Below are 56,081 nucleotides of genomic sequence, written 5' to 3' on the forward strand. Positions count from 1 at the left end.
CTCAAGCAGGTCGACGGCTGGCGCGACATGCCGCTGACCAAGGCCGCCCAGACCGTCCAGGTGTCGGCCTACCCCGACCACTACGCCCAGTGGGAGCAGCAGGCCGCTGACCTGGTCGCCGAGCACTGGAACAAGTAAGCGAGACAGGCCGGCACCCCGAACGGGGTGCCGGCCTTCACGCGCTTGCCGGGTGCGGGGCGACCTGGCCCTGGCGCTGCCGGGCGGCGCAGAGCTCGGCGAGCTTCGCGTACGCGGGCGCGCCGATCAGCGCGGTCAGCTCCGGGCCGTACGAGACGTACATCGGGTCGGTGCCGACGTGCGCGTCGGTGGAGGACGTGCACCACCAGTCGAGGTCGTGCCCGCCCGCGCCCCAGCCGCGCCTGTCGAACTCGGCGAGCGTGGAGATCAGCACCTTCGTGTTGTCCGGCCGCTTGTGCCACTCCTGGTCGCGGCGTACCGGCAACTGCCAGCAGACGTCCGGCTTGTACTCCAGCGGGTGCACCCCGTCGCGCAGCGCCTGGGCGTGCAGCGCGCAGCCGCCACCGCCGGGGAAGTCGGCGTCGTTGAGGAACACGCACGGGGCGTCCACGTCGCGGGTGGCGGTACGCCGGGCCGGGGTCTTGCCGTCGACCGTGTCGTTCTCGGTCCAGTTCTTGAACCCGCGCCGGAAGTGCTGCCACGTCTCCGGCGTCAGCCGCTTCACCGCGGCCCGGACCCGCTTCTCGTCGTCGGAGTCGGTGAAGAACGCGCCGTGCGAGCAGCAGCCGTCGGCGGCCCGTCCGGCGATGATGCCGTGGCAGCCCTGGCCGAAGACGCACGTCCAGCGGGACAGGAGCCAGGTGAGGTCGGCGCGGACGACATGCTTCGGGTCGGCCGGGTCGACGAACTCGATCCACTCCCGTGGGAAGTCCAGCCCGACCTCGCGGCTGCGCGGGTCCTCGGGGTCGTCCACCAGCACGTGAAGCTCGATCTGCCCTGTCACTCGGACCAGCGTACGCGCGGTGACCCCGCCCGGCCGTCGAGCCGACGAAACGTGTTGGCCCTAGGGTCTTTCCCATGCGACTGGGTGTCCTCGACGTCGGTTCCAACACGGTGCACCTGCTGGTGGTGGACGCCCACCACGGCGCGCATCCCTGGCCGGCGCACTCGGAGAAGGTGGTGCTGCGGCTGGCCGAGCAGATCGGGCCGGACGGCGCGCTCACCGTCGGTGGCGCGGACGGCCTGGTCAAGGCGGTCGGCATGGCCAGGGCGGCGGCGGACGGGCTGGGCGCCGAGGATCTGCTGGCGTTCGCCACGAGCGCGGTCCGCGACGCCACGAACGCCGCCGACGTGCTGGCGCGCGTCCGCGACGAGACCGGCGTACGCCTGGAGGTGCTCTCCGGCGCGGACGAGGCGCGGATGACGTTCCTGGCGGTGCGGCGGTGGTTCGGCTGGTCCGCAGGGCGGCTGCTGGCGATGGACATCGGCGGCGGCTCGCTGGAGCTGGCCGCCGGCATCGACGAGCACCCGGACGTGGCGATCTCGCTGCCGCTCGGCGCGGGGCGGCTCAGCCGGGAGCGGCTCGCCGTCGATCCGGCCGGCGCGGCGCCGCCGCCGGCCGAGGCCGTGGAGGAACTGCGGGCGTACGTGGACGCGCAGCTCGACCCGGTGGTGGAGCAGTTGACAGCGGTGGGCTGGGAGCGTCCGGTCGCCACCTCGAAGACCTTTCGCACGCTGGCCCGGCTGGCCGGAGCGGCACCCTCCGGCGCGGGACTGTGGGCTCGGCGCAGCCTGACCCGTACCGGCCTGCGGCAGGTGCTCGGGTTCATCAGGCACATCCCGCCGGCCCAGCTGCCCGAGCTGGAGGGGGTCAGCGCGCAGCGGGCGCACCAGCTCCTCGCGGGCGCGGTGGTGGCCGAGGCGGTGATGCGCCGGCTCGACGTGGACTGCGTGGACATCTGCCCGTGGGCGCTACGGGAGGGCGTGATCCTGCGCCGGCTGGATCAGCTCGCGCCGATGTGACCGTACGAGCGCTCTGGGTAGTTTTGCGGTTGCTCGTCCCGATGCTCGCTGGCGGTTGGGGCTACCCTCGAAAGCGTGACCTACCGCGTTCCGGTGCTCCTGTCCACGTCCTCGGTCTTTCCCGAACGGACCGCAGCGGCGTTCCAGCTCGCCGCCGAACTCGGCTACGACGGCCTCGAAGTGATGGTCTGGACCGACCCGGTCAGCCAGGACGCGGGCGCGCTGCGCGGCCTCGCCGAGCACTACGGCGTACCGGTGCTGTCGGTGCACGCCCCGTGCCTGCTCGTCACCCAGCGGGTGTGGAGCCCCGACCCGTGGGAGCGGCTGCGCAAGGCCGCCGAGCTGGCCGAGACGCTGGAGGCGCCGACGGTCGTGGTGCACCCGCCGTTCACCTGGCAGCGTGACTACGCGCGCACCTTCGCCGACGGGCTCGACACCATCGCCGGGCAGTTCGGTGGGCTGCACTTCGGGGTGGAGAACATGTACCCCGTGCGGATGGCCGGGCGGCAATTCGTCCCGTACGCGCCGGGCTGGGATCCGACCGAGATCGGGTACGCCTCGTACACGCTCGACCTGTCGCACTGCGCGGCCTCGCACACCGACGCGATGGCGATGGCCGACCGGATGGGCTCCGGGCTGGCACACGTGCACCTGGGCGACGGCACCGGCGAGGGGCGCGACGAGCACCTCGTGCCGGGTCGCGGCGGCCAGCCCTGCGCGGAGATGCTGCGCTCGCTGGCCGGGCGGGGCTTCACCGGCTCGGTGGCGGTGGAGGTGACCACCCGGGGCGCCAAGAGCCGCGCGGTCCGTGAGGCGGACCTGCGGGAGTCGCTGGAGTTCGCCCGGGCGAACCTGACCGCGCCCTCGCCTGTCGACGTCTGACCGCGACGCGTCGCCCCGGCCGGGCGGCGGGTCAGCTCACCGGGGACAGCGGCTGCGCCGGTACGGCCTGCTCGCCGACCGCGGCCCGCTTGCGGGCCCGATGCGCCGCCACGTGGGAGCGGGTGGCGCAGCGCTCGGAGCAGAACCGGCGGCAGCAGTTGGACGAGGTGTCCAGGTAGACGTTGCCGCAGCGGTCGTCGGCGCAGACCCCGAAGCGGGCGCTGCCGTACTCGCAGAGCCACACCGACAGGCCCCAGACGGCACCCGCCAGGTATTCGGCGGAGACCGACGCGCCCCGGCTGGTCACGTGCATGTGCCAGTCGGAGGAGTCGTGGCCGGAGATGCGCGGCTGCACCGGGAACGCCTCCAGCAGCGCGTTCAGCTCCGCCACCGCCTCGTTGTCCCGGCCGGAGGTGCCGTATTCGAAGACGTCCCGGAGGCGCTTCTGCGCCCGCCGGAAGATCGCGAGGTCCCGTTCCGCGACCTCGTCGCGCATCCAGGCGTTCTCGTCCGGGAAGAGGGCCCGCAGGCCGTCGAGGTCGTCCAGCCGGGCGTTGACGAGCTCGACCCCGGTCCGGGCGTACGCGTCGAAGTTCACGACACCAACGGTAGACGACTCACGGCAGACGCGGTGCGTCGATGTAGTGGGGCAGGAACCGCGCGTAACCGTCGGTGATGAGGCTTTCGCTTTCCCGTACGCCCGCGCCGGCCGACTCGCCGTCCACGATCCAGCTGCCGAGCACCGTCCGGTTGCCCTCGAACTCGGGCAACGCGCGGAACTCCTGGAAGCAGAAGCCCTCCTCGCCGTAGATCCCCGGGTTGGTGATCTCCGTGCCGCCGGTCACGATGCGTACCGATCCGCCTTCGCGGCCGAGCAGCGGCTTGGCCACGTACTCGGTCATGCCGCGCGGCGAGTCCAGGTACGCGGGCAGCAGGTACTCGTGCCCGGGGTACAGCTCCCAGAGCACCGCGAGCAGCGCCTTGTTCGACAGCAGCAGCTTCCAGGCCGGCTCGATCCAGGTGGTGGGCGTGCCGGGGTCGAGCGCCGGCCGCCCGTACGGCTCGGCGAGCATCCACTCCCATGGGTAGAGCTTGAAGCAGGTGGTGATCGGCCGGTCGTCGGCGTCGACGAAGCGCCGCCCGTCCCAGCCGACCCGCTGGATCGGCATGAGCGTCACGTCCAGCCCGGCCTGGCGGGCCGTCTCGGCCAGGTAACCCGCGGTGATCTGGTCCTCGCCCGACTCCTCCTCGGAGGACCAGAGCACGTGCGCCCGCGGCTCGTGCAGCCCGGCGCCGATCTTGGCCCAGGCGCCGACGAGGCGTTCGTGCAGGCTGTTCCACTGGTCCGCGTCCGGGCGGGTGTGCTCCAGCCAGTACCACTGCACGATGCTCGCCTCGACCAGCGCGGTCGGGGTGTCGGCGTTGTACTCCAGCATCTTCGGCGGCCCGCTGCCGTCGTACCAGAGGTCGAACCGGCCGTAGAGCGTCGGCGGGGACTCGCGCAGCGAGCGTGCGACCGCCTCGGCGGCCCACTCGGGGATGCCGAACTCGGCGTACCGGTTGCGGGCCACCACGTGCTCGGCGGCGGCCACCGACATCCGGTGCAACTCCTCGGTGGCCTCCTCCAGCCGGAGCACCTCGTCCAGCGTGAACGCGTACGCCGCCGTCTCGTCCCAGTACGACATGATCTCGCCGTCGGGCAGCTCGGTGTCGACGTACACCAGGCCCTGGGCCCGGATGGTCTCGTCCCAGCCGGGGCGCGGCGTGCTCGCCTCGCGACGCACGTCAGCCGCCGCAGGAGGCGAGGTGGGTGCCGAAGCCGCCGCGTTCGGGCAGCGCGGAGGTCGTCGGGAACGCCTCGCCGCGCGCGCCGGTGGTGGCCGTCGCCGCCGGTACGCGCTGGGCGACGGCGACGACGTCGCCGCCCCCGCCGGCCGGGCCGAGCGCGCAGTCGTCATCGTCGTCGTCGTAACCGTTGTTGCAGCCGGAGAGCGCGAGGGCCAGCGCGGTCAGCGCGCCGAGCTGCACGGAGGCCGAGCGGAGCCGGCGCCGGGGGTGTCGTCGATCCACGTGAACGTTGTAGCCGATCCTCGCCAGCCGGGGGTGCCCGGCCCAGGTCGGAGGAGGGTGCGGGGCGGGCCTCGGACGTACCCGGCGGGGGTCCGGTGGTGAGCGTTACGCTCGGCTCATGCTCCGTTCCGTCATCCTCGCCGCCTCCCGGTCTTCCCAGGTGGAGCGGCTCGTCGCGACGGCCCCGTTCACCCGGGACGTCGTCCGCCGGTTCGTCGCCGGCGCCGCCACCGACGACGCGCTGCGCGCCACCCGCGAGCTGGTCGCCGACGGCCAAGCGGTCACCCTCGACTACCTGGGCGAGGACACCACCACCCCGGAGCAGGCGAATGCCACCCGGGACGAATACCTCACGCTGCTGAGTCGCCTCGCCGCCGCCGGGCTCACCCCGGGCGCCGAGGTCAGTGTGAAGCTGTCCGCGCTGGGCCAGATGTTCGACGAGCAGTTGGCGTACGACAACGCGCGGGCGATCTGCGCGGCGGCCGACGCGGCGGGCACCACAGTCACGCTGGACATGGAGGACCACACCACCACCGACTCGACGCTGGACATCCTGGCGAAGCTGCGCAAGGACCACCCGTCGACGGGCGCGGTGCTCCAGGCGTACCTGCGTCGGACCGAGTCGGACTGCCGGGAGCTGGCCTCGGCCGGGTCGCGGGTGCGGTTGTGCAAGGGCGCGTACAAGGAGCCGGAGTCGGTGGCCTACCAGTCCGCCCGCGAGGTGGACAAGTCGTACGTGCGCTGCATGAACGTGCTGATGTCCGGCGACGGCTACCCGATGCTGGCCACGCACGACCCGCGGCTGATCGCGATCGGGGAGGACCGGGCCCGCTGGTTCGACCGCGACCCGGCCCGGTTCGAGTTCCAGATGCTCTATGGCATCCGCCCGGAGGAGCAGCAGCGCCTGGTCGGCGAGGGTTACACGGTGCGGACGTACGTCCCCTACGGCGACCAGTGGTACGGCTACCTGATGCGCCGGCTCGCGGAGCGCCCGGCCAACCTGGCGTTCTTCGGCCGCGCGGTGCTGTCGAAGAAGTGAGTCAGTCGTTCGACCAGGCCCGGGTGCACAGCACGAGGCGGTAGCCGTCCGGGTCGGCGAACGTGACGCCCCACCTGTCCCAGTACGGGCCGGCGGAGACCCTGGTCCCGCCGGCCCGTTCCAGTCTCGGGACCAGCTCGTCGTCGGCCGGGCCGTCGAGGTAGAGCACGAACAGGTCCTCCCCGGTGGGACGCGGCTCGACCGCGAGCGTCGCGCCGCCGACCAGCTCCAGGTGCCAGCCCGCCCCGGGCAGCCCGAGCATCACCAGGTCGTGCTCGTCCGCGTGACCGCCCTCGCTCCGGTAGAGCACGTCCAGGCCCAGCCCCTGCGTCCAGAACCGTTCGGCGGTGGCGAGGTCGCGGCTCGGGCGGGCGAGGCGTACGTGGGTGTCGGCGGTGATCGGCATGCCCGGGATCGTGCGACCTCATCCCGGGTTGAGGTCAAGCTTGACGGCGATGGCTAATACCATTAGCTTCACGGCTATGACGGTTAGCCAGGTGGCGCGGGACGGCGGCACGATCGCGTACGAGGTGCACGGGTCAGGACCGCTCGTGGTCCTCTCGCACGGCATGGGGGAGAACCGGGCGGCCTTCCGCCACCTGACGCCCCGGCTGGTCGCGGCCGGTTACCGGGTCGCCTCGGTCGACGTACGCGGGCACGGCGACTCCAGCCCGCACTGGCCCACGTACGCCCCCGAGCAGGTCGGCGGCGACCTGCTCGCCGTGGTACGGGCACTCGGCGGCGAGCCCGCCACCCTGGTCGGCAGCTCCTCCAGCGCCGCCGCCGTGGTCTTCGCCGCCGCCGAGGCGCCCGAACTGGTGAGCGGCCTCGTGCAGGTCAGTCCGTTCGTCGGCACGCCGAAGCCGAACCCGCTGATGCGTGTCGCGCAGGCGGCAGTGCTGCGCAGCCCTCGGCTGTTCGGGCTGTTCCACCGCACGCTGTTCCCCTGCGGGCGGCCGGCCGACGACGCCGCGTACCGCAAGGAGCTGGTCGCCAAGCTGCGCGGCCGGATGGCCGCGGTGCGCGGCGTGATCGCACCGGCCGACCCGCACTGGACCGCCCGCGCCCCCGAGGTGCGCCGCCCGGTGCTGGTGCTGATGGGTACGAAGGACCCGGACTTCCCCGACCCGGGCGCCGAGGCGCGGGCCGCGCGCCGGCTGTTCGCCGTGGCCGAGGCCCGGATGGTCGCCGACTCCGGGCACTACCCGCACGCCGACCAGCCCGACGCCACCGCCGCCGACCTGGTCGAGTTCCTGGCGGTGACCGCACGTGCCTAGGGCCGGCCTGACCCCGGCGACTGTGGTGCGGGAGGCCGCCGCGCTCGCCGACGAGGTCGGTTACGAGCGGCTGACCCTTGCCGCGCTCGCGGCCCGGCTCGGCGTCGCGCTGCCGAGCCTCTACAAGCACGTCCGGGGCGCGGACGCGCTGCACCAGAAGCTGGCTGTGCTCGCCACCGCCGAGATCGCCGACGTGCTCACGGCCGCCGCCGCCGGTCGCTCCGGCGGCGACGCGTTGCGCGCCGTCGCCGCCGCCTACCGGGAGTACGCGCGGCGGCACCCCGGCCGCTACCCGGCCGCCCAGCGCGCACCCGACCCGGCCGACCCCGACCACCTGGCCGCCGGGGAGCGCGCGGTCGGCGCGATCCGCGCCATCCTGCTCGGGTACGGCCTCGACGGCGACGCCGCCACCGACGCCATCCGGATGTTCCGGGCCGCCGTGCACGGCTTCGTCGCGCTGGAGGCGGCAGGCGGCTTCGGGCTGCCCCGCGACACCGACCGTTCCTTCGGCGAGCTGGTCGCCGGCCTGGACCGTGCCTACCTCTCCTGGGAGAACCGATGAAGGCGCTGCTGCTCGGCGTGATCTTCCTGCTGGAACTGGCCCTGCTGGGCTCGGCCGGATACTGGGGCTTCACGCTCGGCGCCGGCTGGCCGGTACGCCTGCTGGCGGGGCTCGGGACGCCGCTGGTGATCGCCGTGGTGTGGGGGTTGTTCTGCTCGCCGCGTGCCACTGTGACGTTGCCCGACCCGGCCAAGCTCGCCGTCCAGGCCGCCTGCTTCGTCACCGGCGGCGTGCTGCTGACCTTGGCCGGCCACGCGGTTCCCGGAGTCGCCCTGGTGGCTCTATGGACCGCAGACAAGACCGCGTTGACGCTGACAGGCACCCCGATCTGAGAGATCTTGGAAGGATTCGGCCCCTATTGGGGGCCCTTTCGTACCAAGATCTCGGGGCGCGGCGGAACCGGGGCGGGGCTCTTTCCCGGAACGCCCGATTGGTCGTACCCTTCGCCGGTGACCGACGGCGACGAGCAGCCTCCCGGCCGGGCGACGGACGGCGACGAGTCTCGTCCCACCGCCGGCATGGCCGACGCGAGCGCCGCTGACACCAGCGCCGCCCCCGTCGTGGTGGACGTCCCCGTCTACGCACCGGCACCGGCACCGGCACCGGCTGCGGCACCGGCACCGGCTGCGGCTGCGGCACCGGCACCGGCTGCGGCTGCGGCTGCGGCACCGGCACCGGCTGCGGTGTCGTCGCCGTACCCCGTCACCGTCGCGGAGCCGTACCCTGTACCGCCGGCGCAGCCGGACCCGGCGCGGACAGTGCCGGGACGACGGCGGTGGGCGCTCTGGACCGCGCTCGGACTCGCGCTCGGCCTGGTGGCGGGCGCGGTGCCCGGCGTACTCCTGCGGGAGCCGCCACCGGACGCGGCCGGGCGGACGGCCGCGAAGGACGACCCGGGCACGGCGGCGCAGCGGCGGCTCGGCGAGCGGATGCTCGCGCTGCTGGACCGGCAGGCCACCGCCCTCGTCGGCGCGGACCGGGCCGGCTTCCTCGCGGTCGCCGAACCGGCGGCCCGGGCGGGGCTGACCCGCCGGTACGAGGCGCTGCGGGCGCTGCGCGTCACCACCTGGCGGTCGACGGCCGACGGGGTGCCGGCGGCGGTCGACGGCAAGCCGGGGGAGTGGCGGTTCGTGGTCACAGTCGGCTACTGCTTCGTGGTGCCCGACTGCGCGCCGAGCACGGTGGAACTCGGCACGCGCTGGCGGCTGACGGGGGAGGAGCCCCGGCTGGCCGCCGTGGACCCGTCCGCCACGGACCCGGCGGGCGTGCGCCCGTGGCAGGTGAGCGACCTCGCGGTGGCGGTCGGCAAGCGGGTCGTGGTGGCCACCACGCCCGCCCAGCGGCGCCGGCTGCCCGGCCTGCTCGCCCAGGCCGAGACCGCCGCCCTGGCCGCCGACCGGTACGCGATCGGCGGGACGCCGCCGGACCGGTATCTCGTCTACTACGCCGGGAAGGGCGAGTGGCAGCGCTGGTACGGCGGCGGCCGGCCGAAGTGGACCGCCGGGTACGCGGTGGGCGTCGGCGGGGGACGGCACGACGTTGTGCTCAACGCCCAGATCGTCACCCCGGCCGGCATCGACGACCTGCTCCGCCACGAGCTGACCCATGCCGCCTCGCTGCCCGACCGGGGCTACGCCGACCGCGCGGACTGGTGGCTGGTGGAAGGGCTGGCCGAGTACGCCGGGGCCGACGGCCAGCCCGTGCACCGCTACGACGGCCTGGCCGAGGTGCGGAAGCTGCTGCGCGGCGGGTGGTCCGGGCGGCTGGACGCGGTGGCGCCCGCCGACGACGCCGGCGACGACCGGGTCGGCGGTGCCTACGGCGTCAGCTACCTGGCCGTACGCCATCTGGTCGACAGGTACGGCGAACAGCGGATGCTGGACTTCTACCGGGCCGTCGTGCACCAGGGCCGGTCCCCGGCGCAGGCCGCCGACGAGGTGTTCGGCGACCCGTGGTCGATGCTGCACGACGACTGCGTGGCCTATGTGCGTGGCGTGGTCGGCTGACACGTCGACGTCTGTCGACGGGTCGTAGCATGGGCCGGGTGGCCCGCACCTCCTCGCCGCGGCTGCCCGCGGCCCGCCGCCCCCGTCTCGTCACCGCGGTGCTCGCCGTCGTCGCGCTGACCGGCACGACCGCCGCGTCCTGCGGCGACGACGCCCCGGCGGTGACAGTCGCCCAGGTCTCCCGCGCGCCGGTGAGCGAGGTGATCGACGCTCCGGCCACCGTCACCGCGCGAGCCGCGGCCACCCTCACCGCACCCGCCGACGGCACGCTGTCCCGCCTGCGGGTGCAGCCGGGACAGCGGGTGGCCCGGGGGCAGGTGCTCGCGGTGATCGACTCGCCGTCGGCCCGGGACCGCCTGGCGAAGGCGCGGGACGCGCTGCGCGCGGCGAAGCGGGCCGGGCGGGGCACCGGCACCGGCGACCTGGGCGGCAGCCGGCGCGGCACCGACCGGGCCGCCGACGAGGCGTTCGCCGCCGCCCGCACCGCCGCCGGCAGGGTCGGCGACCCGCGGGTACGCGCGGCGCTGCTGCTCCAGGTCCAGTCGGCGCAGCGACAGTACGAGTCGGCTGCCCGCGCCGCCGACCGGGCCGTCGCGCAGGTGCAGCGCGGGGTGGCCGGCCTGAACAGCGCCGTCGGCGCGCTGTCGGCCGCGCAACGACTCCAGGCCCAGCAGGCGTACGACCTGGCGAAGGCGACTGTGGACGCGCTGACGTTGCGCGCCCCGATCGCCGGTGTGGTGCAGCCGGGCGGCACCCGGTCGGCGGCGCCGGCCGACCTGGCCGGGCTGCTCGGTGCGGCGGGTGGCGCCGGAGTGCCCGGTCTCGACCCGTCGGCGCTGGGCGGTGGCGGGCAGGGCGGTCCGCCGCCGGGCGTTGACGACGCGATTCCGGCCGGGGGCCGGGTCACCGCCGGCACCCCGGTGCTCACCGTCGTGGACATCGGCCGGCTCGGCCTGCTCGCCGAGGTGGACGAGACCGACGTGCTGCTGGTCCGGGCCGGGGTGCCCGCGTCGGTCGAGCTGGACGCGGTGACCGGCGCGACGTACGAGGCGACGGTGCGGTCGGTCGACGTGCTGCCGAGCAGTTCGGCCCGGGGTGGCGTCACCTACCGGGTCCGGCTCGACCTGGGCGCCGGCCGCCTCGGTGAGGCCGAGGCCGCGCCGGCGCCCCGCCCCGGCATGAACGCCGTGGTGCGGCTGCGGGTGCGGGAGGCGGCCGACGCGGTGGCGGTGCCGGCGTCGGCGGTGTTCTCCGCCGACGGGCGGGACGCGGTCTGGGTGCTGCGCGACGGCCGGGCCGACCGGGTGCCGGTGACGGTCGGCGTGCAGGGGCAGGACCTGGTGCAGATCGTCGACGGCGTACGGGCCGGTGACCGGGTGGTGGTGCGCGGCGCCGACCAGGTGCGCGACGGCCAGGAGCTGCCGTGACCGTACCGGCGGTCGAGGCGGTCGACGTCTGGCGCACGTACGAGCTGGACGGGGTGTCGGTGTCCGCGCTGCGCGGGGTGTCGCTCACCATCGACCAGGGCGAGTACGTGGCGGTGATCGGGCCGTCCGGCTCGGGCAAGTCGACGCTGATGCACCTGCTCGGCGGGCTGGACCGGCCCAGCGGCGGCCGGCTGGTGATCGGCGGGCGGGACGTGACCACGCTCACCGCGCCGGAGCTGGCGACGCTGCGCAACGAGACGATCGGCTTCGTGTTCCAGGCGTTCCACCTGCTGGCCCGTACGTCGGCAGTGGACAACGTGGCGTTACCCCTGGTCTACCGGGGTGTCGGGGCGCGGCAGCGGCGGGAGCGCGCGGCGGCGATGCTGGGCCGGGTCGGGCTCGGCCACCGGCTGCACCACCGGCCCAACCAGCTCTCCGGCGGTGAGCAGCAGCGGGTGGCGATCGCCCGGGCGCTGGTCACCGAACCGGCGGTGCTGCTCGCCGACGAGCCGACCGGCAACCTGGACAGCGCCACCGGCGAGGCGGTGCTGGAGCTGCTGGAACGGCTGAACGCCGAGTCCGGGGTGGCGCTGGTGATGGTGACCCACGACCAGGAGGTGGCCGCCCGGGCACACCGGCGGATAGCGGTACGGGACGGGCTGATCCGGTCCGACAGCGCTCATGATCGACCGCTGTCGGACGGATCCGGCGGACCTGCGACACTGGACCCCGCTCCCAGCGCGGAGCCCCGGTCCGCGTCCGGAAGCGGCCCGGGGCACCCGTCCGGTGGCCCCGGTGGCGCCATCGGGGCCACCGGGCGCCTTCCGCGGGCCGAGGAGCGCCTACCGCCCGAGGGCCGCCGCCGACAGGGCGGCGCCGGATGAGGCTTGCCGAGGCGTGGCGGGTGGCGTCGGACGCGTTGCGGGCCAACCGGCTGCGCAGCCTGCTCACCATGCTCGGGGTGATCATCGGGGTGGCCTCGGTGGTGATCCTGGTGGCCATCGGCACCGGCACGAAACAGCAGGTCGAGCAGCAGGTCGAAGGACTCGGATCGAATTTGCTGCTGGTGGTGCCGGGCCGGATCGAGGTGGGCAACGCGCCTGTGGTGTCGCCGCTGGACCTCGGCGACGCCGACGCGGTCTCCCGGGTGGTCGGCGACCCCGGCCGGGTCGCCGTCACGGTGGCCTCCGGCGCGACCGCGCGGGCCGGCAACCGGTCCGACTTCACCACGGTGCAGGGCGTGCTGGAGACCACCCCGTCGGTGTTCACCAGGTCGCTGTCGCGGGGCCGCTACCTCACCGGGGCGGACGTGGACACCAGCCGCCGGGTGGCGGTGCTCGGCGACTCGGTGGCCCGGGCGCTCTTTCCCGACCGTGACCCGCTCGGCCAGCAGGTCACGCTGGCCGGTGTGCGGTTCCGGGTGATCGGCGTCTTCGCCCCGCTCGGGCAGAGCCTCGGCGTGGACCGGGACGACGAGGTGCACGTACCGGTGACGGCGGCGCAACGGCTCTGGGGCACGCAGCGCATCGACGGCATCGCGGTCAAGGCACCGGACCGGGAACGGATCGACGAACTCGGCGACCGGATCGTCGCGGAGCTGTCCCGCCGGCACCCGGACACCGAGTTCAGCGCCGTCACCCAGCGGCAGATCCTCGGTGTGCTCGGCGACATCCTGGGCGTCCTGACCGGCGTACTGGCCGCCATCGCGGGCATCTCGCTGCTGGTCGGCGGCGTCGGCGTCTCGAACATCATGCTGGTCTCGGTACGCGAGCGGACCCGCGAGATCGGCCTGCGCAAGGCGGTGGGCGCCCGCCCTCGCGACATCGGCGTGCAGTTCCTGCTGGAGGCGGTGCTGCTCACCTCGGTCGGCGGCCTGGCCGGGATGGCGCTGGGCGTGGGCACCGCGCTGCTCGTGGACGCGTTCTCGCCGATCCCGGCGGCGATCACCTGGTGGTCGCTGGCGCTGGCGTTCGGCGTCTCCGCGGCGGTCGGCATCGTCTTCGGCGTGGTGCCGGCACAGCGGGCCGGACGGCTCGACCCGGTGGTGGCGCTGCGCGCCGAGTGAACACCGGTAGCGGATTCGGACGAGACACCCGTCCGGGCGAAAAAGCCCTGGTGGACATCGGGTGAACGGCTGTCCCGCCATGATCAAAGGGTGGAAGGGATCGCGCAGGTCACAGCCGTCCCGCTACCGTACTGGTAACACGCGCGTCGCTCGTCGAGGCGGAAGCACCTGCCCGGTGACACGCGCCGGGCACGGGAATGGGTCGGTGAGCCATGGCCGGGTCGCAGTCCGACGCACGACTGTCGGATGTCAGGTTCCTGACCGTCGCCGAGGTGGCGACGGTCATGCGGGTCTCCAAGATGACCGTCTACCGTCTCGTGCACAGCGGTGAGCTGACCGCGGTGCGGGTCGGCCGGTCGTTCCGGGTGCCCGAGCACGCCGTGCACGAATACCTCAGGGGCGCCTTCCAGGAGTCCGCCTGAGCCCTCGGCGCCCGGTCCGCCCGAGTGCGACGAAAGGGGCATCGACGGGGGCGCGTTGGTCCTGCTGACGCACTCCGGTTAGGCTGGACCACGACCGTGATCGCCCTCTGGTGTGCCCTGCCCACCACGCTGGTCCGGTCCGTTGTCCGCAAGCGGTCAGGATGCCACCTCGCGGTGGTGTTCTCCGGTCCGCCCCGCACGTTGCATCGAAAGGCTGTCGTATGGGCTCGGTGGTCAAGAAGCGCCGCAAGCGCATGGCTAAGAAGAAGCACCGCAAGCTGCTGCGCAAGACCCGCGTCCAGCGTCGCCGTCTCGGCAAGTGACCGGGCCGGGCTCCGGCCCGGCACCCGGCACCACTTGCCAACTGTCGACCCTCGGAGGCTCAGGTGATCAGGCCGTGGACGTCCCGGCTCGATCCCGCCTGCCGCGCTAGGCGCTCGACATGACCCCCGGTGACACCTCCGGTGCCCCGGGGGTCGTCGTCGTGACCGGGGTCGGTCGCTGGCTCGGCGCCCACGTGGCCGCCCGGCTCGCCGCCGACGAGCGGATCGAGCGCGTCATCGGCGTCGACCCGGCGCCGCCCAACCCCGAGCTGGCCGACCTGCTCTCCGACGTCGAGCGGATCCGCCTGGACCTCGACTCGCTCGGTGGCCTCCTGCTCGACCTCGACGTCGACACGGTGGTGCACCTGGCGCTGGTCAGCGCCCCCGACCCGCAGCAGGGCGGCCGGGCGGGGATGAAGGAACAGAACGTCATCGGCACCATGCAGCTGCTCGCCGCCGCGCAGCGCGCGCCCCGGCTGCGCAAGCTCGTGGTCCGCTCGTCCACCGCCGCGTACGGGGTGTCGTTCCGGGATCCGGCCGTCTTCACCGAGGAGACCGAGCCGCGCGAGGTGCCGCGCGGCGGTTTCGGCCGCGACATACTCGACATCGAGGGGTACGTCCGCGGGTTCCGCCGCCGCCGTCCCGACGTCACCGCGACGGTGCTGCGGTTCGCGCCGTTCATCGGGTACGCCGCCGACACCACGCTCACCCGCTACTTCTCGCAGCCCGTGGTGCCCACCGTCTTCGGCCGCGACCCGCGCCTGCAGTTCGTGCACTTCGACGACGCGCTGGAGGTGCTGCACCGGTCCGTCGCCGAGGACCACCCGGGCACCTACAACGTGGCCGGGCCGGGGGTGCTGTCGCTGTCGCAGGCGATCCGCCGGGCCGGTCGGGTGGCGGTGCCGGTGCTGGAACCGGGGCTGGCCGGGGTCGCCGCAGTGGCCCGCAGTCTGGGCTTCGGCCGGTACGGCTTGGACCAGGTGGACCTCTTCGTGCACGGTCGGGTGGTGGACACCAGCCGACTGGAGCGGGAGTACGGCTTCACGCCCCGCTCGACCGCCGCCGCGTTCGAGGACTTCATCCGCGCCCACCACGGCGGCGTCGTGGTCACCCGCGATCAGTTGGCCGCCGCCGAGCAGTTGGTGCTGGAGAGCATCAGGCAGGTCCGGTCGACCGTACGGGAGCGTTCGTGAGCAGCCCCGACGAGCGGCGTGACGCGCGCTACGACGTACCGCTGGAGTTGCCGGATCCGGGCGCGGAGCCGGCGCGGCGCAACGGGCACCGGCGGGTGACCGCGCCGTCCGCCCGCCCGGCGACGCCGCCGGACGAGCCGGACACCTCCGCCGACGAGCCGGGCGTCGCCGCCAGCGCGGGCATTCCGGGCCCGGCCACGCCGCACCAGGCCGCGAAGAAGACTGTGGCGAAGAAGACGGTCGCCAAGAAGGCCGTGGCGAAGAAGGCCGTCGCGCCGCAGGCACCCGCAGACGAGGCGTCGACCGACGCCGCGCCGTCGGGGCCGGCGGTGGCCGACCGGCCGGGGGACCAGTGGGACCGCCGGGTGGCCAAGGGGCTGGCGTTCCTGCGGCGGCGGCTGGCCGGCGACTACGAGGTGGACGAGTTCGGCTTCGACCCCGACCTGACCGACGCGGTGGTCCACCCGCTGGTCCGGCTGCTCTACCGGGACTGGTTCCGCACCGAGGTCACCGGCCTCGAGCACGTGCCCGCCGACGGCGCCGGCCTGGTCGTCGGCAACCACTCCGGCACTGTGGCGCTCGACGCGCTGATCCTCTCCACCGCACTGCACGACCGGCACCCGGCGCACCGCTACCTGCGGCTGCTCGGCGCCGACCTGGTCTTCCGGATGCCCGTCGTCTCGGAGATAGCGCGCAAGACCGGCGGCACCGTCGCGTGCAACCCGGACGCGGAGCGGCTGCTCGGCAACGGCGAACTGGTGGGCGTGTTCCCGGAGGGCTTCAAGGGCGTCGGCAAGCTCTACGCCGACCGCTACAAGCTCCAGCGCTTCGGCCGGGGCGGGTTCGTCTCCGCCGCGCTGCGCACCGGCACGCCGATCGTGCCGGTGGCGATAGTGGGCGGCGAGGAGATCTATCCGATGCTGGCCGACATCAAGCCGCTGGCCCGGCTGCTCAAACTGCCGTACTTCCCGGTCACGCCGACGTTCCCCTGGCTGGGGCCGCTGGGCATGGTGCCGCTGCCGAGCAAGTGGCTGATCGAGTTCTGCCCGCCGATCCCGACCGCGCACCTGCGGGACGCCGCCGACGACCCGCTTGTGGTGTTCAACCTCGCCGACCAGGTGCGGGAGACGATCCAGCAGACGCTGCACAAGCTGCTCGAACGCCGGCCGGACCCGTTCGGCCCCTGAGCCGGTTCAGGCGTCGCGGTGGCGGCGCCGGTGCAGCGCCAGGCCGGCGGTGACCGCTCCGGCGAGCAGCCCGGCCGCCGCGGTGGAGGGGACGGCGATGCGTGCGGCCCGCCGCCCGGTGCGGAAGTCGCGCACGTCCCAGCCCCGCTCGCGGGCCTGCCGCAGCAGCGCCGGGTCGGGGTTGACCGCCACCGCACGGCCGACGGCGGAGAGCATCGGCAGGTCGTTCGCCGAGTCGCTGTAGGCCGCGCACCGGGCCAGGTCCAGCCCTTCCACGGCGGCGAGCTGGGTGACCGCCTCGGCCTTCGCCGGCCCGTGCATCAGGTCGCCGACCAGCCGCCCGGTGTACGCGCCGTCGACCACCTCGGCCACCGTGCCGATCGCGCCGGTCAGGCCGAGCCGGGCCGCGATCACCCGGCCGATCTCCACCGGGGCGGCGCTGACCAGCCAGACCCGCTCGCCCGCGTCGAGGTGACGCTGGGCCAGGCGGCGCGTGCCGGCCCAGATGCGCGGCGCCATCAGCTCGTCGAAGATCTCGTCGGCGAGGCGTTCGATGTCGTCCACCCGCCAGCCCTGGACGAAGGCGAGCGCCGCCTCCTTGGCCTGCGACATGTCGCCCGCGTGCTCGGTGGCGAGCAGCCGGAACCGCGCCTGCTGCCAGGCGAACCGGGCCAGGTCACCGGTGGTGAAGTACTTCCGGGCGGCCAGCCCGCGGGCGAACCAGTAGATCGAGGCGCCCTGCATCATCGTGTTGTCGACGTCGAAGAACGCGGCGGCGGTCGGGTCCGGCGTGACTGTGGTCGCCGGTGCCGACGGGGTCTCCGACCAGCCCGCGGTGTGCCCGTGCGCGTCGGTGCTGACGGTCACCTTCCGGCTTCCGGCCACGGTGACCTCCCTGCCTCGACGACGGCGTGCGCCCTCCTCGTCGAGCGTATCCGGCACCGTGTGGCGGCCGGGTGCCCGCCGGGAGAAGTGTGGCGCGGTAGGCGTCCGCCGCTCAGCGGTCGGCCGGGCAGGTGGCCGGAGCGGGCCCGAGCGTGTCGCTGGCCCGCGGTGCGGGCAGCCCGCAGGCGATCGCCTCGCGGAGCGCGTCCGCGCGCTTGCCCGCCGCGTCGAGCAGCGCCAGGGAGCGGCGGGTGCGCTCGCGGTCGGCGTGGTCGGGCCGGTCGAGCAGGCCGCTGACGACCCGGCGCTGGCCGGCCAGGAAGGTGTCCACCGCGTCCAGCGCCGTCGGGTCGGAGCGCTGCGCGGCGACAGTGGTCAGCAGGCGTACGCCCTGGCGGGTGTCCGCGTCCATGTCGTCCAGGACGGCACTGAAGCCGACGCGGTCGTCGCGCACCGAGGCGGCCTCGTCGAGCCGGGTGCGGGCGAAGTCGAGGAAGAGCTGCCCACGGCCGATGTCCGAGCTGGCGAGCGCGAGCTGGGCGCGTTCGGTGGAGCGCTTCATGCCGTACAGGGCGTCGCCGGGCAGCGCGTTCTCGCTCGCGGCGGAGATGCCGGAGAGGGCTATCGCCCCGGCGGCCACGCCGACCAGGATCGCTCCCCGGGCCCGCGCCCGGCGGCCGGTGATGGCGGGCAGCAGCGTGCCGCGTACACCGGTGGTGGCGGTCTTGGCCGGGGCACCGACGCCCTCGCGCTCGGCGGTGGCCACGAGCATCGCCCGCAGGCCGGTACGGAACTCGGCGTCCACCTCGACGTCGGGCCGGTCTGCGGTGAGCCGGCGGCTCACCTCGACGAGCGCGGCGAGTTCGTCGTCCGCCCTGGACCGGACGTGGTGCCGGCGCCCGCCGTTGGCCTCGTCGAGGAGTTGCGCGAAGCGCTCGGCTCGCCGACGGGAGAAGAGGTCGCTGTCCACCGCGGCACCCCCTCTCGCTGGTCACGGCCGGACGGCCGTCGTCGTCACCAGCGACCGGTGGCAGCGTGTGGCCCAGGGCCGACCGGGACGGCCGACCTGACCCGCCGGACCGGGTGGCCCGGGGGACGCCGGGACAACCACTGGTCGCACCCGGAGAAACGGACCGCGCCGGTCGCCGGTTACGGCCGGGACGGCGGAAGAAATCACCGGGAGTGAGGGGCGAGCGGGCACGTCGGGCATGCGACACCGCCCGGCGTCCGTGCGCCGGGAGGGTACGACAGGTCAGGAGTGGAAACCGTCGGGCAGCAGCCGGGCCAGCGCCCGGACCGCCCGGTACTGGAGGGCCTTGATGGCGCCCTCGTTCTTGCCCATGGCGCGGGCCGTCTCGGCCACCGAGAAGCCCTGGAGGAAACGCAGCACGATGCACTCCTGCTGCTCCGGGTTGAGCTGCTTGACGGCGGTGAGCAGGGCGACGTTGGTGATGTGCTCCACCACCGCGGCCTCCGGGCTGCCCTCCGGCCCGCGGTCCTCCCGGTCGGCGTCCAGGACGTCACCGGTGGTGACCTCCAGCCGGTAGCGCCCGGACTTGAAGTGGTCGGCGACCAGGTTGCGGGCGATGGTGACCAGCCAGGCGCCGAGGTCGCGCCCCTGCCAGGTGAAGCTGCCGATCCGCTTGAGCGCCCGCAGGAACGTGTCGGAGGTGAGGTCCTCGGCGAGCTGGCGGTTGCCGACCCGGAAGTAGACGAACCGGAAGACGGTGTCCACGTACCTGTCGTAGATCAGCCCGAACGCCTCGGACTCGCCCGCCTGCGCGCGCTCGACGAGCGTCCACACCTCGGTCGCCGGGTCGGACGGGTCGGGGCGGCTGGGGAAGCCGGTGGTGGGCGCGGCGGCCGGCACGGCCGGCAGGACGGCGGTGTCGCCTGTGGTCACCGCCGGCAGGATCGCGGTCTCGGCGGCGGACGGCTCACTCCCGGTCGCCGCGTCGCCGCGTCGCGCCTGGGCGGGCATGGCCGGGCGGGTAGGGCTGCCCAGGCGGCCGGTCGCGGGCTTCGCGTTGCCGCCGGGCGCCGCGGGTCTCGGTGGCGCCTCGTTCGTGTGGTGCGCGCGGCTGCGTGCCCGCCAGCCCTCGCCGCGGACCGCGAGCTGGCCGTCGGCGCCCCGGGGGCCGGGGTCGGCGCGCTCGTTGAGCGGGTTGCGCTGGGCCGGGCCGGTGACACCGGATGGTCGTTCGGCGTACCCGAAGGTGGTCACCGCGCCTCCCCGGTCCGAGCGGACAGTGACCGTGCCGCGGGCCATGGTGGCGCCGGAGGACCGGGTGGCACCCGGTCGGGCACGGCCGGGTCGGGACGTGCCGACGCGCGGCAGATCCCCTTGAGGTGCTGGTCCAATGCGCTCAACGGCACGGGGGCCTCCTCGGGCTGAGGGGTGTCGACTCACGGCAAATGGGGTGAGCCGACCCGAGTGATGATAGGGCCAACGTCACCCACGCGTGGCAAGTCCGTTACACAGAGCGGAAGTATTTCCCGCCAGGTCGCACACATGGCGGACCAGTTGTCCGTCGCGCGTGGTTGACTTTCGCGCCGGAACCTGGTCCGCAGTGGAAAGTCCTGGTCGGAGCCGATTTTCTTTTCGCTCGGCGTGTCGCGGGGGTGGTGCGGCGGGCTCATCTCGGGCTGTCCGCCGGACACCTGTGGAGATCCTCGTCCCGTGGCAGGGAATCCCACGCTACGGCAATTGCAGTCCCGTGCGGGGGACCCGGCGGGCGTGTCCGGCATGGCCCGGCGGACACGGCGCGCCCGCCGCGCGCGTAACCTGGCCCGGTTCGAGTGCCCGACCGCAGTCGAGTTCGTCGGCAGCCCGCCGCACCCGGCGACCGGGAAGGCGCGCAAGGCCGAGCCGCGCCCGGCGCCCGCGTCCCGTCGCCGGCGCCGCCGACCGAGATCCGCACGGAGGTAACCGATGTCCAGTGACCCGAGGCTCATCCTGATCACCCGGCCCGGCTGCCACCTGTGCGACGACGCGAAGGCCGCGCTCGACCGGGTGGTGGCGGTCACCGGCGACCGCTGGGTGGAGCGGGACGTCACCGGCGACCTGGAGATGGAGCGCGACTACGGCGACCGGCTGCCGGTGGTGCTGCTCGACGGCAAGGAGCACGGCTACTGGCGGGTCGAGGAGGACCGGCTGCTGCGCGATCTGACCACGCCGCAGCTCTAGCCTTAGAGTGCTCGGGTGACGGGTATGCGACGCCACCTCGTGTGGGACTGGAACGGAACGCTCCTCGACGACCTCGACCTGGTGGTCCGGGCCACCAACGTCGCCTTCGCCAGCGCCGGCGGGCCGGCGGTCACCGCGGCCGAGCACCGGGTGCGGTTCCGGCGGCCGATCGCCGACTACTACGCCGAGATGCTCGGCCGGGCCGTGGACGCCGAGTCGTTCGGGACGCTGGACCGGGTCTTCCACGACGCGTACCGGGCCGGGCTCACCACCTGCGCCCTGGCCGCCGACGCCACCGCCGCGATCGAGGCGTGGGAGGGCAGCCAGTCCCTGCTGTCCATGTGGTTCCACGACGAGCTGGTGCCGACCGTGCACACGTACGGGCTGACCCCGCACTTCCGCCGGGTGGACGGGCTGCGCGCCACTGTCGGCGGCGGGCACAAGGCCGAGTGGCTGGAGAAGCACCTGGCCGAGCTGGGGCTGGGCGGGCACGAGGTGGTGCTGATCGGTGACTCGCTCGACGACGCCGACGCGGCCGCCTCGGTCGGCGCCCGCTGCGTCCTCTACACCGGCGGCCTCTCCGACCCGGACCGGCTGCGCGACAGCGGCCACCCGGCCGCCGACACGCTCACCGACGCGGTGACACTGGCCCGCACGCTGGCCTGACCGGCCCGGTCAGGCGCGCAGGTGGGCCAGGACGGCCAGGACGCGGCGGTGGTGGGTGGTCGCGTCCGGGGGCAGGTCGAGCTTGGTGAAGATGTTGCGGACGTGCTTCTCGACCGCGCCGTCACTCACCACGAGCGTCCGCGCGATGGCGGTGTTCGAGCGGCCCTCGGCCATCAGCGCCAGCACCTCGCGCTCGCGCGGGGTCAGCGATCCCAGCGGGTCGTCGCGCCGCCGCCGGACCAGCAACTGGCTGATCACCTCCGGGTCGAGCACCGTGCCGCCGGCGGCCACCCGGGCCAGGCCGTCCAGGAACTCGTCGATCGCGGCGACCCGGTCCTTGAGCAGGTAGCCGATCCCGCCGCCGGTCCCGCCCGCGGTGTCCAGCAGGTCGTCGGCGTACGACACCTCGACGTACTGGGACAGCACCAGGATCGGCGTACCCGGCACCCGGCGGCGGGCCTCCACCGCGGCGCGCAGCCCCTCGTCCGTGTGTGACGGCGGCATCCGCACGTCCACCACCGAGACGTCGGGCCGGTGCGCCACCACCGCCTCGACCAGCGCGACACCGTCACCGACGGCCGCCACCACCTCGTGCCCGTACTCGGTCAGCAGCCGGACCAGCCCCTCCCGGAGCAGTACGGCGTCGTCCGCGATCACCACCCGCATGGGTCCGGTGTCTATCACGCCCCGACCCGGCACCCGCCCGGCGGCCCGGATGCCGGGCGCGCGCCGCGTCACGCGCGGCGGCCCGGCTCACCTCGGCAGTTCGGCGTGGATCCGGGTCGGGCCGCCGGCCGGGCTCTCCACCGCCAGCGTGCCGCCCGCCGCCCGGACCCGGTCGGCGATGCCGCTGAGCCCGTGCCCCTTGGCCAGGTGCGCGCCGCCCGCGCCGTCGTCGGCGACGGTGATCTCCAGCCGGCCCACCTTCCGGGTGACCTCCACCCGGCAGGCGGTCGCCCGGCTGTGCTTCGAGACGTTCGTCAGGGCCTCGGCCACCACGAAGTACGCGGTGCTCTCCAGCCCCGGGTCGAGCCGCCCGGCGGCGGTGCCCAGGTCGTCGTCCACGGTCAGCTCGGTGGGCACCAGGGCGCGGGCGGCGAGCGCGGCGAGCGCGCTGGGCAGGCCCCGGTCGACCAGGATCGGCGGCGCGATGCCCCGGGACAGGGCGCGCAGCTCGTCGAGCGTCTCCCGGGTCTGCGCGACCGCCTCGTCGAGCGTCTGCCGGGCCGCCTCCGGGTCGGCGGCGAGCTGGTGGCGGGCCCGGCCGAGGTCCATGGCGAGCCGGACCAGCCGCTGCTGCGGGCCGTCGTGGATGTCGCGTTCCAGGCGGCGCAGCGCGACCGCCTCGGCCGAGGCGGCGGCCCGCTTCTGCTCCTCCAGCGTGATGATCCGCTGCCGCATCTCGGCCACGCCGGTGAGCAGCGAGTACGCCAGCCCGGCCTGGAGCCGGGCGCAGCCGCGCGCCACCAGCGGAAGCGTGAACAGGGCGAACAGCCCGATAGCGGTGTTCAGCGTGATCCGCGCCCCCGCGCCGTCACCCATCCCGAGGAGCTGGCTCAGGTCCTGGTCGTCGACGCCGCGCGGGATGGCCCAGTCGTAGGTGATGTAGAGCGTGCCGCCCAGCGCCAGCACCCACCAGACCACCAGCAGCACGAACGTGGGCACCGCCACCAGCAGCCGGACGAACGCGTGCAGCAGGTCGAGCCACGACTGCGCGTCCCGGATCGGGGTGAACACCCGCCGCCAGAACCGCGCGCCCGGCTCCGGCGTGCGGTAGACCGGGCGTACCCGGGGCCGGTCCAGCACCCCGGCCAGCCGGAGCCGCTCGATGTCGGCCAGTCCCCGGGCCGCGTAGAGGAAGCCGGCGAGGATCGGCAGTCCGAGCGTGGTCACCAGCAGCCCGGCGCTCAGTGCGATCCCCACCACCGCGAGCACGAAGCTGACGATCGCCAGCGGGAAACCCACCAGTACGTAGGTGGAGTCGCGGGCGAGGCGGCGCAGGAGCCCGTGAACGGGGGACAGCGGTGTGGGCGCGGTGGCCAGTGGTACGGCGGTCATGGTTCGAGGCTATGGGCGCGTGCCCCGCCGACCCATCCCGCACGCGGGCCTCTTCGGGGTGGGGTTCTCCCTACTCGAAAACGTGAGACTCGCCTCGCCGCGCCGGTCACGGAGCGCTACGACCCGCGCGCGATTGGTCAGAGAAGTCTGGAATGAGCAATAATCGCCACGCGCCGCCGACGGACGCGGTTGATCGATCTTGCGGGAATGGAGGGGCAGGTGAAGGCGCGTCGCGAGCTTTCAAGATCGCGATTTGTGCACCCCTTCACAAACACCTACTCTGTAGTTCCGACGCGCCCTGCTAGCACAGCCGGCAATCTCGGTCGCCAGCGGGAGTCCCGAAACGACCGGCCCCCGTCGCTGGTCGAGGATCGCACCGCACGGAGTCTCATGAGCCAGCACCGTCAACCAGGCGCGCCCGATCGCACCGGTGCCATACCGGCGCTTCCGGACCTGCCCGAGGCGACCGTGTCCCGGCTCCCGGAATACCTGCGTGCGCTGCACGCGCTCGCCGACTCCGGGCACGAGACGGTGTCCAGTGAGGGCCTCGCGAACGCCGCCGGCGTCAACTCCGCGAAGCTCCGCAAGGACCTGTCCCACCTCGGCTCGTACGGCACCCGGGGGGTCGGCTACGACGTCGCGCTGCTGATCGACCAGATCTCCTCTGTGCTCGGGCTCACCCAGTGCCGGGCCGTCGCGCTCGTCGGCGTGGGTAACCTCGGTCACGCCCTGGCCGGCTACGACGGCTTCGCCAACCGCGGATTCCGCATCGCCGCGCTGGTCGACGCCGACCGGTCCCGCGTCGGCGAGGAGATCAACGGCCTGGTCGTACGGCACGTCGACGAGCTGCCCGACATCGTCGCCGAGGAGTCGATCTCGATCGGCGTCATCGCCACCCCGGCCCCGGCCGCCCAGGCGGTCGCCGACCAGTTGGTCGCCGTCGGCGTGACGAGCATCCTCAACTTCGCGCCCTGCGTACTCTCGGTTCCGGACGGGGTCGACGTGCGCAAGGTCGACCTCGCCATCGAGCTGCAGATCCTGTCCTTCCACGAGCACCGCAAGGCGTCGCTGACCGCGCTCCCCGCCACCGGCGGGTCCGCCCTCACCGCCCTGCCCGGCGGACTCGCGGCAACCGAGACCCAGGAGGCGATCGGCACGTGAAACTGCTCGTCGTCGGCGCGTCCTACCGCACCGCCCCGGTCGCCACCCTGGAACAACTGGCCGTCCCGCCCGCCGATCTCACCCGCACGCTGGACCGCCTGATCGCCCAGCCGTACGTCGCCGAGGCCGTCCTGGTCTCCACCTGCAACCGGGTGGAGGTCTACGCCGCCGTCTCCGGGTTCCACGGCGGGCTCGGCGACATCTGCGCGGTCCTGGCCGACCAGGCCGGCTGCCAGCCGGCGGCGCTCGCCCCGCACCTCTACGTGCACTACGACGCCGCGGCGGTGGACCACGTCTTCCGGGTGGCCGCCGGTCTCGACTCGATGGTGGTGGGCGAGGCGCAGATCCTCGGCCAGCTCCGCGACGCCTACCACTCCGCCGGTGGCGCCGACTCCGCCGGCCGGCTGCTGCACGAGCTGATGCAGCAGGCGCTGCGGGTCGGCAAGCGCGCGCACGCCGAGACCAACATCGACCGGGCCGGGCAGAGCGTCGTCACCGCCGCCCTCGACCTCGCCGCCGAGCTGCTCGACGGCGACCTGACCGGCCGGCCCGCCATGGTGGTCGGCGCCGGTGCGATGGGCTCGCTGGGCGTGGCCACGCTGTCCCGGCTGGGCGCCGGCCCGCTCACCGTGACCAACCGGGGCGCCGCCCGTGCCGTCCGGCTCGCCGAGTCGTACGGCGCGTCCGCCGTGCCGATGGCCGAGCTGATCACCGCGCTCGCCGCCGTCGACGTCGTGGTCGCCGCCACCGCCGCCACCGAGCCGGTGCTCACCCGCGACGTGGTGACCCGGGCGCTGGCCCACCGGGACGCCGACCGGGGCCCGCTGGTCCTGCTCGACCTGGCCGTCCCGCGCGACGTCGAGCCCGGCGTCGCCGAGCTGCCCGGCGTCGAGGTGATCGACATCGACCGGATGGCCGCCGTGCTCGCCGACGGACCGGCCGCCGCCGACGCCGCCGAGGTGGCCCGGATCGTGGCCGGCGAGGTCGAGGCGTTCCTGAGCTGGCTGCGTGGCGCCGACGTCGCGCCGACGGTGGCCGCCCTGCGCGGCCGGGCCGAGGACGTCGTCACCGCCGAGCTGCGCCGGCTCGGCCAGCGCCGTCCCGACCTCAGCGAGGACCAGCGCGCCGAGGTAGCCCGCACCGTGCACCGGGTCGTGCAGCGGCTGCTGCACCAGCCGACCGTACGGGTCCGCCAGCTCGCCGCCGAGCCCGGCGGCGACCAGTACGCGGCGCTGTTGCGCGAACTGTTCGACCTGGACGTCCCGCAGACGTCCCCGGTCGACACCGTCCCCGACGTGGTCACCACCGACCTCGACGGCCGGCCGTCGTTCGACGCCGCCGACGTCCCGCCCACCGGAGGTGCGCGATGACCGCCCCCCTTCGCCTCGGTACCCGGGGCAGCGCCCTGGCGATGGCCCAGTCCGGCCACGTCGCCGAGGCCCTCACTGCGGCCACCGGCCGCCCGGTCGAGCTGGTCGAGGTGGTGACCGCCGGCGACCGGTCCACCGCCCCGGTGCAGCGGCTCGGCGTCGGAGTGTTCGTCTCCGCGCTGCGCGACGCGCTGACCGCCGGTGAGATCGACTTCGCCGTCCACTCGTACAAGGACCTGCCCACCGCGGCGGCACCCGGCCTGCACGTCGCGGCCGTGCCGCCCCGGCAGGACCCGCGCGACGCGCTGGTGGCGACGAACGGCCGTACGCTCGCCGAGCTGCCGCCCGGTGCCCGCGTCGGCACCGGCGCGCTGCGCCGGATCGCCCAGCTGCACGCGCTGGGCATGCAGTTGGAGGTCACCCCGATCCGGGGCAACATCGACACCCGGGTGGCCCGGGTGCTCGGTCCGGACGCCGACCTCGACGCCGTCGTGCTGGCCCGCGCCGGGCTCAACCGGATCGGCCGTGCCGACGTCATCACCGAGACGCTCGACCCGATGCTCATGCTGCCCGCGCCCGCCCAGGGTGCGTTGGCCGTCGAGTGCCGGGCCGACGACCAGGACGTGATCGAGCTGCTCGCGTTGCTCGACCACGCACCGTCCCGCGCCGCGGTCATCGCGGAACGGGCGCTGCTGGCCACCCTGGAGGCAGGGTGCAGCGCACCCGTGGCCGCGTACGCCGTCCTCGCCGAAGGCGAGCCCACCGACGAGGGCGACGTGAATCAGGAGATCTACCTGCGCGGTGCGGTGATCAGCCCGGACGGTACGCGTGACCTCCGGCTGTCCCGCACCGGAACGCCCGCCGACGCGGCGGAGATCGGCAAGGCACTCGCCGCCGAACTCCTCGAACTCGGCGCCGACTCGATCCTCGGCCAGGACGCTCAGGCCGGCCCGAGGACCCAGCAACTTGGGAGCACAGAATGACCCGCACCCGTAAGCCCGTCGGCCAGATCGCATTCGTCGGGGCCGGTCCCGGCGACCCGGGCCTGCTGACCCGCCGGGCGCTGGACGCCCTGGTCGAGGCCGACCAGGTGGTCTACGACCGGGGCGTACCCGAGTCGCTCCTGGCGCACGTCCGCGCCCAGGCCCGGCCCGACGCCGAGTTCAGTCCCGCCGAGGGCGTACCGGGGGACGTGGCGAAGGTGCTGATCTCCGCGGCCCGGTCCGGGCAGAACGCCGTGCACCTCGTCGCCGGTGACCCGTTCGGCCACGACTCGGTGGTCAAGGAGGTGCAGGCGGTCGCCCGTACCGCCGCGCACTTCGAGGTGGTGCCGGGCGTCGGCCAGGCCGAGGGCGTGGCCACCTACGCGGGTGTCCCGCTGCCGGGCGTACGCACCGCCGCCGACATCGAGGACGTCACCGCGCTGGACTTCGAGGCGCTCGCCACCGCCGTCGGGCGGGGTTCGCTGGCGCTCGCCGTGGACGCCGGTGACCTGGCCGCCGTCCGGGACGGCCTGCTGGCCGCCGGGGTCGACGGCACCACGGCGGTCGGGGTGACCGGCGACGGCACCGGCGAGACGCAGTACACCACCACGTCGACTGTCGACTCCTTCGTCGCGGCGGCACTCGGCTTCACCGGCCGGGTGGTGCTCACCGTCGGCGCGGCCGTCACCGACCGCGACAAGCTGAGCTGGTGGGAGAACCGCCCGCTGTACGGCTGGAAGGTGCTGGTGCCCCGCACCAAGGAGCAGGCCGGCGTGATGAGCGCACGGCTGCGCGCGTACGGGGCGATCCCGTGCGAGGTGCCGACCATCGCGGTCGAGCCGCCGCGTACCCCCGCGCAGATGGAGCGGGCGGTGAAGGGCCTGGTCGACGGCCGTTACGCCTGGGTCATCTTCACCTCGGTGAACGCGGTCCGGGCGGTGTGGGAGAAGTTCGCCGAGCACGGCCTTGACGCCCGCCATTTCGGCGGCGTGAAGATCGCCTGCATCGGTGACGCCACCGCCGAGGCGGTCCGCGCCTTCGGTATCCAGCCGGAGCTGATCCCCTCCGGGGAGCAGTCCTCCGAGGGCCTGCTGGCCGAGTTCTCGCCGCACGACGAGATCCTCGACCCGGTCGGCCGGGTGCTGCTGCCGCGCGCCGACATCGCCACCGAGACGCTGGCCGCCGGCCTCACCGAGCGGGGCTGGGAGGTCGACGACGTGACCGCGTACCGGACCGTGCGGGCGGCCCCGCCGCCCGCCGAGATCCGCGACGCGATCAAGTCGGGCGGGTTCGACGCGGTGCTGTTCACCTCGTCCTCCACCGTGCGGAACCTCGTCGGTATCGCCGGGAAGCCGCATGCGCGGACGGTTGTTGCAGTGATCGGGCCCAAGACTGCGGAGACCGCCACCGAGTTCGGCCTGCGCGTCGACGTGCAGCCGCCGCACGCCTCGGTGCCCGACCTGGTGGAGGCGCTCGCCGCCTACGCCGTCGAGCTGCGGGAGAAGCTCGCCGCGATGCCGGCGAAGCAGCGCCGGGGCTCCAAGGTGCAGGGCCCGACCGCCCTGCGGTTCCGCTGACAGGAGGCCCCGTCATGCCGTACCCCGAGATCCGGCCCCGCCGGCTGCGCCGCAACGCGGCCGTGCGGCGGCTGGTCTCCGAGACCCGCGTCGACCCGGCCGAGCTGGTCGTGCCGATGTTCGTCAAGGAGGGGCTGACCGAGCCGAGGGCGATCGCGTCGCTCCCGGGGGTGCTCCAGCACTCCCGGGACTCGCTGCGCAAGGCCGCCGCCGAGGCGGTCCAGGCCGGGGTCGGCGGGATCATGCTGTTCGGGGTGCCGGCGACGCGGGACGAGACCGGCTCCGGTGGCCTCGACCCGGCCGGCGTGCTCAACACGGCGATCCGGGACGTGATCGCCGAGGTCGGCGACTCGACTGTGGTGATGAGCGACCTGTGCCTGGACGAGTTCACCTCGCACGGGCACTGCGGCCTGCTCACCCCCGACGGCGGGGTCGACAACGACGCCACGCTCGCCGCGTACGCCGACATGGCGGTGGCCCAGGCCGCCGCCGGGGTCCACGTGGTCGGGCCGTCCGGGATGATGGACGGCCAGGTCGGCGTGGTCCGCAAGGCGCTCGACGCCGCCGGGCACCAGGACGTCTCGGTGCTCGCGTACGCGGTGAAGTACGCCTCCGCCTTCTACGGCCCGTTCCGCGACGCGGTGGAGTCCGCGCTGGAGGGGGACCGGCGCACCTACCAGCAGGACCCGGCGAACCTGCGCGAGTCGCTGCGCGAGGTCGAGCTGGACGTGGCCGAGGGCGCCGACATGGTGATGGTCAAGCCGGCGCTGCCCTACCTCGACGTGGTGTCGGCGGTCCGGGCCGCCGTGAACGTCCCGGTCGCCGCCTACCAGGTCTCCGGCGAGTACGCGATGGTCGAGGCCGCGGCCGCTAACGGTTGGATCGACCGGGAGCGGGTGATGCTGGAGACGCTCACCTCGATCCGGCGGGCCGGCGCCCAGATCATCCTCACCTACTGGGCCGTCGAGGCCGCCCAGTTGCTGCGCCAGCGCTACTGACCGCCGCTCGGCCGGCGTCGCCCGCCCCTCTGCTGCCGGCACGTGCGGCAGCGGCGGGCTCGCCTCGCCGGTTCTCCGGTTTCACCCCTCGTTGTGGTCGCCGCTGTCCACATCCCAAAGTGGTAACTGAGCGTGTTCTTTCGGGCGGCAGGACACCCAACCCCGCGCCGACTTTGCTCTGCAGCCATGGGCGCAACCGTCACGAATCGTGAGCGCTGCCTCGGTGGCTGCAGAGCAAAGTCTGGTGAAGTGGTCCTATCTCCGGCGGCGAACGCGAGTATTATGTCCGCTCAAGTCTTGTTTGTGCCGCAGCCGGATCGCTCGTTTTGGTGGCGCGCTTAACGCTGAGTGAGCGTTACCCTCTGTGTGTGGCGACGGTCGGCGCCGGAGCGGGTTCGGACGTCGCATCCCGGGTTTTCCACAGGGGCGGGGAGCGGGGTTGCCCGGCCGGTGGGGGAGACGGGACCGTGGGCGGCGTGACAGACATCGCCGACAGCGAGCCGCGGGCGTCCGCCGCTACGGCGGGAGACGGCGGGCCGGCGCTGCTCACCGAGCCGTTCGACGTCCCGTTTCCGGCACCGGGGATCGTCCGGGCGGTACGTCGCCGGGCCGATGCCAGTCAACGCGAGCTGGCCCGGTTCGCCCGGGTGCATCCCAGCACGATCGGGCGGATCGAGGCGGGCAACCTGACGCCCAGCCTGGCCATGCTGTCGCGCATCGTGGGCACGGCCGGCTTCCGGCTCGTGGTCGTCGACGAGGCCGGCCGGGTGCTCAAGCCCATGCGTGACCGGGCCGACCTGCGTGACGGCGCGGACCGGCGGTACCCATCCCACCTCGACGTGGTCACCGACCCGGAGCCGGGAGAGTGGTGGGCCGACCGGTACGGGCTGGCCCGCCCGCCGGAGACCTTCTACCGCAACCGGGAGGTCCGGGACTGGCTGCGCCGCCGCAGCCAGTGGGAGGTACGGGTGGCCAAGTACCGGAACGTGCCGCCCCCGCCCGACCCGCAGCGGTGCGGATACCGCGGCGGCCCGCCGATCCGCCCATGAGGGGATCGACGGGCCGCCGCGCGGAACACCGCTCAGTCGTCGTTCAGGATCGTCCCGACGCCGGACGGGTCGACGAGCCGCAGGCCCGGCACCCCGGTCACGTACAGCGTGAGCTTCTCGTCCGCCTCGCGTTTGCGGTCGCCGCGCACGGTGACCGGGAACTCCAGCGAGGTCCGGCCGGCGGCCAGCAACCGGCAGCCCACGTACGGGTCGTAGTCCGATCCGGCCAGGGCGGTGCTGCCGTAGGTGGCCGCGCAGATCAGGGCCGGTTCGGAGAGCGGGCGGGACACGGTGACGGTGAACGTCATCGCGCGGGTGCCCTTGTCGCCCTCGACGACCGAGGTGTCCGCAACCCGCAGCGAGGCGCGCGACCGGAACCGCGCCACCTGCGGGTCGTGGTCGCTCGCGCCCCGGTCACCCAGCTCCGGCGCGTCGGTGGGGTAGTCGGCGTTGACGTGCGCCGTCCGTACCTGCACCAGGTCCTTGTGCATCGGGTCGTTGACGAAGAGGTTGTCCAGCGTCTGCGCCTGGCCGCTGAAGGTGTACGAGTACGCCGACGCGGGCGCGTCCGCCACCAGGTCGTCCCAGAGGTTGTGCAGCCCGGCCTCGTACAGCGGGGCGAGCTGGTCCGACGGGATCGGGTTCTGTGCGGTGGCGATCGGGTCGTCGGGGCGGGGGAAGACGTTCAGGTCCCCGCCGTAGACCACCCGGGCGTCCGGGTCGCTCGCCTCGACCGCCTGCACGATCGCCGCCCCGTACGCGGCCTGTTCGCGGCGCTGCCCGACCCGGCTGTCCGGCCCGGACGAGAAGTGGTTGGCGACCGCCCAGAGCGTGAACCGCTCGCTCGATCCGGGCGCGGCCTTGACCGTGAACCGGGCCACCTGCGCGGCGCGGGTGTAGACGTTGCTGCCGTCCACCCCGGTCGACCGGTCCACGTCGGCCGGCAGCACCGCGTTGAACGCCTTCGGGTTCTGCACCTCGGCGTTCGCGGGCAGCGCCGCCGAGCGGTACTGGACGGTCGGGGCGGAGCCCAGCAGCGGGTCCGTGGCGGTCGCCTGGGCGAGCGTCAGCCGGTCGGTGCGGTACAGGAACGCCGAGGCGATGCCCCGGGCGTCCGCGCCGGTCCGGTCGTACGCGGCGGCGTAGGCCGGGCCGCCGTTCGCCGCGATGGCCAGCGCGAGCTCCTGCACCGTGTCCGGCGCGCCGTCGGCGTTGTCGGCGTCGCCGCAGGCCAGTGCGCCGTCGACCACCGAGCAGATGTCCTGGTCCTCGGCCTCCTGCACCAGGATCAGATCCGGGCTGTGCAGCGAGTTGACGATCTGCCGGGCCTGCACGGCCAGCTTCGCCGCGTACGCCTCCGGGCTCGCCGGCACGTAGTCGAACGGCGGGTTGACGCCGGGGCAGCCGGTGTTGCCGGCGAAGTCGCAGCCGTCGAACGGGTCGTCCCGGTAGTCGTACAGGTTCTCCACGTTGTAGGTGGCGATCGCCACCTCACTGCCGCGGTCGGCCGGCTGCGGCGGGTGGTTTCCGGCCGGGTCCGTGCCACCGGTCAGGGTGAGCTGCTCGGGCTGCACGCTGTACTTGCTGAACGCGTACGAGACGGAGCCGTAGGCGTCCTCGGTGAGCGTGTCGAAGGTGCGCGCCTCGGGCAGCAGCGCCCGGGAGTCACCGGCGGTCGCCTTCACGCCACCGGCGCCCAGCAGGATCCGCTGGTTGTTGCCGTTGTCGAAGAGCGTGCCGGGGATGTCGTCGAGCGGGTGGGCGTCCCGGAACACCCGGCGGGCGTACGGGTCGGACCGCTTCATGATCGGGTCCTCGCGGTCCAGCACGTAGATCTCGGAGTCGGCGGTGGAGGAGTAGATGTGCCGGGGCGCGGAGACGCCGCTGCCGGCGCGTACCCGCATCCGCTCGCCCTCGTGCCGCTCCCAGAACAGGTCGGCGGCGGCCGCCTCGGCCGGCGGGATCGCGTCGTCGACCCGGACGACGGTGTCCACGTCGAGGCCGGAGTCGAGCTTGCGGACCAGCGAGGCGCCGGAGAGCTGGGTCTGGTTGAAGTACTCGGAGACCCGCCCGCGCAGCACGACCTCGTCACCGACGGTCGGGGCGTACCCGCCGATCAGCGTGGTGAACGAGCCCATGAAGACGAACAGGCCGTCGGAGGTCAGCGGGTCGCCGTCGGAGGTGCCGAGCCGGCTCTGGAGGTAGAAGCCCCACTGGTCGGCTCCGGCGGAACTGCGGGTCAGCGACATGCCGGTGATGACACCGCGTACGTCGTACAGCGTGGAGCTGGTGCCGTTGCCGCTGGCCGGCGCGAGCGGCGACCGGTCGGTGCGGCCGTCCTCGTCGTCGGCGGTGCGGCCCTGCACCTCGCCGATCGACAGCACGCTCGTGGCCTGCACGGTGAGCGTGCAGGTGGCGGTGTCGCCCTCGTCGTCGGTGGAGGTCACGGTGACCGCGTAGCCGCCGGCCGGCAGGCCGGTGGCGGTGAGCGTCGCGGTGGCCGTGCCGCCGTCCCCGGTCGCCGGGGTGAACGCGGTACGGCTGATCGAGCCGCTCGCCGGCACCGGCACGACCGAGGTGACAGCCAGGTCGGTGACCGTGTCGTCGGCGTCGGTAGCGGTCACCTCGCGGGTCGCGGTGGCACCCGCCGACAGCGTCAGCGCGCCGCCGCAGGCCACCGTGGGTGGCTGGTCGGCCGGGCCGCCGCCGACGGTGTGGCTGCCCAGCCCGTCGAAGGTGTCGGTGGCGAAGCCGGCCCACTGCGCGGCCGGGTCGAACGGGTCCGCCGGGTCGGTGTCGCCGGCGGTCACAGAGGGCAGGCGGCGCAGCGTGTTGTCCGCGGTGCTGGTCAGCCCGCTGCCCCACTCGGTGCCCGGGTCGACGCCGACCTGGCCGAGGGAGTCGACCACCGCGTCACCCTTGCGCAGCACTATCGCGTCGTCGCCGTTGAACAGCGAACCGGAGTACGTCTGGTCGGCCTGGGCGAGGATCGCCGGGCCGGCCGACGCGGCGGCGAAGACGAACACGTCACCGGCGGCGACGGTCCCGGTCAGGGCCACGTTCGTCGAGGTGGTGGCGCCGTTGAAGAAGAGCTGGAGCTGGTAGCCGCCGGCGGCCAGGTCGATCGGTGCGCCGGTGCCGTTGTACAGCTCGACGGCCTTGTTGTTGGACGACCCCTCGACATATTCGGAGATGAACAGGTCGGTGGGCGCGGCGCTGGCCGCGGTGGGCGCGACAGCGATCGCCGTGAGGGTGACGGCGGCGGTGGTCGCGAGCGCGGCGAGGGTGCGGCGCGGGCGCATGGGGCCTCCACGATGGGTGGACATGAACTAACGAACGTTAAGGCTCTCGTGGGTGCGCCGTCCAGCCCTGTCGATGACCGGCCGATGAACGATCAGCGATGACTGTCCAGCCGGTGCACCAGCTCGGCGACGTCCACACCGTATTCGCACCAGTCGCGGTCGGGGCGGTAGCCCAACTCGGCGTTCACCTTCAGCATCGACTCGTTGTCCTGCGCGTTCCAGGTCTGCACCTCGATCACCTCGGGCTCGGCCGAGCGCAGCTCCAGCAGCATCCGCGCCTTGATGGCCCGGTCGATGCCGTAGCCGCGGTGATCGTGGACGACAATCGTGTCGTACTGGTCGGCCCGGGTCGGGTGCTGCGCCGGCACGACCACCTCGGTCAACCCGGCCACCTCGCCGGTCTGCTCGTGCAGCGCCAGCACGATGTACGGCTTCATGCCGCGCCGGTGCAGCGTGGCGAGGCTGTCGCGCAGCCGGTCCGGGTCGTAGGAGCTGGGCCGCAGCTCCACGTCGTCGGAGTCGCGCACCTCGGCCTTGGCCCGCGCGTACGCCTCGATCAGCTCGTCCGGCGGGCCACCCGGCCAGAACTCCACGCGGTAGCCCGCGCCGAGCCCGGCGGCCATCTCGGTGAGCGCCGGCCAGTCCACCGAATGCAGGTCGAGCACGCTGCGGGTCTCCACGTAGTCCCGGGTGAAGCCCAGCGACTCGTAGAACCCCACGGCCGGGGTGTCGCCGACCACCTCCACGCCGATCGACTGGAAGCCCTCGTCCCAGACCCGGCGGGCGGCCACCCGCACCAGCTCACGGCCGACCCCGCCGCGCCGGATCGCCGGGTGCACCAGCACCTCCAGCACGCCGATCCCGCCGAGCAGCAGCACATGCACATGCCCGAGGATCGCGCCGGGCGTGCCGTCCGGCGCGGTGTCGTCCTGCGCGACCCACGAGATCCGCCGCTCGCCGGGCATCACCTCGGACAGATACTCCCGCAGGGAGCTCTCCCGCCATGGCGGATCCTGCGGCAGATCGGCCGCCAGGACCGCGTTCAGCGTGTCCAGCAGGGATGCGATCTCGGCGGACGACGCGGTCCGGGGATCCCACTCGCGCACCATCACCCGTCTAGCTTGCCGCCAACGGCAGCCGGGGGGAAGGGTTCAGTCCGCGAATGTACGTGAGCCGTCACCTCACGTTGCGGCTGAGCCTGCCGTACTCGTCGGCCTTGTCGAAGACCGCCTGGGCGTACCGACGCACGTCGTTGTAGGAGAGGATGGCGCTCCACCAGTCGCCCGGGATGGTCATGTTCCGACCGCCCTTGCACAGGTAGAGCCCGGCGGCCAGCGCCGCGTCGTCGATGTCGTGCGGGTTCTTCACGCCGTCGCCGTCGGCGTCCCCGCCGATCTCCTGCCAGGTGGTCGGGATGAACTGCATCGGGCCGAGCGCCCGGTCGAAGACGCGGTCGCCGTCGAGCAGCCCCTGGTCGGTGTCGAGGATGCGGGACCGGCCGCCCTGCCCGTCCAGCGGCTGCCCCTTGATCTCCGGCAGGGCCCGTCCGTCGGCTTGCAGCGTGGCGCCGTTCGCCGCACCGTGGCGCGACTCGACGTACCCGATGGCGGCCAGCGTGGTCCAGCTCAGCTGGCAGCCCCGGTTGGTCTGGGCGAGCGCCAGCTCGGCGTAGGCGTACGCCTGGAGCGCCACCACGGGGATGCCGGTCACCGCGCTGACCCGCTGCGCCCAGCCGGCGAGCGCGTCGGCCGGACGGCCGGCGGGCAGAACCGGGGCGGTGGTCGCACCGGGCAGTGGCGTGCCGGGCACTGGCGTGCCGGTCGGTACGGCGCCGCCGGGCAACCCGGTCAGGTCCGGCAACGGTGGTGTGGCGGGCGCGGCGGCGGTCTGCGGCACGCTCTGCGACGGCGTGGCGTCGGCGACCGGCTCCGGCCGGCCGACCGCCGCCGGGACGACCACCGCGCCGGCCGTGGCGGCGGCGGCGACCAGCGCGAGCAGGAACAGCGCGGGCATCGCGGTGCGGCCGCCGGGCCGCCGGGACCAGGCGCGGGTGGCCCGGGCCGCGCCGACAGCGACCTGCCGGGGACGCGCCCGGACAGCGTGCGCGAACGGCATCCGCCGTCGTCGCCCGCCGGCCTCGGCCGCCGTCCCGGCCTTCGCCGCCGCCTCTGCCGTTACCGCCCCGGCCCCGGCCTCGGCCGCCGCTTCGGTGGCCGGCTGCTCACGCTCGTCGTTCGACCCGGGCTCGGCGTCCGCCTTCGCGTGTGGTTCGGGCTGCGGCTTCTCGCCCGGCTTCGCACCGGCCCCCGCGTCGACCGCCGCACCCGTTTCGGCCGCCGTGCTCGTTCCGGCCGCGGCGTCCGCGTCGCGGGCCGGGTCGGCGGGCGGCTCCGGGGGAAGGGGCTTCCGCTCGCGGCGTGGACGCGGGATGGACCGGGTGCCGTCGTCGGGTGGCGCGGCGGGTCGCAGGGGCCGGGCCGTCGCTCGCCGTTCGCCGTCCACCACCCGTCGAGTATCACCCATCGGAGTGACGACGTCAGGCCCGGCCGTACGCTTGGGTCATGCCCCGGTACGAGTTCCGTTGCCGCGCCTGCGGCGACACCTTCGAGGTCAATCGTCCGATGGCGCAGGCCGCACGGCCGGCCACCTGCCCGCAGGGCCACGCCGACACGGTGAAACTGCTGTCCACCGTGGCTGTCACCGGCCGGGGCGGCGCCGCCCCGAGTGGTGGGATTCCCAGCGGTGGTGGTTGCTGCGGCGGCTCCTGCGGTTGCTGACTTTCCGTCGTCCGTCCCGCGTGTCGATCGGGGTCTTGCCGCCGGTGTGATCTTTTGGCACCTTGGGGCGGAATCTGCCCAGCCGTTCTCACGATGCGTGACGGCACGACCATAGGGCAGCATGAACCCGACGTCACCGGGCGGAGGTTCGACGTATGTCCAAAGGACACCACCTCCCCAGCGGGTGGGTGACCTTCGTGTTCACCGACATCGAGGGCTCGACACGGCTGGCCCGGATGCTCGGCCCGGTCTACCGTCCGGTGCTGCACGAGCATCGGCGGTTGCTGCGCGACACCCTGGCCGGCACGGACGGCGCGGAGCTGCTGACCGAGGGGGACTCGTTCTTCCTCGCGTTCCCGGACGCCGCCGCCGCGGTCCGCGCCTGCCTGACCGCGCAGCGGGCGCTCTCCGATCACGACTGGCCCAACCCGGACGCCACCCCACGGGTACGCATGGGGCTGCACACCGGCTACGCCGAGCCCCGCGACGGCGAGTACGCCAGCCCCGAGGTGCACCGGGCCGCCCGCGTGGCCGCCGCCGCACACGGTGGGCAGGTGCTCTGCTCGGCCGCCACCGCCCGGCACGCCGACCCGCTGCCGGACGGGGTGTCCCTGCTGGACCTCGGTCTGCACCGGCTGCGCGGGTTCGACGACCGGGAGCGGCTGTTCCAGCTCGTCGCGCCGGGGCTGGAGCGGCGGTTCCCGCGCCCGCGTACCGCCGACGCGACAGCGCACAACCTGCCCACCCAGGTCACCTCGTTCGTCGGCCGGCAGGCCGAGCGCGCCGAGCTTGGCCGGCTGGTCGAGGCGTACCGGCTGGTGACGGTGCTCGGCGCGGGCGGCGCCGGCAAGACCCGGCTGGCGGTGGAGCTGGCCTCCGGCATCGTCGAGGACTACCCGGACGGCGTCTGGTTCGTCGACATCGCCGCGGTGACCGACCCGGGGCTCGTGGCGTTCGAGATCGCCGCCGTGCTCGGCCTCCGCCCGGAGCCGGGCCGGCCGATGGTCGACACCCTCGTCGAGTACGCGGCGCCGCGCCGGATGCTCGTGCTGCTGGACACCTGCGACGCCCAGACCGCCGCGTCGGCCGACGTGATCAGCCGGCTGCTGGCCGGCGGCCGGGGGGTGCGGGTGCTGGCGACCAGCCGGGAGTCGTTCGGCGTACCCGGCGAGGTGGTGTGGCGGATCCCGCCGCTGTCGGTGGACGAGGGCCCCGACGGCGGGGGGAGCGACGCGGTGGCGCTGCTGCTGGACCGCACCGCCGTGGCCCGGGGCGGACGGGCACCGGAGCCGGCCGAGCAGGCCGACCTGCACCGGGTGGTACGCCGTCTGGACGGGCTGCCGCTGGCCATAGAGCTGGCCGCGGCCCGGCTGCGGGTGCTCTCGGTCGGCCAGCTGGCCGAGCGGCTGGACGACATGCTGGGCACGCTCGACGCCGGCCGGGAGACGGCGGAGCCGCCGCCGGTGGAGGCGGGCTGGAGCGGCAACCAGCAGGACACGGTGGACCTGGTGGCCGCCGCGACCGGCGCCGCCCCGCCCACCCCGGCGAGCCGGGCAGTGCAGCGTTCGGCGAGTGAGCGGCACCTGACCATCCAGGCCACTGTGACCTGGTCGTACCGGACGCTGGGCGCGCGCTCGGCCCGGCTGCTGCGCTGGATGGCGGTGTTCGCCGGCCCGGTGGACCTGCCCACCGTGCAGTGGCTGCTCGACGAGGACCCACTCGACCCGCTCTCGGTGCTGGTGGACAAGTCGATGGTGCTGGCCGAGCCGCACGCCTCCGGCAGCACGTACCGGATGCTCGACCCGATCCGGGCGTACGCGGCCCGGCGGCTGATCGAGGCGGGCGAGGAGCAGAGCGCCCGGGACCGGCACGTCGCCTGGTGCCGGCACGCGCTGGACCGGGCGCACCTGGGGCCGGACGGCCGCCCGGTGACGCTCTCCCTGTACGCGCTCGACCCGCTGGCGAACGAGTTGCGGGCCGCGTTGCGCTGGTGCGCCACCGGCGGCAGCGCGCGGTCGGGCCTGTCGCTCGCGGGTGACCTGGACCAGTGGTGGCGGGAGCGCGGGCTGGCCCGGGAGGGGCGGCTCTGGCTGTTCCGGCTCTACGGCCGGCTGGCCGAGACCGGCGAGGTGATGCCGGACGCCGAACTGGCCGCCGCGTACCACATGCACTCGTTGCACGCGGGCGCGGACGGCGAGTTCGGCGAGGAGCTGCGGTACTCGCAGCGGGCCGAGGCGGCCGCCCGGCAGTCCGGCGACCGGGGGCTGCTGGCCCGGGTGCTGGCCGGACGCGCGGCGCCGCTTGTCGACATGGGGCAGTTCGCCGAGGCGGAGCGGATCTGCCGCGAGGTGATCGACTGGGCGTACGCGCAGGACGTGGTGGGTGACGCGCTGCTGGCCGTCTACAACCTCTCCGAGCTGCTCTGGCGCCGGGGCGCGCTGGACGAGGCGGCCGACCTGCTGGCCGCGGCCCGCCCGGTCGAGGCGTCCCGGCCGGCCGAGCGGGGCGGACGCTCGGTGGACATGCTGCTCGGCATGGTGGCGCTGGCCCGGGGCGATCTGGTCGCCGCGCACGAGCACCTGCTGGTGGCGTTGCGGTCCCGGATGAGCCACGGCTACCTGGGCCGGGCATGCGACACGATAAACGCGATAGCGGTGCGCTGCGCGCTCGCCGGGGACGCGTTGTCAGCGGCCCGGCTGTTCGGCGCGGCGCAGGCCACCCGGGCGAACCTGCGGGCCACGCCGGGGATATACGGCCCGTACTGGTCGGCCCGGCAGACGGAGCTGCGGCGGGTGCTCGGTGACGAGGCGTTCGACGCCGCGTACGGCGCCGGTGCGGGGCTGCGGCTGGACGAGGTGGCGGCGCTCGCGCTGCACGTGGAGCACCCGGACATGGCGGCCGACTCGCCGAGGTTCGGCGGGCGGAAGCCGGGTTCGTGGCCGGCGTTCGAGCCGCGCAGCACGGCGGGCTGAGCCGGGCCGCTGAGCGGCCGTGCGGGAGCCCGCCGGGCGGCGGGCTCCCCATCCGTCAGGCGCGCGCGGCGGCGCGGCGCTCGGCCTCGGCCTTCATCCGGGCGGCGCGGTCGAGGTCGGCCCGCGACACGGCAGCGACCGAGCCGAAGACGCTCACCGCCTGGTAGTACGTCCAGGCGAGGCTGTAGCAGGCGGGCCGGACCACCGCGTTGTACGTGGCGCAGACCCGCTTCAGGTCGGCGTAGAAGGCGTTGTCCAACCGGGACTTGCTGGCGGAGAAGACGCCCATGGCCTTGTGGTTGCGGTAGCCGAAGTCGTGGCGGTAGCAGGAGAGCTTGAAGTTGAACCCGATCGGGTTGTCGGGGCTGGACGAGCAGTAGTCGGTGGACCAGTCGAAGCCGTAGTCGGTCCAGGGCGACCGGTTCTGCCGGGCGCTGTTCCAGGCGTTGTAGCTGGACGCGCTGGTCTGCGTCCAGCTGGTCAGGACGGACAGCTTCTGCTCGGTGCTCACCGCGGCGGCGGCCGGTGCGGCCAGGCTGAGTGCCGTGAGCAGGGCGAGTGTTGCGGCGGCGAGGGTGGTGGCGAGGCGACGGGACACGGGAACCTCCGCATGGGTGGCGTCCGGGATCTCCGGATGTCGACAAGTGTCGATCAAGCCGATGAGCTGCGACGATGTTCCGGGGAACGGCTCGCTGGCATCCGCCCAAACAGACGAATGCCCCCGGGCCGGCGAGGCGGCCCGGGGGCATCCGGTGGAGATCAGCGCACGAAGCGCGGCGGGCTCGCCGGGCTCTCGTTCGCCAGCCGGTCCAGCGCGGTCACGTAGTAGGTGTACTTCGCGCCGTCGGCCGCCGTGGTGTCCACCCAGGACTGCACCGCGTCGTCGGTGGCTCGCACGGTGCCGACCAGGTGCGAGGCGTCCGCGAAGTCGCAGCGCCCGGCCAGGCCGTGCCCGTCGAACCGGTAGATCGCGTACGACGCGGCGGTGCCGAGCGGGCCCTTGCCGTCGGCCGGCTGCCGCCAGCTCAGGCGTACCCCGTCCGCCTCCCGCTGGGCCTTGGTGACCACCGGGAACAGCAGCGGCTTGCGCGGCAGGTGCGTCATGGTGGGCACCAGCGCCGGGCGGGAGTAGTGCTCGGCCGCGTAGATGTCGGTGGCGCCGAGCCGGTTGGCCCGGACCTGCACCGCGGAGAAGTGCACGTTGCCGAGCACCTCCGGGTACGACCGGTTGAGCGTCAGGTGGTTCGACAGCTCCTGCGGGTTCATCCAGAACGACCCGTACGCCGGGTCACCGCTCTTGTAGTCGGCCTGGCCGATGTAGAGCTGCACCCGCGTGCCGCGCACCTGCTCGGCCCACCACGGCACCAGGCGGGCGTAGTCGGCGGCCGGGTACTGGCCGATGTACCAGTAGAGCTGCGGCACGATGTAGTCGATCCACTCCTCCTTGACCCACTTGCGGGAGTCGGCGGAGATGATGTCGTACGACTGCGAGCCGGTGGTGTCCGAGCCGTTCGGGTCGGCCGACGCGTTGCGCCAGATGCCGAACGGGCTGACGCCGAACTTCACATACGGCTTGACCGCCTTGATCTTGGCGTTCATCTCCTGGATCAGCAGGTTGATGTTGTCCCGCCGCCAGTCGGCCTTGTCGGTGAAGCCCCTGTTGTACGCCGCGAACGTGGCGTCGTCGGGCACCTGGTGGGTGCCGCTCGGGTACGGGTAGAAGTAGTCGTCGAAGTGCACGCCGTCGATGTCGTACCGCTTGACCGCGTCCATCATCGCGGTCTGGACGAACTCGCGGACCTCGGGGACGCCGGGGTTGTAGTAGAGCCGGCTGCCGGCGACGCCGGCGGGCGGGTAGGCGAAGACCCAGTCGGGGTGCTGGCGGGCCGGGCTGTCCGGGGCCAGTTGCGACAGGTCGGCGCCGGCGCCGCCGGGCGCGGGCATGGAGACGCGGTACGGGTTGAACCAGGCGTGGAACTCCAGGTTGCGCTTGTGCGACTCGGCGACCAGGAAGTCCAGCGGATCCCAGCCGGGGTTCTTGCCGCGTACGCCGGTCAGGTACTCCGACCACGGCTCGTACGGCGAGGGCCAGAACGCGTCGGCGGTCGGGCGGACCTGGACCACGACGGCGTTGTGGTTGAGCTTCTGCGCCAGGTCCAGCCAGGCCAGGTATTCGGCCTTCTGCTTGGCCACCTGGTCCGGCGCGGTCCAGGAGCCCTTGCTGGGCCAGTCGATGTTCGTCACCGAGGCGATCCACATGGCCCGGAACTGGCGCTTGGGGGTGGCCGGGTCGGTGACGCAGTCGGTGGAGGGGGAAGTGGCGGTGCCGTTGTCGTCGGGTGCGGCCTGCGCCGGCGTGCCGGCGACCAGCGTGCCGAGCAACGCCGCGGCCAGCGCGGCGGCTCCGAGCCGAGTTGCCTTCATGCGGTGCGGTCCCTTCGTCGGGTCCGGGGGGACAGTCGGGGGCGGGCGTTGCGGCAAGATTCGCCGATACACCCATGCCTCCGGTAGGAAACTTTCATCTATCCGTGCCCGGCGCAAGACCTGGACGGCCGATCGATGTCCGGCTCCGTGCGATCGACCGGATCGTGACGATTCCGATACCTGGCGTACGGGATTGGGGTGGAAAACGGCTGGGTAGCTCCCCCGGTCACAGACCGCCACCGTGGCGGCCACACGGCGGGGGAGGTGATCAGATGTCGGTCCTGCGTACCAAGCCGATCCAGGACGTGCTCGCCCAGGGCGACGCCGACGGCGAGGACGGCAAGCCGGGGCTGCGGCGCCGGCTCGGCGCGGTCGACCTGATGGGCTTCGGCATCGGCATCGTGATCGGCACCGGCATCTTCACGCTCACCGGTGTCGAGGCGCGCAACAGCGCCGGGCCGGGCGTGGTGATCTCGTTCGGCATCGCCGGCCTGGTCGCGCTACTCGCCGCGCTCTGCTACGCCGAACTGGCCAGCAGCGTGCCGACCGCCGGCAGCGCCTACACCTACGCGTACGCGACGATGGGCGAGATCGTCGCCTGGATCATCGGCTGGGACCTGCTCCTGGAGTTCGCGCTCGGCGCGGCGGTGGTGGCCCGCGGCTGGTCCGGCTACCTCGCCGACCTGCTCGGCCTGCCCAGCGCCTGGTTCGCCGAGGAGGGCAGCGTCGTCAACCTCGGCGCCATCGGCATCGTGCTGGTGCTCGGCGTGGTCGCCATCGTCGGCATCCGCGAGTCCGCCCGGGTCACAAACCTGCTCGTGCTGGTCAAGGTGGCGATCTGTGCCTTCGTCGTCATCGCCGGGCTGTTCTTCGTCAAGGCGGCCAACCTCAGCCCGTTCATCCCGGCCGCCGAGCCGGCCGGTGCCGGGGACGACGGCATCAAGCAACCTGTCACCCAGGCCATCTTCGGGCTGGAACCCTCAGTCTTCGGCTTCGCCGGGGTGCTCACCGCCGCCGCCGTGGTGTTCTTCGCGTACACCGGGTTCGAGGCCGTGGCGAACCTGGGTGAGGAGACCCGCAAGCCCAAGCGGGACCTGCCGCTGGGCCTGCTCGGCACGCTGCTCATCTCCACGGTGCTCTACATCGGCGTCTCGCTGGTGGTGGTCGGGATGGTCAAGTACACCGAGATCGACGAGGGCGCGCCGATCGCGTCCGCGTTCCGGGCGGTCGGCGCCGGCTGGGCCGCGGTGCTCGTCTCCATCGCCGCCGTCGCCGGGCTCACCAGCGTGATCCTTGTCGACCTGGTGGCCATGGGCCGGATCGGCTTCGCCATCGCCCGGGACGGGCTCATCCCGCCCGCCATCGCCAAGGTGCACCCGCGCTGGGGCACCCCGTACCGGATCGCCGGGATCATGACCGTCGCGGTGGCGCTACTCGCCGGTTTCCTGCCGCTGTCCGCGCTCGCCGACCTGGTCAGCATCGGCGCGCTCTGCGCGTTCACGCTTGTCGCCATCGCGGTGCCGATCCTGCGCAAGCGCCGCCCCGACCTGGAGCGGCCGTTCAAGGTGCCGTTCTCGCCGGTGCTGCCGATCGTCACCGCGCTGGCCTGCCTCTACCTGAGCCTGAACCTCTCGGTCGAGACCTGGCTGCGGTTCCTCGCGTGGATGCTGATCGGCGCGGTCATCTACTTCGGGTACGGCCACCGCAAGAACCGGCTCGCCCGCAGCGAGCACTCGGACACCCCCGAGCCCGCCCCCACCCCCTGACGCCCGGAAGGAAGGGCCCCTTCTTAACGCCAGGCGTTAAGAAGGGGCCCTTCTACTACCGGAGGCGTTAAAAGGGGGCCCTTCCTTACCCGCTCACCCCTTCAGGCCGCTGCGGGAGACGCCCTGGATGACGTGCCGCTGGGCGAGCACGAACAGGATCAGCACCGGCACGCTCGCCAGCACCGCGCCCGCCATGATGACCGGATAGTCGGTCACGTACGCGCCCTGGAGCAGGCCCAGGCCCGCCGGCAGGGTCAGCCGTTCCGGGCTGAACAGCACGTACACCGGCCAGAGGAAGTCGTTCCAGTTGGTCAGGAACGACAGCACCGCGAGCGTGGCCAGGGCCGGCTTCGGCAGCGGCAGCAGCACCCGGCGGAACACCTGCCAGTGGTTCGCGCCGTCCAGCACCGCCGCCTCCTCCAGCTCGGCCGGGATGGAGAGGAAGAACTGCCGCAGGAAGAACACCCCGAACGCGCTCGCCGCGCCCGGCACGATCACCACAGTGAGCGTGTCGATCCAGTCCAGCCGCTCGGCGATGATGAAGTTCGGGATGATCAGCGAGGTGGGTGGCAGGAACAGCGTGCCCACGATCAGCGCGAACAGCACCTTGCGGCCGCGGAACCGCATCCGGGCCAGCGCGTACGCGGCCATCGACGCGGTCACCAGCACCAGCAGCGTGTGCAGGGTGGCCGCGAGCATGCTGTTGACGAACCAGCGCAGCACCGGGTTCGCCGCGTTGTCGACTATCTGCTGGTAGCCGTAGGTGGAGAACGGGTCCGGCAGCCAGCCGGGCGGCACCCGCTGCGCGTCGTCGTACGTCTTCACCGACGTCAGCAGCATCCACACCAGAGGGGTCACGAAGATCGCGGTGACCAGGAGCAGGACGCCGTACCGCGCCACCGCGCGCGTGTTCCTCATGTCGTAGCCCTCAGTCTTCCCGGTAGCGGAACAGCCGGAAGTTGGCGACGCTCACCACCGCCAGCATCAGCGCGAAGAACACGCTCATCGCGGCGGCCCGTCCGGCGTCGTAGTCGCGCAGCCCCTCGTCGACGATCCGCCAGACCACGGTCCGGGTCTGCTCGCCCGGCGCGCCCTGGGTGATCAGGAACGCCTGCCCGAACACGTTCGCCGAGGCGAGGATCGTGGTGGTGAAGACGAACAGCATCACCGGGCGCAGGCCGGGGATCGTGACGTGGCGGAACCGGTCCCAGCCGCCGGCGCCGTCCACCTTGGCCGCCTCGTACAGCTCGGCCGGGATGTCCTGGAGACCGGCCAGGTAGATCACCGCGTTGAAGCCGCAGGTCCACCACACGGTCACGCCGACGAGCGACACCCAGGCCCACGGCACGTCGGTCACCCACGGCGTGTCCGAGGGGAGCCCGACCACACCGAGCAGCCGGTTGACCAGGCCCAGGTTGGCATCCAGCAGGAACCGCCAGAGCAGGCCGATCACCGCGACGCCCAGCACGTACGGCGCGAAGAACGCGGCCCGGAAGAACGTCCGGCCGGGGAACGAGCGGTTGAGCAGCAGCGCCAGCCCGAGCGGGACGACCACCAGCAGCGGTACGGAGAACAGCGTGAAGACCCCGGTCGCCCGGACGCTCGACCACCAGTCCCCGAAGATCGCCGAGTCGCTGGAGAACAGGTCCCGGTAGTTGCCGAGCCCGACGAACGGCCGGTTTGGCAGTTGCAGGTCCCACTGGTGCAGGCTGATCCAGACCCCGAACAGGATCGGCGCCAGGCCGAAGACCCCGAACAGGATCAGGTACGGCGCGAGGAAGAGGTACGGGGTCGCGCGGTTGCCGCGTTCCGTCGCGCCCCGGCGGCGGGTGCGCGCCGGGGGCGGCACGCCGTCGCGCGCCGCCCCGACCTCGATCACGTCCGCCACGGCGGATCAGTTCCCGTACTTCTTGCGGCTGTCCTCCAGCTGCTTGTTCGCCTTCGCCGCGCCGTCGTCGAGCGCCTGCTTCGGCGGCTTCTTGCCCAGCGCCGCCTCGTTGAACGCGTTGTAGAAGGTCAGCATGGCCTCGTTCAGGCCCGGCACGGACGGCGGGAACGCGGCGTACTCCAGCTCCGGTGCGAGCGCGTTGACCTCGGTGAGCGCGGTGAACTCGCTGCTCTCCCGCACCGCCTTGCGGGCCGGCACCTGGCCGCCCTTGGCCCAGTCCAGCGAGTGCTGGCTCAGCCAGTTGATGAACACCTTCGCCCCGGCGGTCTTGTCGGCGTTCGCGGAGCGCTGCTTGACGATGGTGAAGTTGTGCGAGTTCGCCCAGGCGGCTTTCTGGCTGCCGATCTGCGGCAGGGGCGCGACGCCCCACTGCACGTTCGCGCTCTTCTTCAGGTCGTTGATCTGCCAGATGCCGTTCCAGTTGAACGCGTTCTTGCCGCTCTTGAACGCCAGGTAGTCGGCGTCCTGGCCGACGTTCGCGGGGGAGTGGCCCTGCTTGATCAGGTCGACCAGCCAGGTGCACGCCTCGACCGCCGGGTCGGAGTTGAACGTCGCCTTCGCCACCTCGGCGTCGAAGAGCGTGCCGCCCCACTGGTGCAGCAGGCTGTAGAACGTCATGCCGCCGGTGAACTGGAACGGGCTGACCCAGAAGCCCTGCACGCCCGACTTCTTCAGCTCGGTGAGCGCGGCCGTGTACTCCTCCCTGGTGGCCGGTGGCTTCTCCGGGTCCAGGCCGGCCTTCCGCATGACCGCCTTGTTGTAGTAGAAGCCCAGCGGGTGCATGTCCAGCGGGATGCCGTACCGCTTGTCGCCGTAGAGGCCGCCCTTCCAGACCGTCGGGGCGAAGTCGCCCTCGCTCAGCTCCAGCGCCTTCGCCACGTCGTCCAGTTCGGTGATCACGCCCCGGGCGGCGAACGTGGCGAGCTGGTCCATGTGCATGACAGCGATGTCCGGGCCGTTGCCGCTGGAGACCGCGCCGGGAAGCTTGCTGTAGTAGTCCTCCCACTGGTACGTGATCACGCTGACCGCGATGTTCTTGTGCTCGCCGTTGAACTGCTGGACGAGCGTCTTGAAGATGTCACCGTCACCGCCGGTGAAGCCGTTCCACAGCTTCAGGTCCACCTTCGGGCCGGTGTAGTCCTTGCCGCCGTTGCCGGCCGCGCCGGAACTGTCGGAGCTGCTGCCGCCGCCGCAGCCGCTGAGCGTCAGCGTGGCCGCCGCGCCGAGCCCGACGCCGAGGCCGAGCAGACGCCGCCGGCTCATCTCGTTCTGGATCATGCGTACTCCTTGGGGGACGGAATGGAGTATTGCCTGGTCACGACGCCGGCACGAAGCGCAGCAGGTTCCAGGAGGTGGCCGGCAGCAGCACGGAGGCCCGGCCGCCGTCGACTGTGGGCGTGGTGAGGTCCCGGGGCGCGACCCGCTCCGGGTCTTCTTCGGTGTTCGTGGCGTCCGGGTCGGTTCCGGCCGCCACCGTGGTGTGCGCCTCGGCCCGCAGGCCGGGCAGGCCGCGCAGGTCCAGGTCGAGCGGGAGGTCCTGCGGACCCCTGTTGACCGCGAAGACGGCCAGCTCGCCGGTCTCCTCGTCGTGCACGGCGACGGTGTCCAGCGCGGGCACGTCGCCGTAGCGCCGGGTCTCGTAGGTCGGGCCGGTGGGCTCGGTCCGCAGCACGGTGCCGCGGGCGTACCGGGCGGTCAGGGCGAACGGGTGGAAGATGCTCTGCCGCCAGGCCGGGCCGCCGTCGCGGGTACGGATCGGGGCGATCACGTTGGCGAGCTGCGCCTGGCAGGCCACGCCGATGCGGTCGGCGTGCCGGAGCAGGGTGATCAGCAGGTCGCCCACCACCACCGCGTCGACGGCCGTGTAGTCGTCCTCGATCAGTGCCGGCGCCTCGACCCAGCCGCGCCGGTCCAGGTCGGACTGGAGGCGGGACTGGTACCAGACGTTCCACTCGTCGAAGGAGATCTTCAGCTTGCGCCTCTGCCGCAGCTTGGCGCCCACGTGGTCGGCGGTGGCGACGACCTCGGTGATGAAGGCGTCCATGTCGACGGCGGAGGCGAGCAGGCTGGCCCGGTCACCGTCGGAGGGGTCGTAGTAGGTGTGGGCGGAGATGTAGTCGACGTGCTCGTACGCGTGCTCCAGCACTGTCGCCTCCCACGCGCCGAACGTGGGCATGCCCCGGTTGGAGCTTCCGCAGGCGACCAGGCTGATCGAGGGGTCGACCATCTTCATCGCGCGGGCGGTCTCGGCGGCGAGCCGGCCGTACTCGTCGGCGGTCTTGTGCCCGACCTGCCACGGCCCGTCCATCTCGTTGCCGAGGCACCACAGCCGCACCCCGTACGGCTGCTCGGCGCCGTGCTTGCGGCGCAGGTCGGATAGTTGGGTGCCGCCCGGGTGGTTGGTGTACTCAAGCAGGTCGAGCGCCTCGGTCACGCCGCGGGTGCCGAGGTTGACGGCCATCATCGGCTCGACCCCGGCCTCGGCCGCCCAGGTCATGAACTCGTCCAGGCCGAACTCGTTGGTCTCGATCGTCTTCCAGGCCAGGTCGAGCCGGCGCGGCCGGTCGCCGACCGGGCCGATGCCGTCCTCCCACCGGTAGCTGGAGACGAAGTTGCCGCCCGGGTAGCGCACCACCGAGACGCCCAGCTCACGGGTCAGGTCCAGCACGTCGCGCCGCAGCCCCCGCCGGTCGGCTGTGGGGTGGCCGGGCTCGTACACCCCGCCGTAGACGCAGCGCCCCATGTGCTCGACGAAGGAACCGAAGATCCGGCGGTCCGCCGGCGCGACCCGGAACGCCGGATCGATAGTGAGCTGCGCGTTCGGCACTGTGCCAACCTCTTCCTCGTGGCGATGGCGAGTGACGGCTGTCACTCCGTTGTCAGTGGTTTCTACAACGTTGTAAGCACCTGTGTAAAGAGGCAGTCGTGTCGTCGCGACGCGGTACGCTGCGGCCAGCGTTCACCGGGAGGAAGTTCAGTGCGGCACAGGCTCAAGGACGTCGCCGAGCGGGCCGGAGTGTCGGTGAAGACCGTCTCCAACGTCGTCAACGGCTACCAGCACGTGCGCGCCGACACCCGGGCCCGGGTCGAGGAGGCCATCGCCGCGCTCAACTACCGGCCCAACCTGTCGGCCCGCAACCTGCGCAAGGGGCGTACCGGGGTGATCGCGCTGGCCGTGCCCGAGCTGGACATCCCCTACTTCGCCGAGCTGGCCCGGCACGTCGTCACCGCCGCCGCCGACCACGACTGGACAGTGCTGATCGACCAGACCGGCGGCCGCTCCGAGCAGGAACGCAAGGCCGCCAGCGGTATCGGCGACCACATGATCGACGGCCTGATCCTGAGCCCGCTCGCGCTCACCGCAGACGACCTCGCCGCCCTGGCCGGCCTGCCCATGGTGCTGCTCGGCGAACGGGTCGACCACGGCCCCGCCGACCACGTCATGACCGACAACGTGGCCGCCGCCCGCGAGATCACCACCCACCTGATCGGGCTCGGCCGCCGCCGGATCGCCGCGATCGGCTCCCAGCGGACCCCCGAGGGCGCCAGCGCCCGGCTCCGCCTGGCCGGCTACACCGCCGCGCTGGCCGAGGCCGGCATCGCCTACGACGACCGCCTGGTGGCGCCCGCGCCGGCCTGGCACCGCGCGGACGGCGCCGCCGCCATGCGGCAACTTCTCTCCACCGGGGTACGCCCCGACGCCGCCTTCTGCTTCAACGACACGCTCGCGCTCGGCGCGCTGCGGGCGCTGCACGAGGAGGGCCTGCGCGTGCCCGAGGACGTCGCGGTGGCCGGCTTCGACGACATCGAGGACGGCCGCTTCTCGATCCCGACGCTGACCACAGTCGCCCCGGACAAGGAGCGCATCGCCCGCCTCGCGGTCGAGCTGCTGGCCGGTCGCCTGGGCCAGGACCGCGACGCACCGCCCCGAGAGCTGGTGGTCTCCCACCAGCTGGCCCTGAGAGAGTCCGCCCCACCCCGCCCCGCCTAGCCCTCCGGTGCCGTGGTCAGTCGAAGAAGCGGGCCAGGTGGGCCGACGAGGGAGCTGGGGCGTCCGCGGGCAGGGGAGTCAGGTCGGCGAAGATCGAGGCGCCGTCGCAGCCGACGTGCAGCGGATACCAGCGCGGCGTACCCGGTGGGCGCTGACCGCAGATCCCCTTGAACGTCTGGACGTCGAGCAGCCGTACGTGGGTCGGGTCGGCCACCGCGTTGACGTGCCGCCACCAGGGGCTCATCACGTGCAGCACCCCGCCGGGACGCAGCACCCGGTGGCACTCGTCGAACAGCGGCAGGAAGTCGATCAGGTGCTCGACGATGTGCACCGCGAAGAACACGTCCACCGAGTCGTCGCGCAGCGGCAGCGAGCCGGCCAAGTTGGCGACCGCGTTCACCCCCGGCGCCGGATAGATGTCCAGTCCCAGGTTGCCCGGCCACTGTTTGGTCGCGCCGCAGCCCAGGTCGACCACCACCGGCGCCCGCCCGGCCACGGTGACCCGGCACCAGACCCCGAGTACGCCGGAGAGCCGGCCGATCAGCTCCCGTACCAGCCGCAACTGTTCAGGGTCGGCGACCTCGCCGGTCAGGTGCGCCACCCCCCGGTCGAAGCGCACCTCGACTGCCGTCCCGCGCAGCCGCTCGTCGTGCCGGACCATGTCGGCCCACGCCTCGGCGAGGAAGCCGTCGGTCTGCCGGAGCCGCTCACCCGAGAGCGCGGTCTGCCCCATCGCCACCATGCGCCACCTCCGGCGGCCCGTTACCCCCGTTTCGCCCCGATATGCCCCCCGTCACGAACCGATCCCACAGGATCAACGTCCTCGTGCTGGCGTGACACCGACGGCGGATCACGTGGTACGGTAGTCACGTTGCAGTTTTGATTTCCGTAGACGTTTTCCGGCGCCTGATGGGGCATCTGAAACCCATCAAGGCGCTTTTCGTTTTTCGTGTCGTTTCGACGCGGGTGATCAACGCGGCGGCGTAAGGGTCCGCACAGTGCGGCCTCTGACAGCCTGCGAAGGAGCAGACATGACTACAGGCACCGTGAAGTGGTTCAACGCCGACAAGGGCTTCGGCTTCATCAGCCCGGACGACGGCGGCGCTGACGTCTTCGCCCACTTCTCCGCGATCTCGGCGAGCGGCTTCCGCAGCCTCGACGAGAACCAGAAGGTGGAGTTCGACATCACCCAGGGCCAGAAGGGCCCGCAGGCGGAGAACATTCGCCCGCTCTGATCCACACTCGCCGAACGGCGGCCCGACTGGTTCAGCGGGCCGCCGTTCGGCGTTTCACGCGCTCACCAGGGCATCGCGGCACTCGTCTGGTCTGCGGAAGGCCGACGCCGGGCGCTGATCTTAAGCATCGGTTCCTATCGCTAACGCACAGAATGCCGCCTCGCGGGCCAGCCTGACGGCGGAGGCACGTACGGTCGCGGTCAGGTGGAGCACACCATGGTCGGACTCCACGCGTTACCTCCTGATGACTGGCAGCCCGCCTGGACCCTGGTGTGTGCGGCGTACATCTTGAAAGGTTGGTGACTATGACGACGACCTACTCCGGTCCTGCGAAGCTGATCCTGGTCGACGGCGCCTGCATCTCCGGCATGGCCTCTCTCAGTACCAACCAGCGCGGAGGGCTCAACGGCTGGGGCGGCACGTTCCGGCCGGACGAGATCACGTCGGAGCTTCGCGACGCAGTCGAGGGCCTGCAACTGGAGTTGCCCTACGATCGGGTGGGGACAGTCGCCGTCACCGGCATTCGCAAGCTACTCGCGACGCAGGTGTTGATGTCGCTGGCAGGCCGCGGACCCGCACCATTCTGATCGTGCGCCGCCTGCCTGGAACCGTGCAGCGAACGGCAGTTCCTTCCGAGGAGAGTGCCCGCACCTGACTCGGGGCCGTCTTCCGGCACACCGACTTCAGCTATGAAGCGGCGGGCATCCAGGTGCCCGGCGGCAGCGTCCGCCCCGGTGAGGACCCGGCGGACGCGGTGCTGCGCGAGGCCCGCGAAGAGACCGGACTGACCGGCTTCACCGTCGTGCGCAAGCTGAGGGCGATCGAGTACGACATCAGCCCGCTCCGCTTCGAGATCCAACGTCGGCACGTCTTCGAGTTGGCGCTGCGCGGTCCGACGCCCGAGCGATGGGCGAGCCAGGAAGACAGAGGTAACCGGGGAGACGATGCGCGAGGACGAACTGCGGGGCCTCGTCGAGCGCAGCCAGTGGCTGATCCGGGCGCTGGGCGTCGTCCGGGACTCCGGCCTGCCGGACGCCTGGATCGGCGCGGGCGCCATCCGCGACCTGGTCTGGAGCGAGCGCTACGGCGACGGCTTCGACCCGTCGTCGGTGCGGGACGTCGATGTCGTCTTCCTCGACCCGGCGGACCTGAGCCGCGACAACGACGACCGGGCCACCCGCCGGCTGGTGACGGCCTGGCCGGAGCCGCCGTGGGAGGCGAAGAACCAGGCCGCCGTGCACACCTGGTACCCGGCGAAGTTCGGCGGCGGTCCGGTGGCGCCGTTGCGGACGATCGCCGATGCCGTTGCCACCTGGCCCGAGTACGCCACCGCCGTGGCGGTACGCCTCGACGCGGACGGCCGGATCGCGGTCTGCGCGCCGCACGGCCTCGACGACCTGCTCGACGGGGTGTGGCGGCGCAACCCGACCCGGGTCGGCCCGGAGATCTCCCGGCAGCGACTCGCCCGTCACCGCCCAGCCGAACGCTGGCCCGGTGTCCGCGTCGTGGTCTGAGCCGGCGCTCGAAGCCATGGGCTCCGGACCAACCTGAGGACTCTTCTTATTTGCATCGATAGGGATTACTCTCTGGGCCAGTCCTGGTGGATCACATCGGAGGTTCGTATGAGGAAGATGACCATCCGTCGCACGACCGCGCTCCGCCTGGTGTCCGGTGCCCGTCGGCTGTGGATCGAGTGGTGCTGGTAGCTGCCAGCCGGGCGGGCGCTCCCGGGCGCCCGCCTCAGCGGCGGTGGGCCCTGCGGTGACCGGCGTGGCGGAGCGCTACGACTGCCATCGTGACCACGGGCCGTACGCCGGGGTCTCGACCTTCCTCGGCCGGGTCGCCGCCGATCGGCCCCGCCTGGCGGCGCGGCACGCCGTCGAGCTGTACGCGATCGCCCCTCAGCTCGATCCGGCGGCCCGGCCGGCCGCCGAGGAGGAGCCGATCCGTTTCCACCCGGCCCGCCGGACCGCCTGCCTGGCCTACGGCGCGGCGGAGCTGGTGGCGGCCTGGGCCGGCACGCTCCGGCGGCCGGTGACCGTCCGGTTCGATCACGTCGCCAGCGCCGACGAGACGACAGCCGAGTTGCTGGACGCGCTGGTCCGCCGGCTCGGGCCGGCCCCGGTGCGCCTCGACCTGCGCGATGGCGGGGCCCCCGACCCGGCGCCCGACGAGCGCACCCCGCAGGCGTTGCGGCGGGCCCTGGGCGACAGCCTGGCCGGCGGCTTCTACCACCACGCGGCCCGGGTCGCCCGGCGCGGGCGGGCGGTGGTCACCCCCGGCGGCGACCTGCCGCACTGGTGGGCGTTCACCACCGGCCTGGCCACCGCGCTGGCGGCCCTGGACCGGGCCGCGGAGGCGCTCGACCTCTACGACGAGGCGCGGGCCGTCACCGACGACCCGAAGATCACCATGTCGGCGGCGTACGCCACCGCCATGCTGCACGCCCGGCACCTGCCGGCCGCCGACCAGGACCCGGAACAGGCCCGACTCTGGCTGGATCGGGCCCTGCACCTCGCCGCCGGGCTGACCGACCCACGCCGGCGGCTGCTGTCGACGGTCTTCTACGAACAGGGCCTGGCGCTGCTGGACAGCCGGGCCGGCCGGCCCGACCGCGCGCTGCGGGTCGTCGACGACGGGCTGGCCCGGCTGACGGCCGCACTCGGACCCGGCGAACGCCCGCAGCACCTGGCCCGGTTGCGCCACAACCGGGCGCAGGTCCACCTCGCGCTGGGCGACCCGGCCCGGGCGCTGGCCGACCTGGACACCGTGATCGCCCACGACCCCGACAACTGCGAGTACTACGTGGACCGCGCCGCCCTGTACCGGGCGGCGGGCCGGACCCGAGCCGCGATCAGGGACTACGACGCCGCCATCCGGCTGGGACCGCACCTGCCCGAGGCGTACTACAACCGGGCCATGCTCCACCAGGAGCGGGGCCGCCCCGGGCGGGCGCACGCCGACCTGGAGCGGGTGCTCGCCATCGACCCCGGGCACCTCGATGCCCGGATCGCCCTGGTCAACCTGCACGTGGCGCGCGGCGCGCTGGACGCCGCCGAGGCCGGCGCGCGGGCCGGGCTGGCCGGCGCCGCGCAGGAGCCCGCGCTGCTGTGCACACTGGGCCTGATCCTCGCCGAGCGTGGCCGGCCCGCCGAGGCCGACCAGCTGCTCACCCGGGCCCTGAGCGGGGACCCCGAGCTGGTGGAGGCGTGGACGAACCGGGCCGCCGTCCGGTTCGAGCGCGGCGACGTGACCGCCGCGCTCGCCGACCTGGACCGGGCGGTGGCGCTGTCGGCGGCCCCCGTGCCGCGTTACAACCGGGGCACCGCCCTGGCCCGGCTGGGCCGGTGGGGCGACGCGGCCCGTGACTTCACCGAGGCGCTCGCCCAACCCGGCCTGGACCGGGCCCTGCGCCGGGACCTGCGCGCGGAACTCGCCCGGTGCCGCCGGGAGCTGGCCGGCCCGCAACCGCTGTCACCCAGCCAGGAATCGGGACGGACGTCCTGACCGTCACCGGGTCGTGCTTCGACGACACGGCCGCGCCGGCCGGAGCCGGACCGCCGGGTCAGCCGGTGCCGACGGATGTCCGCCGGGGCAGGCCGAGCCGCTCGACCGCCGCGACGACCAGTTCCTCCGGTGCGGCGGCCACGTCCAGCACCACCCCGGGTTCGTCGGGCGCCAGATCCTCAAGGGTGGCCCGCTGGGAGTCGAGCAGACTGGCCGGCATGTAGTGCCCGACCCGCCGGGTCATCCGGTCCCGGATCAGCCCGGCCGTGCCGGCCAGGTGCACGAACTCCACGCCGGGCGGTCCCTGGCGCAGCACGTCCCGGTAGGAGCGTTTCAACGCCGAGCAGGCCAGCACCGTGGACACGCCCTCGGCGTGCCGGCCGGCCATCCAGGCCGCGAGGTCGCGCAGCCAGGGCCAGCGTGCCGCGTCGTCCAGCGGGACGCCGGCGCGCATCCGGGCCACGTTGGCCGGCGGGTGGAACTCGTCCGCCTCGGCGAACACCAGCTCGGTGAGCTCGCTGATCCCCCGCGCCACCGTCGTCTTGCCCGCCCCGGACACGCCCATCACCACCACGTGCCGGGTGGGTGGGCGGCGGTCACCAGTCATGGACCGTGCCGTCCTTGAGCCGGTTGAACGGCAGGTACGCCGGCTGGTACGGGAACCGGGCCGCGGCCTCCTCGTCGAGTTCCACGCCGAGGCCGGGCTGCTGTCCCGGGTGCAGGTACCCGTCGGCGAAGGTGAACGACTGCCGGAACACCTCGTCGGTGAGCGCCCCGTGCCGCATGTACTCCTGGATGCCGAAGTTGTGGATGGCCAGGTCGAGGTGGAGCGCGGCGGCCATGCCGACCGGGGAGATGTCGGTCGGGCCGTGGATGCCGGACTTGATCTGGTACTGGGCGGCGTAGTCGAGCAGCTTCCGCATGGCGGTGATGCCGCCGGTGTGGGTGACGGCGGAGCGCACGTAGTCGATGAGCTGTTCACGGATCAGCGTCTGGTAGTCCCAGACGGTGTTGAAGACCTCGCCGATGGCCAACGGGGTGGTGGTGTGCTGCCGGACCAGCCGCAGCGCCTCCTGGTTCTCCGCCGGGGTGCAGTCCTCCAGCCAGAACAGGTCGTACGGCTCGAGCGCCTTGCCCAGCTTGGCGGCCTGGATGGGGGTCATCCGGTGGTGCCCGTCGTGCAGCAGGGGCAGCTCGGGGCCGAACTCGTTGCGAACGGCCTCGAAGACCTCCGGCAGGTGCCGCAGGTACGAGCGGGTGTCCCAGTCCTCCTCGGCGGGCAGCGGCGTGCGCTGGGCCGGCTCGTAGTCGTAGCGCTTGCCGTCGACGCTGGGCTGGGCGGCCACGCCGTAGACGGCGTTGATGCCGGGCACCGAGGTCTGCACCCGGATGGCGCGGAAGCCCTGCTCCAGGTGGTGGCGGATGGAGTCGAACAGCTCGGGCAGGTCCCGCCCGGAGGCGTGCCCGTAGGCCAGGATCCCGGTCCGGGAGGCCCCGCCCAGGAGCTGGTAGAGCGGCATCCCGGCGGCCTTGGCCTTGATGTCCCAGAGGGCGACGTCCACGGCCGCGATGGCGGCCATGGTGACCGGTCCGCGCCGCCAGTAGGCCGAGCGGTAGAGGAACTGCCAGGTGTCCTCGATCTGATGCGGGTCGCGCCCGATCAGCAGCGGGACGACGTGGTCGGCCAGGTACGACGCGACGGCCAGTTCGCGCCCGTTGAGGGTGCCGTCGCCCAGCCCGGTGAGCCCCTCGTCAGTTGTGATCTTGAGGG

The 56,081-nt window shown here is 73.1% G+C and carries 52 protein-coding genes and 1 pseudogene (1 of these 53 running past the window's edge); 31 read left to right on the forward strand and 22 right to left on the reverse strand.

Features of this window, described 5'->3' with window-relative positions:
• Positions 1-175: 175 nt before the first annotated feature.
• Positions 176-982, reverse strand: coding sequence for a hypothetical protein (locus tag AB0B20_RS17555; protein WP_357389666.1), 807 nt, complete (start codon positions 980-982; stop codon positions 176-178).
• 74 nt (positions 983-1,056) lie between these two features.
• Between AB0B20_RS17555 and AB0B20_RS17560 the strand changes: the two genes are divergently transcribed.
• Both AB0B20_RS17560 and AB0B20_RS17565 read left to right on the forward strand, forming a co-directional pair.
• Positions 1,057-2,001: a Ppx/GppA phosphatase family protein gene (locus tag AB0B20_RS17560; protein WP_357471763.1), complete on the forward strand. Its 945-nt coding sequence runs from the start codon at positions 1,057-1,059 to the stop codon at positions 1,999-2,001.
• 75 nt (positions 2,002-2,076) lie between these two features.
• The gene (locus AB0B20_RS17565; protein ID WP_357389670.1) at positions 2,077-2,883 is read left to right on the forward strand and encodes a sugar phosphate isomerase/epimerase; all 807 of its coding nucleotides are present in this window, start codon (positions 2,077-2,079) and stop codon (positions 2,881-2,883) included.
• A gap of 31 nt (positions 2,884-2,914) precedes the next feature.
• Here the strand turns inward: AB0B20_RS17565 and AB0B20_RS17570 are convergent, their stop codons facing one another.
• The 3 genes from AB0B20_RS17570 to AB0B20_RS17580 are packed head-to-tail and all read right to left on the reverse strand — an operon-like array spanning position 2,915 to position 4,953.
• Positions 2,915-3,481 carry a CGNR zinc finger domain-containing protein gene (locus AB0B20_RS17570; RefSeq protein WP_357389672.1) on the reverse strand — a complete coding sequence of 189 codons (567 nt, stop codon included), beginning with the start codon at positions 3,479-3,481 and terminating at the stop codon, positions 2,915-2,917.
• 19 nt (positions 3,482-3,500) lie between these two features.
• Positions 3,501-4,667 carry a glutathionylspermidine synthase family protein gene (locus tag AB0B20_RS17575; protein ID WP_357389674.1) on the reverse strand — a complete coding sequence of 389 codons (1,167 nt, stop codon included), beginning with the start codon at positions 4,665-4,667 and terminating at the stop codon, positions 3,501-3,503.
• Position 4,668: 1 nt separating this feature from the next.
• Positions 4,669-4,953: a hypothetical protein gene (locus AB0B20_RS17580; RefSeq protein WP_357389676.1), complete on the reverse strand. Its 285-nt coding sequence runs from the start codon at positions 4,951-4,953 to the stop codon at positions 4,669-4,671.
• 118 nt (positions 4,954-5,071) lie between these two features.
• Here AB0B20_RS17580 and AB0B20_RS17585 point away from each other — a divergent pair, with 118 nt between their 5' ends.
• On the forward strand, positions 5,072-5,992 hold the full coding sequence (locus AB0B20_RS17585) for a proline dehydrogenase family protein (RefSeq protein WP_357389678.1): 921 nt from the start codon (positions 5,072-5,074) through the stop codon (positions 5,990-5,992).
• Position 5,993: 1 nt separating this feature from the next.
• Here the strand turns inward: AB0B20_RS17585 and AB0B20_RS17590 are convergent, their stop codons facing one another.
• Positions 5,994-6,398, reverse strand: a complete 405-nt coding sequence (locus AB0B20_RS17590; RefSeq protein WP_357471766.1) for a VOC family protein — start codon at positions 6,396-6,398, stop codon at positions 5,994-5,996.
• Positions 6,399-6,474: 76 nt separating this feature from the next.
• Between AB0B20_RS17590 and AB0B20_RS17595 the strand changes: the two genes are divergently transcribed.
• From AB0B20_RS17595 to AB0B20_RS17645, 11 genes are all read left to right on the forward strand, one after another.
• Positions 6,475-7,269, forward strand: a complete 795-nt coding sequence (locus tag AB0B20_RS17595; RefSeq protein WP_357389682.1) for an alpha/beta hydrolase — start codon at positions 6,475-6,477, stop codon at positions 7,267-7,269.
• Positions 7,262-7,831 (forward strand): TetR-like C-terminal domain-containing protein, encoded by a 570-nt coding sequence (locus AB0B20_RS17600; protein ID WP_357389684.1) that lies wholly within the window; start codon positions 7,262-7,264, stop codon positions 7,829-7,831. Before AB0B20_RS17595 ends, AB0B20_RS17600 begins: the two co-directional genes overlap by 8 nt.
• A complete protein-coding gene (locus AB0B20_RS17605) occupies positions 7,828-8,163 on the forward strand; it encodes a YrdB family protein (protein WP_357389686.1) in 336 nt (111 codons plus the stop codon). Before AB0B20_RS17600 ends, AB0B20_RS17605 begins: the two co-directional genes overlap by 4 nt.
• Positions 8,164-8,280: 117 nt before the next feature.
• A complete protein-coding gene (locus AB0B20_RS17610; RefSeq protein WP_357471769.1) occupies positions 8,281-9,837 on the forward strand; it encodes a hypothetical protein in 1,557 nt (518 codons plus the stop codon).
• Positions 9,838-9,866: 29 nt separating this feature from the next.
• A complete protein-coding gene (locus tag AB0B20_RS17615; protein WP_357471772.1) occupies positions 9,867-11,264 on the forward strand; it encodes an efflux RND transporter periplasmic adaptor subunit in 1,398 nt (465 codons plus the stop codon).
• Positions 11,261-12,148: an ABC transporter ATP-binding protein gene (locus AB0B20_RS17620; protein ID WP_357471775.1), complete on the forward strand. Its 888-nt coding sequence runs from the start codon at positions 11,261-11,263 to the stop codon at positions 12,146-12,148. Before AB0B20_RS17615 ends, AB0B20_RS17620 begins: the two co-directional genes overlap by 4 nt.
• A complete protein-coding gene (locus AB0B20_RS17625) occupies positions 12,145-13,329 on the forward strand; it encodes an ABC transporter permease (protein ID WP_357389694.1) in 1,185 nt (394 codons plus the stop codon). The genes AB0B20_RS17620 and AB0B20_RS17625 overlap by 4 nt, the downstream gene beginning before the upstream one ends.
• A gap of 212 nt (positions 13,330-13,541) precedes the next feature.
• Complete coding sequence (locus tag AB0B20_RS17630) at positions 13,542-13,751, forward strand: helix-turn-helix domain-containing protein (RefSeq protein ID WP_013288759.1); 210 nt, start codon at positions 13,542-13,544, stop codon at positions 13,749-13,751.
• A 221-nt stretch (positions 13,752-13,972) separates the two neighbouring features.
• On the forward strand, positions 13,973-14,074 hold the full coding sequence (locus AB0B20_RS17635) for an AURKAIP1/COX24 domain-containing protein (protein WP_007465623.1): 102 nt from the start codon (positions 13,973-13,975) through the stop codon (positions 14,072-14,074).
• 119 nt (positions 14,075-14,193) lie between these two features.
• The gene (locus AB0B20_RS17640) at positions 14,194-15,267 is read left to right on the forward strand and encodes an NAD-dependent epimerase/dehydratase family protein (protein WP_357389696.1); all 1,074 of its coding nucleotides are present in this window, start codon (positions 14,194-14,196) and stop codon (positions 15,265-15,267) included.
• A 329-nt stretch (positions 15,268-15,596) separates the two neighbouring features.
• The gene (locus tag AB0B20_RS17645; RefSeq protein WP_357389735.1) at positions 15,597-16,454 is read left to right on the forward strand and encodes a lysophospholipid acyltransferase family protein; all 858 of its coding nucleotides are present in this window, start codon (positions 15,597-15,599) and stop codon (positions 16,452-16,454) included.
• A gap of 6 nt (positions 16,455-16,460) precedes the next feature.
• Here the strand turns inward: AB0B20_RS17645 and AB0B20_RS17650 are convergent, their stop codons facing one another.
• The 3 genes from AB0B20_RS17650 to AB0B20_RS17660 all read right to left on the reverse strand — a co-directional run bounded on the left by AB0B20_RS17650 (position 16,461) and on the right by AB0B20_RS17660 (position 19,563).
• Positions 16,461-17,339, reverse strand: a complete 879-nt coding sequence (locus AB0B20_RS17650; protein WP_357471778.1) for an HAD-IB family hydrolase — start codon at positions 17,337-17,339, stop codon at positions 16,461-16,463.
• 112 nt (positions 17,340-17,451) lie between these two features.
• Positions 17,452-18,309, reverse strand: coding sequence for a DUF5667 domain-containing protein (locus AB0B20_RS17655; RefSeq protein WP_357389700.1), 858 nt, complete (start codon positions 18,307-18,309; stop codon positions 17,452-17,454).
• A gap of 282 nt (positions 18,310-18,591) precedes the next feature.
• Positions 18,592-19,563 (reverse strand): ECF subfamily RNA polymerase sigma factor, BldN family, encoded by a 972-nt coding sequence (locus AB0B20_RS17660; protein WP_357471781.1) that lies wholly within the window; start codon positions 19,561-19,563, stop codon positions 18,592-18,594.
• A gap of 708 nt (positions 19,564-20,271) precedes the next feature.
• On the opposite strand from AB0B20_RS17660, the gene AB0B20_RS17665 reads away from it, so the two are divergent.
• A complete protein-coding gene (locus tag AB0B20_RS17665) occupies positions 20,272-20,526 on the forward strand; it encodes a glutaredoxin family protein (RefSeq protein ID WP_013288752.1) in 255 nt (84 codons plus the stop codon).
• A 24-nt stretch (positions 20,527-20,550) separates the two neighbouring features.
• Entirely contained in the window at positions 20,551-21,192 is a 642-nt protein-coding gene (locus AB0B20_RS17670) for an HAD hydrolase-like protein (RefSeq protein ID WP_357389737.1), read from the forward strand.
• Positions 21,193-21,201: 9 nt separating this feature from the next.
• Here AB0B20_RS17670 and AB0B20_RS17675 read toward each other — a convergent pair whose 3' ends face one another.
• Positions 21,202-21,858 carry a response regulator transcription factor gene (locus AB0B20_RS17675; protein WP_357389704.1) on the reverse strand — a complete coding sequence of 219 codons (657 nt, stop codon included), beginning with the start codon at positions 21,856-21,858 and terminating at the stop codon, positions 21,202-21,204.
• Between the two features lie 87 nt (positions 21,859-21,945).
• The gene (locus AB0B20_RS17680) at positions 21,946-23,250 is read right to left on the reverse strand and encodes a sensor histidine kinase (protein ID WP_357389706.1); all 1,305 of its coding nucleotides are present in this window, start codon (positions 23,248-23,250) and stop codon (positions 21,946-21,948) included.
• Between the two features lie 390 nt (positions 23,251-23,640).
• On the opposite strand from AB0B20_RS17680, the gene AB0B20_RS17685 reads away from it, so the two are divergent.
• The 6 genes from AB0B20_RS17685 (at position 23,641) to AB0B20_RS17710 (ending at position 30,388) form a co-directional block, all read left to right on the forward strand.
• Entirely contained in the window at positions 23,641-24,411 is a 771-nt protein-coding gene (locus AB0B20_RS17685) for a redox-sensing transcriptional repressor Rex (RefSeq protein ID WP_357389708.1), read from the forward strand.
• Positions 24,408-25,781, forward strand: coding sequence for a glutamyl-tRNA reductase (locus AB0B20_RS17690; RefSeq protein ID WP_357389710.1), 1,374 nt, complete (start codon positions 24,408-24,410; stop codon positions 25,779-25,781). The genes AB0B20_RS17685 and AB0B20_RS17690 overlap by 4 nt, the downstream gene beginning before the upstream one ends.
• Positions 25,778-26,764, forward strand: a complete 987-nt coding sequence (hemC, locus tag AB0B20_RS17695; RefSeq protein WP_357389712.1) for a hydroxymethylbilane synthase — start codon at positions 25,778-25,780, stop codon at positions 26,762-26,764. The genes AB0B20_RS17690 and hemC overlap by 4 nt, the downstream gene beginning before the upstream one ends.
• The gene (locus AB0B20_RS17700; protein ID WP_357389715.1) at positions 26,761-28,341 is read left to right on the forward strand and encodes a uroporphyrinogen-III synthase; all 1,581 of its coding nucleotides are present in this window, start codon (positions 26,761-26,763) and stop codon (positions 28,339-28,341) included. Before hemC ends, AB0B20_RS17700 begins: the two co-directional genes overlap by 4 nt.
• Before the next feature lie 14 nt (positions 28,342-28,355).
• Positions 28,356-29,339 (forward strand): porphobilinogen synthase, encoded by a 984-nt coding sequence (gene hemB / locus AB0B20_RS17705; RefSeq protein ID WP_357389717.1) that lies wholly within the window; start codon positions 28,356-28,358, stop codon positions 29,337-29,339.
• A 476-nt stretch (positions 29,340-29,815) separates the two neighbouring features.
• Positions 29,816-30,388 (forward strand): helix-turn-helix transcriptional regulator, encoded by a 573-nt coding sequence (locus tag AB0B20_RS17710; RefSeq protein ID WP_357389719.1) that lies wholly within the window; start codon positions 29,816-29,818, stop codon positions 30,386-30,388.
• A 32-nt stretch (positions 30,389-30,420) separates the two neighbouring features.
• Here AB0B20_RS17710 and AB0B20_RS17715 read toward each other — a convergent pair whose 3' ends face one another.
• From AB0B20_RS17715 to AB0B20_RS17725, 3 genes are all read right to left on the reverse strand, one after another.
• Positions 30,421-33,690 (reverse strand): lamin tail domain-containing protein, encoded by a 3,270-nt coding sequence (locus AB0B20_RS17715; protein ID WP_357471785.1) that lies wholly within the window; start codon positions 33,688-33,690, stop codon positions 30,421-30,423.
• A 92-nt stretch (positions 33,691-33,782) separates the two neighbouring features.
• Positions 33,783-34,799 carry a GNAT family N-acetyltransferase gene (locus AB0B20_RS17720; RefSeq protein WP_357389739.1) on the reverse strand — a complete coding sequence of 339 codons (1,017 nt, stop codon included), beginning with the start codon at positions 34,797-34,799 and terminating at the stop codon, positions 33,783-33,785.
• Positions 34,800-34,866: 67 nt separating this feature from the next.
• Positions 34,867-36,213 (reverse strand): murein transglycosylase, encoded by a 1,347-nt coding sequence (locus tag AB0B20_RS17725; RefSeq protein ID WP_357389723.1) that lies wholly within the window; start codon positions 36,211-36,213, stop codon positions 34,867-34,869.
• A gap of 38 nt (positions 36,214-36,251) precedes the next feature.
• On the opposite strand from AB0B20_RS17725, the gene AB0B20_RS17730 reads away from it, so the two are divergent.
• Positions 36,252-36,467, forward strand: a complete 216-nt coding sequence (locus tag AB0B20_RS17730) for a zinc ribbon domain-containing protein (protein ID WP_357389725.1) — start codon at positions 36,252-36,254, stop codon at positions 36,465-36,467.
• Positions 36,468-36,622: 155 nt separating this feature from the next.
• Positions 36,623-39,439 (forward strand): adenylate/guanylate cyclase domain-containing protein, encoded by a 2,817-nt coding sequence (locus AB0B20_RS17735; protein ID WP_357389727.1) that lies wholly within the window; start codon positions 36,623-36,625, stop codon positions 39,437-39,439.
• A gap of 55 nt (positions 39,440-39,494) precedes the next feature.
• On the opposite strand, the gene AB0B20_RS17740 is transcribed toward AB0B20_RS17735, so the two are convergent.
• Both AB0B20_RS17740 and AB0B20_RS17745 read right to left on the reverse strand, forming a co-directional pair.
• The gene (locus tag AB0B20_RS17740; RefSeq protein WP_357389729.1) at positions 39,495-40,037 is read right to left on the reverse strand and encodes a phospholipase; all 543 of its coding nucleotides are present in this window, start codon (positions 40,035-40,037) and stop codon (positions 39,495-39,497) included.
• Positions 40,038-40,198: 161 nt separating this feature from the next.
• Entirely contained in the window at positions 40,199-41,863 is a 1,665-nt protein-coding gene (locus tag AB0B20_RS17745; protein ID WP_357471789.1) for a family 10 glycosylhydrolase, read from the reverse strand.
• Positions 41,864-42,135: 272 nt separating this feature from the next.
• On the opposite strand from AB0B20_RS17745, the gene AB0B20_RS17750 reads away from it, so the two are divergent.
• Positions 42,136-43,629 (forward strand): amino acid permease, encoded by a 1,494-nt coding sequence (locus AB0B20_RS17750; RefSeq protein WP_357389733.1) that lies wholly within the window; start codon positions 42,136-42,138, stop codon positions 43,627-43,629.
• Between the two features lie 93 nt (positions 43,630-43,722).
• On the opposite strand, the gene AB0B20_RS17755 is transcribed toward AB0B20_RS17750, so the two are convergent.
• Genes AB0B20_RS17755 through AB0B20_RS17770 form a run of 4 tightly spaced genes read right to left on the reverse strand, consistent with a single transcriptional unit; the run spans position 43,723 to position 48,404 of the window.
• Complete coding sequence (locus tag AB0B20_RS17755; protein ID WP_357471792.1) at positions 43,723-44,547, reverse strand: carbohydrate ABC transporter permease; 825 nt, start codon at positions 44,545-44,547, stop codon at positions 43,723-43,725.
• A 10-nt stretch (positions 44,548-44,557) separates the two neighbouring features.
• Positions 44,558-45,517 (reverse strand): sugar ABC transporter permease, encoded by a 960-nt coding sequence (locus AB0B20_RS17760; RefSeq protein WP_357390640.1) that lies wholly within the window; start codon positions 45,515-45,517, stop codon positions 44,558-44,560.
• 6 nt (positions 45,518-45,523) lie between these two features.
• Positions 45,524-46,855 (reverse strand): ABC transporter substrate-binding protein, encoded by a 1,332-nt coding sequence (locus tag AB0B20_RS17765; RefSeq protein ID WP_357390642.1) that lies wholly within the window; start codon positions 46,853-46,855, stop codon positions 45,524-45,526.
• A gap of 37 nt (positions 46,856-46,892) precedes the next feature.
• Complete coding sequence (locus AB0B20_RS17770) at positions 46,893-48,404, reverse strand: alpha-N-arabinofuranosidase (RefSeq protein WP_357390644.1); 1,512 nt, start codon at positions 48,402-48,404, stop codon at positions 46,893-46,895.
• A 150-nt stretch (positions 48,405-48,554) separates the two neighbouring features.
• Here AB0B20_RS17770 and AB0B20_RS17775 point away from each other — a divergent pair, with 150 nt between their 5' ends.
• Positions 48,555-49,568 carry a LacI family DNA-binding transcriptional regulator gene (locus AB0B20_RS17775; protein WP_357390646.1) on the forward strand — a complete coding sequence of 338 codons (1,014 nt, stop codon included), beginning with the start codon at positions 48,555-48,557 and terminating at the stop codon, positions 49,566-49,568.
• Between the two features lie 16 nt (positions 49,569-49,584).
• Here the strand turns inward: AB0B20_RS17775 and AB0B20_RS17780 are convergent, their stop codons facing one another.
• Positions 49,585-50,310, reverse strand: a complete 726-nt coding sequence (locus AB0B20_RS17780; RefSeq protein WP_357390648.1) for a methyltransferase domain-containing protein — start codon at positions 50,308-50,310, stop codon at positions 49,585-49,587.
• Between the two features lie 289 nt (positions 50,311-50,599).
• On the opposite strand from AB0B20_RS17780, the gene AB0B20_RS17785 reads away from it, so the two are divergent.
• The 5 genes and pseudogenes from AB0B20_RS17785 (at position 50,600) to AB0B20_RS17805 (ending at position 54,310) form a co-directional block, all read left to right on the forward strand.
• Positions 50,600-50,803, forward strand: coding sequence for a cold-shock protein (locus tag AB0B20_RS17785; protein ID WP_013283833.1), 204 nt, complete (start codon positions 50,600-50,602; stop codon positions 50,801-50,803).
• 305 nt (positions 50,804-51,108) lie between these two features.
• Complete coding sequence (locus tag AB0B20_RS17790; RefSeq protein ID WP_357390650.1) at positions 51,109-51,390, forward strand: hypothetical protein; 282 nt, start codon at positions 51,109-51,111, stop codon at positions 51,388-51,390.
• A 122-nt stretch (positions 51,391-51,512) separates the two neighbouring features.
• Positions 51,513-51,695, forward strand: a pseudogene (locus AB0B20_RS17795) (NUDIX domain-containing protein); the annotation flags it as partial.
• Between the two features lie 52 nt (positions 51,696-51,747).
• Positions 51,748-52,317 (forward strand): nucleotidyltransferase family protein, encoded by a 570-nt coding sequence (locus AB0B20_RS17800; protein ID WP_357390652.1) that lies wholly within the window; start codon positions 51,748-51,750, stop codon positions 52,315-52,317.
• A gap of 256 nt (positions 52,318-52,573) precedes the next feature.
• Positions 52,574-54,310, forward strand: a complete 1,737-nt coding sequence (locus AB0B20_RS17805; RefSeq protein WP_357390654.1) for a tetratricopeptide repeat protein — start codon at positions 52,574-52,576, stop codon at positions 54,308-54,310.
• Between the two features lie 58 nt (positions 54,311-54,368).
• On the opposite strand, the gene AB0B20_RS17810 is transcribed toward AB0B20_RS17805, so the two are convergent.
• Together AB0B20_RS17810 and manD are read right to left on the reverse strand one after the other, a co-directional pair.
• A complete protein-coding gene (locus tag AB0B20_RS17810; protein WP_357390656.1) occupies positions 54,369-54,917 on the reverse strand; it encodes a gluconokinase in 549 nt (182 codons plus the stop codon).
• On the reverse strand, positions 54,907-56,081 hold the 3' portion of the coding sequence (gene manD / locus AB0B20_RS17815; RefSeq protein WP_357390658.1) for a D-mannonate dehydratase ManD. Its footprint extends 55 nt past the window's final position; 1,175 of the gene's 1,230 nt are visible here — the last part of the coding sequence; the start codon falls outside the window, past its right edge; the stop codon is at positions 54,907-54,909. The genes AB0B20_RS17810 and manD overlap by 11 nt, the downstream gene beginning before the upstream one ends.

Origin of the sequence: Micromonospora sp. NPDC049151 (assembly GCF_040648395.1) — a bacterium.
Lineage (GTDB): Bacteria > Actinomycetota > Actinomycetes > Mycobacteriales > Micromonosporaceae > Micromonospora.

Coding starts and splice junctions, on each gene's coding strand:
- AB0B20_RS17810 (WP_357390656.1), bottom strand. CDS start 54,917: ATGACTGGTGACCGCCGCCCACCCACCCGGCACGTGGTGGTGATGGGC.
- AB0B20_RS17745 (WP_357471789.1), bottom strand. CDS start 41,863: ATGAAGGCAACTCGGCTCGGAGCCGCCGCGCTGGCCGCGGCGTTGCTC.
- AB0B20_RS17625 (WP_357389694.1), top strand. CDS start 12,145: ATGAGGCTTGCCGAGGCGTGGCGGGTGGCGTCGGACGCGTTGCGGGCC.
- AB0B20_RS17630 (WP_013288759.1), top strand. CDS start 13,542: ATGGCCGGGTCGCAGTCCGACGCACGACTGTCGGATGTCAGGTTCCTG.
- AB0B20_RS17790 (WP_357390650.1), top strand. CDS start 51,109: ATGACGACGACCTACTCCGGTCCTGCGAAGCTGATCCTGGTCGACGGC.
- hemC (WP_357389712.1), top strand. CDS start 25,778: ATGACCGCCCCCCTTCGCCTCGGTACCCGGGGCAGCGCCCTGGCGATG.
- AB0B20_RS17665 (WP_013288752.1), top strand. CDS start 20,272: ATGTCCAGTGACCCGAGGCTCATCCTGATCACCCGGCCCGGCTGCCAC.
- AB0B20_RS17750 (WP_357389733.1), top strand. CDS start 42,136: ATGTCGGTCCTGCGTACCAAGCCGATCCAGGACGTGCTCGCCCAGGGC.
- AB0B20_RS17590 (WP_357471766.1), bottom strand. CDS start 6,398: ATGCCGATCACCGCCGACACCCACGTACGCCTCGCCCGCCCGAGCCGC.
- AB0B20_RS17595 (WP_357389682.1), top strand. CDS start 6,475: ATGACGGTTAGCCAGGTGGCGCGGGACGGCGGCACGATCGCGTACGAG.
- AB0B20_RS17670 (WP_357389737.1), top strand. CDS start 20,551: ATGCGACGCCACCTCGTGTGGGACTGGAACGGAACGCTCCTCGACGAC.
- AB0B20_RS17720 (WP_357389739.1), bottom strand. CDS start 34,799: ATGGTGCGCGAGTGGGATCCCCGGACCGCGTCGTCCGCCGAGATCGCA.
- AB0B20_RS17685 (WP_357389708.1), top strand. CDS start 23,641: ATGAGCCAGCACCGTCAACCAGGCGCGCCCGATCGCACCGGTGCCATA.
- AB0B20_RS17800 (WP_357390652.1), top strand. CDS start 51,748: ATGCGCGAGGACGAACTGCGGGGCCTCGTCGAGCGCAGCCAGTGGCTG.
- AB0B20_RS17640 (WP_357389696.1), top strand. CDS start 14,194: ATGACCCCCGGTGACACCTCCGGTGCCCCGGGGGTCGTCGTCGTGACC.
- AB0B20_RS17675 (WP_357389704.1), bottom strand. CDS start 21,858: ATGCGGGTGGTGATCGCGGACGACGCCGTACTGCTCCGGGAGGGGCTG.
- AB0B20_RS17700 (WP_357389715.1), top strand. CDS start 26,761: ATGACCCGCACCCGTAAGCCCGTCGGCCAGATCGCATTCGTCGGGGCC.
- AB0B20_RS17725 (WP_357389723.1), bottom strand. CDS start 36,213: ATGGGTGATACTCGACGGGTGGTGGACGGCGAACGGCGAGCGACGGCC.
- AB0B20_RS17680 (WP_357389706.1), bottom strand. CDS start 23,250: ATGACCGCCGTACCACTGGCCACCGCGCCCACACCGCTGTCCCCCGTT.
- AB0B20_RS17615 (WP_357471772.1), top strand. CDS start 9,867: ATGGGCCGGGTGGCCCGCACCTCCTCGCCGCGGCTGCCCGCGGCCCGC.
- AB0B20_RS17715 (WP_357471785.1), bottom strand. CDS start 33,690: ATGCGCCCGCGCCGCACCCTCGCCGCGCTCGCGACCACCGCCGCCGTC.
- AB0B20_RS17560 (WP_357471763.1), top strand. CDS start 1,057: ATGCGACTGGGTGTCCTCGACGTCGGTTCCAACACGGTGCACCTGCTG.
- AB0B20_RS17780 (WP_357390648.1), bottom strand. CDS start 50,310: ATGGTGGCGATGGGGCAGACCGCGCTCTCGGGTGAGCGGCTCCGGCAG.
- AB0B20_RS17585 (WP_357389678.1), top strand. CDS start 5,072: ATGCTCCGTTCCGTCATCCTCGCCGCCTCCCGGTCTTCCCAGGTGGAG.
- AB0B20_RS17730 (WP_357389725.1), top strand. CDS start 36,252: ATGCCCCGGTACGAGTTCCGTTGCCGCGCCTGCGGCGACACCTTCGAG.
- AB0B20_RS17605 (WP_357389686.1), top strand. CDS start 7,828: ATGAAGGCGCTGCTGCTCGGCGTGATCTTCCTGCTGGAACTGGCCCTG.
- AB0B20_RS17755 (WP_357471792.1), bottom strand. CDS start 44,547: ATGAGGAACACGCGCGCGGTGGCGCGGTACGGCGTCCTGCTCCTGGTC.
- AB0B20_RS17735 (WP_357389727.1), top strand. CDS start 36,623: ATGTCCAAAGGACACCACCTCCCCAGCGGGTGGGTGACCTTCGTGTTC.
- hemB (WP_357389717.1), top strand. CDS start 28,356: ATGCCGTACCCCGAGATCCGGCCCCGCCGGCTGCGCCGCAACGCGGCC.
- AB0B20_RS17785 (WP_013283833.1), top strand. CDS start 50,600: ATGACTACAGGCACCGTGAAGTGGTTCAACGCCGACAAGGGCTTCGGC.
- AB0B20_RS17635 (WP_007465623.1), top strand. CDS start 13,973: ATGGGCTCGGTGGTCAAGAAGCGCCGCAAGCGCATGGCTAAGAAGAAG.
- AB0B20_RS17765 (WP_357390642.1), bottom strand. CDS start 46,855: ATGATCCAGAACGAGATGAGCCGGCGGCGTCTGCTCGGCCTCGGCGTC.